Genomic DNA, 40,833 nt, shown 5'->3' with positions numbered 1-40,833 from the left:
CTCGCCCAGTCGACCCAGGTGCACCAGACACGCAGCGGCCGCGAAGTCCGCGCCTGCCTGAGGTACTCGCCATGACCGGCCCGGACGTCCCGCACGGGCCGCGGCCCTCCGCCGGGGCCGACACTGCAGCACAACGACAGGCCACCGGGGGCGGCTGCGGCGCCGGGTCACCCGACGACCCCTCCGAGCGGTCCTCCGCGACCCACAAGCCGCGCCCCATCGACGGCTCCCCGGACCCAGCCCAGATGCCCACGCGGCCCATGGCGCCTCCACCGGCCCTCGATCACGGCGGCCCCGACCACGACACGGTGCCGTGTCAACGCTGCGGCAGAGGTGTGAGCGTGGAGGTCAGCCCGAACAGCGGCGAGGACATGGCCGCCCCGCCCCCGCACGAGGCGTACGCGGACGCCCCCGACCTGCGCCGCGAGATGCACCAAGTGCTCGCCCTCGGGGCCGAGCGCGACGGCCGCCGGGCCAGGTCCGTCACCGGCCCCCCGGTCGATGCACTGGCCGCCGAACGCGCCTGGCTGCTCCGCCGGGCGGCCCTCATGGACCGGATGGCCCTGGACGACCCCCGCCCCGGCCCCCTGTCAGCCGCCGCCGAAACCGCCGAAAAACTCGTCCTGCACGACCGCCGCCATCCGGACCTCGTGGCCGGCCCGCTCCGCCCCGACGCGATCACACTCGCCCCCAGCCGCCGCCTCTACGTCCGCCAGGAGTACGCCGCCTGGACGGCCGCCGGGCGCCCCGGAACCTGAACCGATCCCACTCCCGTCAGGAAAGGGACATATGACTCGCAAGGATATCAACACCCGGAACGCCCCCACAGCAACCGACCGACCCCACTCGCCTCGCCTCTCACGCTCGAAAGCCCTGCGTGAACATTGCGCCGACGTGCGACAGGAACGGTCATGCCAGGGAGGGGCGATGAACGCACCATGGCCGAACGCGCAGACCCACCAGCCGCTCCAGGTGCCCGAACGTGATTGCTCCCAGGGACAGCGGCTGGGCGTCCATCCGGCCCAAACGCCCTAGACCGCAAAGGCTTGTTCGCAAAGGACCCTTTGCGAACAAGTCTTTGCGGTCTACGGTGGGCGGTGTGTCGGGTTGGTGGACAGCCACGCCACCTCGCCGTCCCACCAGAAGGCCAGCGGAGCGAGGCACGGCTCGCCGGATGGGGCCGCAGCCCTCCGAGTGATCCACGGCCGGCGTACCGTGCTGTCGTCCCGTCGAGAGGGTGCTCGGGACTCGCCGGGCCTCCCGATGAGGCCCGACAGTCCCTCGCGAGGCTCTGCGGTCAGCGCACCCTGACGGTCTGGGTCGGCGTGACCAGTACCAGGCGGAGCTTGTTCGAGCCCCAGTCCGTCTCGTAGAGCGCGCCGCGGAACTGCAGCGTGCCACGGTGCTTCGCCTTCACCCAGGTGTCGACCGAACCGCCGTCGAAGACCGCTCCGTGAGCGCACTTCACCGTCCGCCACGATCCACGGTTGCCCTGTCGCTCCTGCACGCAGAACCTCTGGAAGAGGTCGTCGTCCTTCTCGGCGTACCCCTTCAGGTGGATGTGCGCGCCGGCCTTAACGGTGTGCGGGCTCGCCTTGAAGTCGTAATCGGCCTTCGCGGAAGCCGCCACCGCACTCAACCCGAGTGCCGTCATGCCGACTGCCGTAACGATGGCCGCGCGCGCGGCGCGCCGGTTGAGAAAGTGCATCGTCTGTCTCCCCCTTCGGATGGTCTGATGCTCGGCGACAGTGACAAACGGACGGCAGGAACCTGGTCCCCGGTCCGTAATGGCCGTCCAGTTCGCTGATCGCAACCTGACAGAGGGGCGAACGGGCGTCCGCCGTTGCCTCGCAATTCACCATTTTTTCGGCCGCTCTCCCGCCCGGCGCGGGGATCGCGGGGATCACCCCGGGCCCCGACGCGAGGAAGGATTTTGACCTGCGCGGGGCAGAGAGCCATGCAGGTATGACTGGGACCGACACAACTGTGGGGTAGAGGCACACGGTCGCCCTCAGTGGGCGAGCCGGATCCCGCGGGGCTGGCGCGGCTCGACGACGATCGCGCCCTTCTCCTCGCACTGCCGCAGTTGGTAGTGCACGGCGGAGCGGCTGCGAAGCCCTACGTGCTCGCCGATCTCGACCACCGTCGGCGCCTCGCCATGCTCGGCGATCCGCTCGCGGATGAACGCCACGATGCGCTCTTGCCGCTCGGTGAGGTGGTCTACTCGGTGCCCGGCCATGCTCCGGCTAGAGCATGTGTTCGAATTAGGGGCCAAGGTGACCCAGGGGTGTAATCGCCTGAGGCGCTCTAACCTGGGCCTTCGTGGGCTGATGCACCCGTGTGGCACATCTGGGCCACGCGCCGCGTTGACCGGAACCGTGTGGCCGGGCGGCGCCAGCCGGTGTAGCGTCGTGATCAGCAGTCGTGGTTCCGAAGTCCCGTTCGCCCGTGATCGCAATCGCGGGCGTTTTTGCTGTTCAACGCTCTCCGGACCAAGGCGATCACCTCCGGATCCCGCACGGTGCGGGACCAGTCCTTTCGAAGGAGACAGGCACATGGCCAAGGGCACTGTGAAGTGGTTCAACACGGAAAAGGGCTTCGGCTTCATCGAGCAGGAGGGCGGCGGCCCGGACGTCTTCGCCCACTACTCGAACATCCAGTCCCAGGGCTTCCGTGAGCTCCAGGAGGGCCAGAAGGTCGAGTTCGACGTCACCCAGGGCCAGAAGGGCCCGCAGGCGGAAAACATCCGCCCCCTGTAACGCCGCACGCAAGAGGCCCCGGCCGATATGCATCCACCGGCCGGGGCTCATCGATGCTGGCGGGACGTCAGGCCGTCGGCCAGGTGATGCTCTGGTCCTCGGGTGTCGCGAGGACCTCGAAGCGTTCCAGCGGCGGAGCGCCATCCGTCCGCCGGCGCAGCAGGTGATCCTCGACCGCATCCCACAGACGCACGGGTCCACCGTGGCCCACCGTCCACTCCTCGCCGTGCTGGGCGAGCGCAGTTGAGGCCCCGGCCGGGGTGCGGGCCTCGCGTGTGGGCGGGCCGCGGGGGTACGACCGGGCGCGTGCGCATCGCGTGTCTCCCGGGCGAACATGGTGTCCAGGTACGCGTCTGAGTGGCCATGGCAAGACTTCCGTGATGCTGGGGTGTGCCACCGTGCGCCGGTGACGCTCCGTCACGGGTAGCGGCACTGTCAGCGAGTGTGATGACCTCGTACGGATCATGTTTTCGCACCTTGATGCGGTGCGGGTGGAACGGGTGTGGGTGGCGGGCGGCGTGGTCCGCATCACGGCGTGCACCCGCGGGTTGACGGTGGCTTGTCCGGACTGTGGTCGTGGTTCGGCGCGGGTGCACAGTCGCTATGGCCGCACGCTGGCCGATGTCGCTGTCGGAGGGTGCCCGGTGTTGATCGGGCTGTCGGTACGGCGGTTGTTCTGTGGTAGCCCGGGCTGTGGCCGGCGGACGTTTGTCGAGCAGGTCGAGGGGTTGACTGTGCGCTATCAGCGCCGCAGTCCGCTTCTGCGGCACCTGGTGGAGATGGCCGGGGTGCTTCTCGCCGGCCGTGGTGGCGCCCGACTGCTGCAGATCCTCAAGGTGCCGCTGTCGCGGACCAGCGTGCTCTTCCACTTGATGCGCTTGCCGCTTCCGTCACCGCTGGTCCCGCGGGTGCTGGGCGTGACGACTACGCGCTGTACGCGGACGTCTACGGAACCCTGCTGGTGGGTGCCACCACCCGGTTACCCATCGAGCTGTGGGCCGGGCGCGACGCCGAGCAGCTGGCCGCCTGGCTGCGGACGCACCCCGGTGTCGAGGTGGTCTGCCGGGACGGCTCGCTGGTCTACCGCCAGGGCATCACCGACGGCGCCCCGGACGCGGTGCAGGTCAGCGACCGCTTCCACCTGTGGCAGGGGCTGTCGAAGCGGATCGCGGATATCGCGGCCACCCACCGCGGCTGCCTGCACGCCGCAATACCCCCACCCGAACCGGCACCGTCGCCAACGACCGCGACGGCACGGTCTGGCCAGGCCGACACCCCAGCCCGTCGCCACGCGAAGCGGCTGTTCGAGGCAGTGCACGCGGTGACCGACACCGGTTGCTCGCTCAGCGCCGCAGCCCGCGAGCTGGGCCTGAACCGGCGCACCGTGGCCAAGTACGCCCGGGCCACCACCTGGCAGGACTGCGTAAGGCGCACCCGGCCCCGCCAACCCACCAGCCTCGATCCATACCTCGACTACCTTCGGCAACGGTGGAGGAAGGCGAGCACACCGCGACCGTGCTGCACCAGGAGATCGCCGCCAAGGGCTACGGCGGCCACTGCCAACGCGTCAAGATGGCCCTCGCACCGCTACGCCGCGGCCTGCCAATCGACACCCCGCGCGAGCGGCCGCCCTCACCCCGCCAAGTCGCCCGCTGGATCACCACCACGCCGTCCCGCCGCAGCTTGCACGCAGCCGAGGCACTCCGGCGGCTGCTCGAGCACTGCCCAGAGCTGAACCGAACCCACAACCTGGTCCGTCAGTTCGCCGCCATGCTCGACACCCGCGACGCCGCCACGCTGCCGGCCTGGCTCGACCAACTCGCAACCTCCCGACTTCCCGCACTGGCCGGCCTGGTCAAGGCCATCCGCGAGGACCAGCCCGCAGTCGTGCAGGGCATTACCACCCCGTTCAACTCCGGCGTCAACGAAGGCCGCATCACCGATCTGAAGCTCCAGAAGCGGATCAATGGCCGGACGCGCGGGGGTCCCGCTGCTCCGCCACCGCGTCATCCTCAGCCTTGCTCCGACGCCGCTACTCGTGACGAAGCGTCACCGGCGGTGGCACACCCCAGCATCACGGAAATCGTGCCAGGGCCACGTTCGCTTGTACGCCGACACCTGCCCGGACTCGAGTTCAGCCACCCCGCGCGAGACCGTGCCTCCCCGGACCCAGGCCGCAGCGGCGACGAGCCTGATCCCGCCATGCCCCAACGACCGCGCTTCCGCCCCTATGGCCAGCCGGCGCCGGCGCTCGTCCAGATGCGGTAACAGGGCCTGGAACTTCGCAGCCAGGACCGCCTCGATCCCCTCCACTCTCCCCATACCAGAACAACGATCCCAGCAGCCGGAAGCCACGGCTTGTTTCCCGGCAAGCCCTAAAAGTCGGCCTTCCCGATATGGCTGTGGTCCTGGACGCGACTCTTGCGTAAGTGCTTGTCCCGGTCAGCCCTGCGGCGGTCCGGGGCGGGAGTGGCGTGCTGTTCCCGGCCGCGGACACGCCCGCGCGATGCGTGCGGTTGCAGTCCGCGTCGGTCGGCGCGTGGCGTCTCCGTGCCGTCGTGCGTCGCAGGTATGGTCGTGCCGGCTGGAGTCGTCGCGGCAAGCGGAGTCGGGTTGTGCCGCGTGCCGGCAGGAGCCGTCGCGGTCGGTGAGGTCGGGCTGTGCTGCAGACCGGGGGAATTCCGAGGAGTCGGTGTCGGGTGGTGGGGAAGCAGGGGCAGGCGGAGTCCGGCATGGTCGGCGGCGACCGCGACACCGCCGAGGGCAAGGGCGGCGAGTACGGCAGCGGCGGCTGCCCGGATGGCCCGGCGCCACACGGCGGGCGTGGGGCGCCCCGCCGCGCGGAATTCCGCGACGGCCGCGTCCTCGCCGGTCAGCGTGTCGACAGGGGCCGGCGTTGCCGCTGCTGTGAGGAGGAGGGCCAAGGGATCCCCGGCCGGACCGTTGCCTCGCGCTGCTGTGTCCAGGAGGCGTTCGGATTCGTCGATGGCCGGGGCTCGTCGATTCAGGCCCCGGCGGCTTGGGTTTGGGGGGCTGTCGCTCATGTCGCCTCCCCTAGTGTTGTGGCTGGAGATGGTAGCGAAACCGTGCGCCGTGACGTTCTGCGGGAGTGGTCACCGTTGGCCTTGGCGGCCGGTTGCAGTCTGCGGGCGAGGTTACGCAGTCCCCGGTGAGCTGCGGTACGTATCGCGTCCGGCCGTTTGCCGAGGATCTTCCCGGCGGACGGAGCGGACAGCCCGACAACGACGCGGAGCAGGATCGCTTGTGCCTGGTCCGGGGGCAGCTCGGCGATGAGGGCGAGGGCGGAGGCGGTGGAGATGCTCTCGGCCGCTTCGCGTTCGGTGTCGTTGCTCGCGGCCCGATGCGGCATGTCCTCGATGGGCAGCGGGGTACCGGGCCGACGTCGTCGCAGGTGGTCCACCGCGCGGTGATGGGCGATGGTGGCTGCCCAGGCGCGGAACTCGTCCCCGGCGCCGCGGAAGGAGCGCATGTCGCGGGCGATCCTGGTCCAGGTTTCGGAGGCGACGTCTTCGGCGTCGGCCTGGCCGACCAGGGCGCGCAGGTAGTTCAGCAGCCGTGGTTGGACGGCTCGGTAGAGGTGACGGAAGGCGTCTTCGTCGCCTTTGCGGGCGTGTTCCACGGCGGTGTCGAGCGTGTGGTCGGTCCGGTGTGGTCTGCCGGGGCCGGAGTCGTCGTCTCTGCTGCCGCGTCCGTCAGGCATTGGCGCCGTTGTCCGTGCCGATGGGGGTATGGCAGGTGGCTCGGCCGAACTTGCCCTGTGCCAGGGAACTGTTGACGCGTCGTCCGTCGATGGCGATGGAGCAGGTGGCCTGTCCGCCGTGCCGGCCGAGGACGAGGCTGAGGGTGACTTCGTGGCGTCCGGTGGGTGCTTGGACCGTGGTGTGCCAGGGCAGGGCGGTGTGGGCGGTTTTGCCGCCTGTGGCCGTGGACCAGTTGACGTCCGCGGTGCCGCCGCCGTCGACCGTGAGCGTGACGCTGTGCGGTGCGTCCAAACCGGTGGCTCTGGTGGGCCGTGGGCTCTCACTGCAGCTGGTCAGGCACAGTGCGGGAACGAGGAGCAGGAGTGCGCCGGTCCGGGTGGGACGTCTGCGGATCGATGCGGCCATGGCCGTTCTCCGTTCGGTGAAAAGGCGGATGAAAGGGCGAAGAGTGACGCATCGGTGATCGTCGGGAGGGGTGACCGGAGGAGTTATACAACGCCCGTTTGACTCTGCTGTAGGGGCCCGGCGGCGGCTTTCCCTCCAACTGTGTGGGCAATTGGGGGCGATGACGGTCATCTTACGAGCCTGTATGTGACATGGATCACCTTCTGTGGTGGGGGGTGTCACGATTTCAGGCCGTCTTGCGGTGCTCGGAGTTGGTGGGCGCGAATGGCGCGGTCACCAGCCACCAGAGGGGTGTTGGTCGATGCACCGGTTGAAACGGCTTGCTGCCTGCGTGGCGGTGTCGGCTGTGTTCGCGACGTGGATGCCGCAAGCAGCGTCCGCGACCGAGCACGCCGCTGCCGTGCAAGCCTCATCTTCGGGGTCGGGGTCGCATCACGGCTCGGACTACGGGTGGTGGGATCCGCGCGGCTGGTTCAAGGACGACGACAAGAGCGTCAAGGCCAAGTCGACCACGTTCAAGTGGTCACCACCGAAGGGTCGTTCGACACCACGCGTGCATGTCGATCCGCATGCCCGGCGTGTTACCGAGTTGACCAAGCGGCGGACGGCGAACGAGTCGTTCTACCGGCTCTCCGACGGCCGGGTGCAGGGGGTCGTCTCGGCCGTCCCGGTGCACTACCGCGACGCGCGCGGGGCATGGCAGACGATCAGGACGGCGGTCAAGCCGGTGTCCCACGGCGGGTTCGCCGTGGGCAGTGAGGCCAACACGTTCCACAGCTACTTCTCCGGCCGTGCCTCGTCACTGGTGCGCGTCGAGCAGGGCTCGAGCTTCGTGCAGCTGGGCGCGGACGGCGCCCACACCAGGACGCCGAAGGTGTCCGGGGACACGGTGGCGTATCCGGGCGCGTTGCCCGGTGCGGACCTTCGCTACCAGGTCGAGCCGGGCGGGCTGAAGGAGAGCATCGTCCTGGCCAAGGCACCCACGGCTGGGACGGCTTACTCGTTCACGTTGAAGGTGGGCGGGTTCACCCCGCGGCAGCGACGTGACGGGTCGATCGCCTTGACCGGCGGCGAGGCGAACCGAACCACGTTCGTGATCCCGGCGCCTTACATGTCCGACTCGAAGGCCGACGCCTCGTCGCCGTACGGGACGGCGTACTCCACGAAGGTGTCGCAGTCGATGCGCTGGGACGCGAAGTCGGGCACGCTGCGGATCACGATCCGGCCCAACGCGTCATGGCTGGCCGATGCGCATCGGCAGTACCCGGTGGTGATCGACCCGACGATCCTGGTGGCACCGACGCCGTCGCAGGCGTCGAACGTGATGATCTCCTCGGACGGGCCGACCACCAACTACGACACCAGCTGGCGGCTGTCGGTCGGCACCACGGCGACCGGTGCTTCCCGTGCACTGATCAAATTCCCGTTGCCGTCGGTGCCTGCGGGCACGACGATCACGTCTGCGTCGCTGAACCTGTACTACGACCAGACGCACACCACCGCGGCCAACGCGGTGTCGCTGGAGGCGCATGCGGCGGCCGCCGCCTGGGACCCGACGACCGCGACCTGGAACAGCGCGAACGGCATCACGGGCGCGCTGGCCGGCACGGCGACGAAGGCCGCCTACACGCAGGACGTGTGGAACTCCTACGCGGTGACCTCCACCGTACAGGGCTGGCTGAACGGAACGTCGCCGAACTACGGGTTCGTGGTGAAGGCGGCGAACGAGTCGACCTTGTCCCAGGGCGGGCCGCGGTACGAGGGCAGCATCTACTCCTACGGCGGTGAGACCGCCAACTACCCCCAGCTGGTGGTCACCTATGGCGTGCCCGGGGTGACGCTGAACCCGCCGTCGGTGATCCACTCCACTGGCGCCGAGCTGTCCTGGAACACCTACACCAACAACACCGGTAGCTCGGCGAACGACATCGTGGAGTACCAGGTGCACCGCAGCGTGTACCAGACCTTCACCCCTTCCGCCTCCACGGAGGTCGCCCCGGTCGCCACCGGGACCACGAGCTTCGTGGACACCACCGCGCAACCCACCCCGACCTCCAGCAGCGACCCGTACGGCAACGCCTACTACTACATGGTGGTCGTCAAGACCGCCTCCGGCGCACTGATCCCGGCACCGACTCAACTGGTCCGGCTGCCCAAGGCCGGATTGACCACCGTGATCCTGCGCGGCGGGTCGGCAACGACACTGTCCTCGGCCAAGCCGACCACGGTGCTCAACACACTTTCGGACGGCACGTCGAGCGTGCCGCAGCAGTGGCTGGAGGTCGGCGACAACTCCTCCACCTACGGCAACGCCCGCTCGGTCTTCGACTTCGGGGCACTGCCGTCCACCATCCCGTCCACCGCGACCATCATGGACGCGCACCTGAAGCTGTGGCAGGAGCAGACGACCACGGGAACGTCGGGGGCCGTCTACGAACTGCACGCGCTGAACCGCAGCTTCACCCAGTCCCAGGCCACCTGGAACAACGCCAACTCCACCACCGCGTGGACGACCGCCGGTGGTGACTACAACGCCACCGCGGACGGCACCATCTCCGGACTGACGAACGATCCGAATCGGCAGAAGTTCGACGCCACCGCGATCGTGCAGGGCTGGGTGAACACCCCCAGCTCCAATCACGGCCTGGAAGTGAAACTCTCCAGCGAGGCGTCGACTGCACCGCAGGAGCGGACCCTGTTCGCCGGCCCCAACACCGCCGAGCCGGCTCTCGCGCCCCAGCTGGTGGTGACCTACCTGGACACCACCACCGACTCCACGTACTACGCCCCCACCACGCCGACCAAGATGGTCCCGGGCACCACCTACACCGTCCCGGTCACCATCAACAACACCACCGGGTCGACCTGGTCCGCCTCCAACGAGCAGTTGACCTACCACTGGACGCTGCCCGACGGCACCGACGTCACCAACACCGGCAACCAGCTGGCGACCTCACTGCCGTCGGACATGACGCCGGGCGCACAGCAGACATTGAACGCGCAGGTCACCCCGCCGACCCCGACGGACACCAACACCAAGGGCGCCTACACGCTCTCGTGGGACATGAAGAACACGAGCACCGGCTCCTACCTGTCCTCAGGAACCGGCGGGATCGGCTCGCTCGCCCAGGCCACCGGGGTCGAGGAGCCGGGGTCCAATCAGCTGGGCCTGGAGAAGTTCTACCAGTACACGACCCGGGCCACAGGTGCCGGCTCCGCGCTGTACACCAACGACTCCTCCGGTAACACGGTCTGGAACTACAACGCGTTCTCCAACCCGTCCCGCGGCTTCGCGACCTTCGCCCGGATGTCGTACAACTCGCTGGACACGACCGACTCCACCCTCGGCTACGGCTGGTCGCTGCAGACGTCCACGCCCACCAGGCTCGGCACCCCGCTCGACTTCCACCCCAACCCGAACCCGACCGAGGTCACCATGACCGACGGCGACGGGACCTCCCACGTATGGACGTGGAACTCGACCACGAGTACGTGGACGTCGCCGGCGGGCGTGCACCTGTATCTGCAGCAGCTGGCATCGTGCGGGCCGCAGATCACCAACGCGCGAGCCTGGGAGATGACCCGGCCTGACCGCACTCAGTTCTTCTACGACTGTGAGGGCTTCCCCACCGCAGTGGTGGACAAGAACGGCAACGAGGCCGACTTCACCTACAGCTCACGGAAGTCGGAGAACAAGCCGGAGGAGTTCCTCTCTTACATCACCGACCCGACGGGCCGCAAGACGCTCACGGTCAACTACTACAACAAGGGCGACAACTACAGCTACATCGACTCGACGGGGAACCTGGTCAACGACACCAACCTGACCAACCCGAAGATCATCGACCACATCAAGTCGCTGATCGACATCTCCGGCCGAGAGATCGACTTCTACTACACGACCCAGGGTTTGATGGCCCGCATGGTCGACGGCGCCGGGAACTCCGCCGCCAAGACCTTCAACTTCACCTACGACGCCACGCAGGGGAACAAGAACGTCAAGCTCACCCAGGTCACCGACCCGCGTGGTCACGCGACGACGATCTCGTACTACGACCCGGTGACCGATCCGAAGTTCCACTGGTGGACGCAGAACGTCACCGACCGCCTGAACCACACCACGGGCTTTGCCTACACCGAGCCGGGTGCCATCACGGGCGCGGCGATACAGACCACGGTGACCGACGCCAACAACCACGCGACCACCTATCAGGTGGACTCCACCGGCCGCCTGACGCAGGCAGTCAACGCCCTCAATCAGAAGACCACGCTGGCCTGGGACACGGACAACAACGTCACCTCACTGACCGAGGACAACGGCGCCCAGTCCACCTGGACCTACGACCAGAACACCGGCTACCCGCTGACCAAGAAGGACGCGCTGGCCAACAAGAACAACACGGCCGCGGTCACCTACAACTACCAGACGTCGCTGTCCGGCCACATCGCCGACATCACCGACAAGACCAGCGCGGCGGGTCGGCACTGGCACTTCTCCTACGACACCAACGGCAACCCGACGTCGGTCCAGGACCCGAACGGCACCCAGGCCGGCTCCGGCTACACCACCACCTACACGTACGACGCCACCGGTGAGCTGCTGACGGCCACTGACGCCAACAACCACACCACCACCTACTCCAACTACGACCCCTCGGGTTACCCGGACACCACCAAGGACCCGCTCGGCAACACCGCGACTGCTGTCTACGGCCCACGCGGCGAGGTCACTTCGACCACCGACGCCCTGGGCCACACCACCACCCAGAACTACGACGTCTTCCTGCGCCCGATGGACGGCAAGACCGCCAAGGACCAGGCCAACGGCGTCTACATCACCACCCCGGCGCCGGCCTACGACGCCAACGACAACATCACCCAGAAGACAGCCCCCAACGGCGCCGTCTCCACGGCCGTCTACGACGCCAATGACCAGGCGACGTCCTCGACCCTGCCGCAGGACACCTCCACGGCGCCGACCCGTACCACGACCTACACCTATGACGCGGTCGGCAACCAGCTGACCATGACCACTCCGGACGGCAACGTCTCAGGTGCGCAGGCGGGCTCGTACACCATCACCACCACCTACGACGCGGCCGACGAGCCGGTCACGGTGACCGACGCGGCCGGGAAGAAGACCACCACGTCCTATGACGATGTGGGCAACAAGATCCAGGTCACCGATCCGCTCAACCACACCACCAAGACCGCCTACGACCTGGACCACCGACCCACCACGGTGACGGACGCCGCGAACTACACGACGTCGACGGCGTACGACCTGGACGGTGCGAAGACCTCGACCACCGACCAGAACGGCAACACCACCCTGTTCACCAACGACCAGGACGGTCACGTCACCCAGGTCCAGGTCCCGCACACCAGCTCGGGCGGGACGATCACGTACGACACCACGCAGTACCAGTACGACCAGGTAGGCAACAAGACCGCCACCATCACCCCGCGCGGTGTTGCCTCCGGGATCGCCAACGCCTACACCACCAAGACCACCTACGACGCGGACAACCGCAAGAGCGCCGAGTTCGGGGCGTACAACCCCAATGACTCCACGTACAACACCGCGCCGGAGACCGACTACAGCTACGACGCCGCAGGCCGCCTGACCAAGGTGACCGCTCCGCCGTCCGGCAACAGCACGGTCAACAGCACCACCACGACCTCCTACTGGGACAACGGCTGGACCAAGTCCTCCACCGACCCGTGGGGGATCACCACCAGTTACGACTACAACGCGATCGGGAAGCAGACCTCCCGCACCATCACCTCCGCGGGCGGCTCCTCCTCGCGTACGCAGAGCTGGGGCTACTACCCGGACGGCAAGCTGCAGTCGCACACGGACAACGGAGTGCCCGTCGGTCTGCAGGTGGAGATGGTCGACAACTCCGACACCCAGAACGTCAGCAGCACCGGCAGTTGGTCGACCTCGACGACGGGCACCGGCTACCAGGGCTACAACTACCGGACGCACGCCGCCGGTTCGGGTACGGATGCCTTCACCTGGAACCTCAACATCCCCCAGGACGGCACGTATCAGGTCTATGCCCAGTTCCCCGGCGTGACCGGTGCGGCGACCACCGCTCAGTACACCATCAACTACAACGGGGGCTCCGCCACCTCGACGGTGGACCAGACCAAGAACACCGGCACCTGGGTCTCCCTGGGCTCCTACTCCTTCACCCAGGCAGGCACCGGCCAGAAGATCAGCCTCGCCCAGAACTCCGGCGGCACGGTTGTCGCGGACGCGATCAAGGTGGTCCGGAACAACTCCGGTGACACCCAGCCCAACCCGAAGTCCTTCACCTACACCTACGACCCCAACGGCAACCTCACCGACCTGGCCGACAACTCACCGGGCGCACAGTTCGACGACTACGCCTACACCTACGACGGCCTGAACCGGCTCAGCCAACTGCAGGAGAAGCTGTCCGGCACGGTCAAGCACACCACCGGCTTCACCTACGACGCCGCGGGCAATCCGCTCAGCGAGACCCACGACGCGTCCAGCGCCGGCTACACGTTCGATGTCCGCAACCTGCTCACCCAGGTGGTCAACAAGGAAACCTCCACGGACACCGGGAAGACGACCAGCTACACCTACACACCAGCGCTCAAGATCGCCACGGAGACCAAGGCCAACGGCAACGTGGTGACCAACACCTACAACCTGGACAACTCACTGGCCGGCACGGTGGAGAAGACCTCCGGCGGCACGGTGGTCGCCCAGCACACCCTGACCTACGACCCCAACGGCAACCAGACGCAGGACGTCTCGGTCACCCAGAGCGCCGACAACAGCAGCACCAGCCTCAACCGCACGGCCACCGACACCTACACTCCGCGCGACCAGGTCGCCTCGGTCACCAACTCCGATGGCAACAACAACCAGAGCTACGCCTACGACCTGGCAGGCAACATCACCTCGCAGACGGTCGGCAGCACCACCACGACCAACGTCTACGACCGCAACCGGCTGCTGACCGCAACCGCGGGCGGAACCACCGCCAACTACAACTACGACCCCTTCGGCCGCACCGACACCGTCACCGCTGCGGGCACCGTCATCGATCGCTACACCTACGACGGATTCGACCACATCGCCACCGAGGCCAAGAACACCGGTTCCGGCACGGTCACCACCAACTACACCTACGACCCGTTCGACCGCACGGTCTCCCAGACCGACAACGCGGGTTCGTCCAACGCCAAGACCACCAACTTCGACTACCTGGCCACCTCCAAGGCCTTGGCCGACGAGTCTGCGGGCGGCACGGTCACCAAGAGCTACCAGTACGCGCCGACCGGCGAGCGGCTCGACCAGATCGTCCACAACACGGACGGCACCGAGACGCCGACCTACTACACCTACAACCCGCACACGGACGTCCAGGCCATCACCGACGCGGGCGGCAACACCAAGGCCACCTACGGCTACACCGCCTACGGCAAGGACGACACCAGCCAGGACACCGGCGTCGACAAGAACACCGGATCCGGCGCCACCGGCACCACCACCGCCACCCCGTACAACGTCTACCGTTTCAACTCCAAGCGCATCGACGGCGACACCGGCAACTACAACATGGGGTTCCGCAACTACGACCCCTCAATGAACCGGTTCCTCACCCGCGACATGTACGAAGGCGCCCTCGCGGACAGCGACATGACCACGGACCCCTACACCGGCAATCGTTACGCGTTCGGCGGGGGCAACCCCATCAGTAACGTCGAACTCGACGGCCACAGGTTGATCGACGACAACGGATGCCAGGGCACCGTGGCCGCCATCGACGCCTGCGAGGCGCGGTACGAGCAACAGCAGGGTGGGGGCAGCGGTCAGTCCTACGATCCGGTCGACTACGTGGGCCAGTGGGGAAGCAACGGACCGGGTTGTCCGCATTCGGAGAGTTGTGACGCTGCCGGCCCCTCGTTCGGCTCTCTCCAACCCACAGCGGATGATCAGCACACGTGGAACAAGCTGAACAACATGGCGGGCCTGGCACAGTTCCTCGGCTACGGAGTCTCCTCCTTCCTGCTCCAGCATTTCCTGGGCGGCAGCGGCGAACCGGTGAATCTGGGACAGGACGTTCTGTCGGACCTGTACAAAACACCGAACGTCAGGACCTACTTGAACGCCATCGCGCTCAAAGAGATGAAGCTGGCACTGCAACACGGAAAAACGTCCTTCGTGCAGCAGAACTGGCTGACGACCCGTGTGGTCGACGGTCCCATCTCGAGCGACAGCGTGCCGCCGTACTCGACGGACCCGGGATCGGAGCAGGACTTCCACCTGGCGCTGAAGGACTTCGACTTCAGAATTGCCGGGCAGATGACCGGGTCGGGACAGATGCAGTTCCAGTTCGAAATGTCGAAGTACTACGACTTCGACAGTCAGCCATTCAAGTCGATGGGAGTTTCCATATCGGCAACCGAGCTCTCCAGAATGCAAGGTACGGGGCTGGCTCAGAATTTCTGGGTGGGCGGGGTTTCTGCGCCCATTGATCTGCCCGTGTCGTGACTCATCCGTGGCCCGGGAGGCGATGCACGCCTCCCGGGCCACGGATGGTGCGGTATGGTATTCGGGAAATGCGCAAAGTGAAAGACGGCCGTCGTGTGGACCTCCTGCGAAGGGAATGGGATGGGAAAAAGTGCCAACAAAGCAGGCGGGCGGCGGCTTGTCACGGCGGCGGTTGTGGTGGTCTCGCTGGTGATCGTCGTCGGTTGCGTCGTGTGGTTCTTGCGGCAGGACACGGCGAGTGTCGGCGTGATCAGCGACCAGCAGTATCAGGCGGTGAAGATAGGTGATCAGCGGTCAAGTGTACTGAAAAGACTGGGCGCTCCGGCGCAGGGACTTGACGTTTCGAAGTTCCCGCCCGCGAGGTCGGGTCAGCAGTGCGATTACTATTCGGAGTCGGGCGCCGTGATGGATCCGTCAGTCTTTCGGTTCTGCTTCGCCGGTGGAAGGCTCGTGTCCAAGGAGTCCTCTGACGAACTGCAGCAGCAGCCGAGCCCCAGCATTTCTCTTTCCTTCCCGGGCTGACGGACATCCGGACGATTCGGAGTGTGCGTCCGTGCAAGGCCGGGCTGTGGCGGTGCCCTGGAGCGTGACCGGTAAGGTTCGCCCGTGCTCAAGTGGGACTGGTTCGAAGAGGACGAGGAAGACGACCTCAGAACCTCTGCCTGATCACGGTGTGCTTCGACGGAACGCGCATCCGGGGCGGTGAGCTCCACAACCAGACGTTTGACCCGTATCCGGTCGAGCGGTCGCGCGTGGATGTCATCGACGCCGTGGGCAGCCCGGGGGCTTGGCCCAGGTCACGGCCGACTGGTTCGAGCGTGTCCTGGCCCGTCCGGTCGAGCGACGCGAATGGCTGGGCAACGGCAACATCGCGTCCGAGTACGTCTTCTCGGACACCGGTGCAGGGATCTGCCGCGGAGGACAATGGGTCCCTGGTGCCTACCGCCGCCCGCCCGACCCGCATCATTCGGCCCGCGGCGTACATTCCGATCAGGCGGGCTGAGTCGTGGAGTTGGCGCCGCAAGAGCACTGAACCGGGCGTCCGCCCCGGGTGCCGTTGTCGACAGCAGCCCGCAGGAACTCTTCGGCCGTCTCCGTTTTCTGGTCATGGCAGGCGATGGGTCTTCGCTTTGGTGCGTGGTCGATCGGGAGGTCGGGTCGCCAGGCGGTGAGGATTTGGGCGCTGCACTCGAACAGGGCCGGGGGTAGGGCGTCCAGCGGCCACCACCGCCAGTCGCCGACGCTCTCGTCGGGCTGGTCCGCCGGCTCCCAGCGCCACCATCGCCGCCGTCGCAGGTGTCGCAGCGGGGGCCAAGGCGACGTACGGCAACCGGATCGCCCTCGACGCCTGGTCCATTCGGCACACCATCGCGCACGCCGGCGCCAACGCCGGTCTCCGGGAGCGCATCGGCGGCCAGGCAGCCGCTCTGTGCGCACTCGCCGGAGGCGCGGCGCTCAACGACGCCGAGCTCGCCACCCTGGTGCCCGCCCGGCTCCTGTCCAACGACGCCCTCCTGGTTGATCAGCCCATGTCGCTGCGCGACATCGTCACCGGACTGGCGGAGGCAGAACTGCCCGGCCACACGAAACAGCTCCTCGCCCTCCTCCACGACCGGCCGGTGGCCGAGGCCACGCGGTGACCACGGCACATACAGACTCAGCTCATCCCCGAAGCTGAAGGGGTGCGCCGACTCGCCCGAGCGTCGGTAGCTGCTCACTTCGCAACGCTCGGGCGAGCGGGCGTCTTCGCTGGCACCGACGCGGATGATCCGAGCGGGCTGAGCCTGGCTCGACCGTTGCGCATACGGGCGGAGGTCACCTACAGCACGCTCTCGCCCACGGTGAAGATCATGCTGCGGACCGGGGCGAGTTCCTGCAGGCGCGCGGCGTCGGCCGCGGTGGCGCGTCCCTGGGGTGAGGCGAACGCGGCGTGCAGCTCGTCCATCGTGTCCCATTCCAGCTCGGCGACCAGGTAGTACGGCGCGCCGCCGCGGACGGCGACCAGGTCGCGGCCGATCGCGTAGCGGCGCAGCCTCGGCAGGCGGCGTGCGAGTGGGATGTGGACGTCGTGGTAGTGCCGGTCGAATGCCGCAGGGGCGGCGGGTGTCTCGTACAGGGCGATGAAGCGGGCGGTCATCGGGCGGCCTTCCGGTAGCGGGTGAGGACGGCGGCGCCGACCTGCTCGGCAGCCAGACACTCCAGCTCGGCGTGGGGGCCGTCGGTCGGGAAGAGGCGCCGGCCGGTGCCGAGGACGGTGGGGAAGGTCAGCAGCCTGTACTCGTCGACCAGGTCGGCGGTCATCAGCCGGTCCACGACGCTCAGACTCCCGGTGACGACCACGTCCCGCCGCTCGTGCTTGACAGCGTCGACCAGGTCGCCGTCCAGGAGCTGGGAGTTCGCCCATACCGATGTGTCGGCGTGGGTCAGGGTGCGGGAGGCGACCAGCTTCGGCACCGTGTTCATCCGCGTGGCGAACGGGTCGTCGCGGCCCGGCCACAGCTGAGAGAACAGCCGCCAGGTGGCGCGGCCCAGCAGCAGCACGCCGTCGTCCAGCGTGCGGCCGAGCTGGAACTTGTCCCCGGCGACCGCTTGCGGGCCGTGCCGGAAGGCCCAGCCGCCCCCCGGCGTGCCGGCGGATCCGTCCGGGTCGGACACGATTCCGTCCAGGGTGATGAACTCGATGACGATGACACTCACGACGAAATTCCCCTCGGTTCGGTGCTCACCGGTACCTACCGGCCGCACCGCCCGGACTCATCGCTCCCGGCGGAACTCGCCTGCGGGAATCTCACGCGGCAGCTTGAAGCCATCGAAGACGCGCGGATCGGCGAACACGACGTTGTGCGCGATGTGGCCATCGGCGACGGTGAAGACCTGCAAGGTGTGCAGACCGTGCCCGCCACCGGGCTGCGGCGCGTAGGCGGCGACCGCGGGCTGCCCGTTGGCGGTCAGCTCCCGCATGCACCAGCCCCCGCCACGCATCGTGAACACCCACTCCATGAACCGGCCGTAGTCCCGGCTGCCCCGGTACCACAGCGGCACCGGAGGCATCTCCAGCACCGCGTCGTCGGCCAGCCGCCGCACCAAAGCGGGTACATCCGCCGCCTCGAACGCTTGCATGTACCGCTGGATGACCGCCCGCACCTCGGGGTCGTCCGGCTCGGTGACCGCACCGGCATCGCCCACGTCGGCAAGGGCCGCACGGGCGCGCTGCAGCGCGCTGTTGACCGCCGCGACCGAGAAGGGCCGGTCCTCGGCGGGAGTGCAGAGGCAGTACACCGGCACCGCGGGACGCATCGAAAACGCCCAGGTCGGCGTGTTCCTCGCCCTGGCCACCAGCCGGGGACGGGCCCTGATCGACCGACGTCTCTATCTCCCCGAACACTCCTGGTCCAATGATCCAGAACGCCGCACCGCGGCCGGGATACCCGAGACGGTGCAGTTCGCCACCAAGCCCCGCCTGGCCGAGCAGATGATCGAGGCCGCGCTACGACGCCGGGATCACCGCCTCCTGGGTGACCGACGACGAAGCCTACGGCCAGGACCCTCAGCTCCACGCCGCCCTCAAGGCGCGCGGCATCGGCTATGTCCTGGCCGTCGCCTGCTCGACACGGGTGAGAATCAACTACGGCCGCACTCCCGCCCGCGCCGACACCCTCGCCGGCCGCCTGCCCGCCACGGCCTGGCACCGTCAGAGCGCCGGAAACGGCGCGAAAGGACCGCGCTACTGCGACTGGGCCTGGATCCACATCGGCACCGGTAGCCACCGCCACCTGCTCATCCGCCGCAACCGCTCCACCGGCGAGCTCGCCTTCTACCTGTGCTGGTCACCCACCGAAGTGCCCCTGTCCGAACTGGTCCGCGTCGCCGGCGCCCGCTGGAGCGTCGAGGAGTGCTTCCAGGCCGCCAAGAGCCAGGTCGGACTCGACCACTACCAGGTCAGGCACTGGACCTCATGGCATCGGCACATCACGCTCGCCATGCTCGCCCTGCCCTTCCTGACCGCCCTCGTAGCCGACGCGACCCCCAAACCGCCCGCAGATACGTACCACTTCGTCCGCAGCCGCGATCCGATCACGCTGACCGTCCCGGAGATCCGACACCTACTTGCCGCCGTCTTCAACTCACCAGCCGTCACCGCGGCCAGGCTGCTGCACTGGTCCAACTGGCGCAGACGCCACCAGGCAACAGCCCGACGCAGCCACTACCGACGACGCACCGCCAGTGAACCCGCTGGGTAGATCACGACAGCGCACTGGAGTATTAAACGTCAAGCTCGTACCGGCCTCTGACGCGCCCCCTGTGCGGGATTTCCCGCCGGTCACCGTACAGACCGATCTTGCCGCGGATCTGGTCGGCGTAGGGGTGATCGAGTTCGGTGAGGATGTCCAGGGCCTGTTGCCAGGCGGCGTGGGCTGCGTGGGGGTGGTGCGCGGCGTGGTGGGCGTCGCCGAAGCGGTTGAGGATGTCTGCTTCTAGCGGGCGGTCGCCGAGGTCGCGGCACAGGTCAAGGGCGCGTCTGTAGCAGGCGGCGGCTTGGGAGTGCTGACCCAGGGAGCTGTGGGCGTAGGCGATGCTGTCCCAGGCGTGGGCTTGCCGTTCACGGTCGTCGAATTCTTCGAGGACGGGCAGAGCCTGCCGGCAGTAGGTCAGGGCCTGTGCAGAGTCGCCAAGGCGCGCGTGCGACCAGCCGATGGCGGTCAGGGTCTGGGCCTGCCCCAGCTGGTGGCCACGGGACTGGTACAAGGCGTGGGCTTGACGGGCGAGCGCAAGTGCTTCGGCAATGGCAGGAGGGGTCTGCCACGCCTCCACTCTGGCGAGTTCGATGTACGTATCGGCCTGACCATCCAGGTCACCGGTCCGGCGGAACAGGTCGAGGGCGTGGCGTAGGTGATGCTGGGCGTCCTCGTAGTTGCCGTGGCGGCGGTGGGCGCGGGCGGCGATATTGTGGGCGATGGCCTTCCCGAGTGGGTCGGCCAGCTGGTCAGCGGCGTCTATTGCAGTGTTGCCGACGGCGGCAAGGTCGTGCCAGTTCCCGCGCCGATCGAGGTAGGTGGCGAGGGCGTGGGCCAGCTGCCAGGTGTGGGCGTGGAAACCGGTGGCGGCGGCGTGGCCTACGGCGCTCAGAAGCACGTCATGTTCGGTGGTGAACCAGGTCAGCGCCCGCTCGTGGTCGGCGAAGTGTTCCAGGCAGACCCCTGGTTGCGGCGGGGGCAGGTTCAGCGGGTCCCGGCCCCGTTCCAGCAGATGGGCGGCGTCGTGCGCGGTATGCACATAGTGATCCAGCATCCGGTGCACTGCGGCGCGGCGCTCATGGTCAGGGTCAATGGTGTTGGCCTGCTCATTGGCGTAGGCGCGCAGCAGGTCGTGGAGTTCGAAGCGCCCGCTGCGCTTTTGCTGGAGCAGGTGTTCGTCCAGGAGCAGTTCCAGTACCTCGGCGGCCTCGCCGGCGGTGATGCCCGCCAATGCGGCGGCCGCCGCTGCGCTGAAGTCCGGGCCGGGGTGAAGGCCGATGAAGCGGAACACCTGCTGTGGCCTGTCAGGGAGTGCCTGGTAGGACGCGTCGAACACAGGGCGTATTGCGCGGCCGCCGGCGCTGATCGCCTCCAGACGCCCGGCCTGCATCCGGTCGGCGAGTTCGGCCAGGCTCCAGGCGGGCCGGGAGCGCAGCCGGGCGGCGGTCAGCGCCAAGGCGAGTGGGAGGCGGTCACAGTACTCGATGACGCGTGCGGCAGCTTCGGGTTCGGCGGCCACACGGTCGTCTCCGGCGATCCGGGCGAGCAGGTCGAGTGCTTCGGTTTCGGTGAAAGTGTCGATCAGGTGCGGGGTGGCACCGTCGAGTCCGGCCAGACTGCGGCGGCTGGTGATCAGAGCCAGGCATGTAGGTCCGGCTGGGATGAGGTCGCGGACCTGGTCCTCGGTGGCGGCGTTGTCCAGCAGCACCAAGGCACGACGATCCCGCATTCGGTCGCGGTACATCGCCGCCCGCTCGTCCCGACTCTCGGGGATCTGCTGCGCGGCTACTCCCAGCTGCCGCAGGAACGCTTCCAACACCGCGGAGGGGTCGGCGGGCGGGAGTTCGGGGTCGAAGCCGCGCAGGTTCACATGCAGCTGCACGTCGGTGAAGTGCCCGGCGCGTACGAGTTTGTGGGCGGCATGGATCGCGAGCTGGGTCTTGCCGACCCCGGCCATGCCCTCGACCGCGGAGATCACGACCGTGTTCGCACCGCTGCGGTCGTGATGCTGCGTCGCGGCCGCGATCAGGCGCGCGAGTTCCTCACGGCGCCCGGTGAACGTCGCCAGATCCGTGGGTAGCTGACTGAAGACCCCGGCTGGGCCGCCGGTCCTGGCCAGCACGTGGACCTTGATGCACGCCGCGCGCCATAGATCCACCGTCGGATCGTCTGCCCCCAGCGCCCGGACGATTCCCACGACCAGGTCCAGGTCCAGGCGACTGCGTCCGGTCTTGAACGCGTCCACGACCGTGGAAGTTGAGACAACCCGTGCCGGCCGCATCAGCGGCCCGACCCTTTTGGCCAGCGACCGGTACGACGGCATCCCCGCCCAGGCCCGCAACTCACCCAGCAAGCAGACGAACTCCGCCAGATCCGCCGCCTGGCCCGGATCCGGCATAGTGCCCCGTTGCCCACCCACGACGCTCACTCCCCCGTGAAGCCGTGCTCCTGACAAGGAGAGTCTACAAGCGGGCTGTACGGATTCGTACGGGAAACGTGACCCCACATGGCCCGGGCAGCATGGTGGTGCTGCTTCGCGCAAAACCGGCCCAAGCAGCAGCACGAAGCGTCTGCCCAGCGACCTGAGCGTTGAGCGGTTGTTTATCGCATACAGGCAGGCTGCTGTATGAAAGCAAAACCAGGACACATCGAGCGACCCCACAAAGGGCCGCCCATCCACAACTCCCCGGCATCTGGGCTACGACTCCGGGGCTGACACGAGGAGGAAATATGCCCGCCTGGGGCGGAGGCATCACCAAGACTATCGTCGCGGCCAGCATCGCCGTCGCAGGCATGGTCACCGGCACCGGCAGCGCCCACGCCGACAGCGCGTCCCAGTGCCGATCGGCCGTAGCCGGCTACGTCAACGTCTTCGGCGGCGTCCTCATCGATCCTGCTACAACGTCGAGGACGACCGCAGGACCATCTACGCGACGTCCCGTTCTACAACGACGACGGCGGCAGCATCATGATCTGCGCCCACGCCATCAAGCTCGGCACCCCCGGATGGGCCCATGACTTCGGCTGCGATTACCAGACCGACAGTTGGACCGGGACGGCCTGGCCTGGGGCGTGCTGCTACGGACAAGGGCAAACTTTTACTGCGGGCCCGGGCACCTACGTGGTCTCTGCAGGGTTCTGGCTGAACGGTAAGTACTACGGCGATGTCCAGAGCCCGAAGACGACCATCGGATAAGGGGATCAGCGTGGAGGGGCGGGTCATCTGCGGGGTGGGGTCATGGGCGTCACCGCGCTGATTCTGTTCGGCGGACCGGTTGCCGTCGGAACGGTTGCGGGGTATCTCGGCGGTGGCCGGCTGAGCAGGCTGCCGGGCGTGCGGCTGCGATGGCTGTGGCTGCTGTGGATCGCGGCCGCCGTGCAGGTCGCGCAGCTGGCTACCGCCGGCCTTCCCGGCGCTGCCGGACGCCATCTCAGGGCACCGCTGCTTGGGTTGGCCATCGCCCTTGCCCTCCTCTGGCTGGGCGTCAACGCCCGGGGCCGGACGTGGCTGTTGAAGGCGGGGGTGGGACTGGCACTCACGGGAGCCGTTCTCAACGCTGTGCCGATCGCCGTCAACGGCCGGATGCCCTACAGCCCCTCCGCGGCGGCCGTCGCCGGGCTGCGCGCCGGGTCCCAGACTGCCAAAAACGTGCCAGCCGGGCGCAGCACCCGCCTGCTCGCGCTGGGCGACACCATCCCTATTCCGCCTCTGCACGCCGTCGTCAGCATCGGCGACGTGCTCCTGGCGATCGCCGCGGCCCTGCTCGTCGCAACCGCCATGCACCACCCGGCCAACGCCGCTCGAGAAAGGAACCAGCCATGTCCCACACCCTCACCTGGCAGCGCCTGGCGCTCATCGCGTTCACCCTGGCCTCGGTCGCCGTCCTCCTCTACACCCTCGGCGCCCCCGAATTCGGCGGCGGCTGACTGATCCGCCGGCGGGCACTCACTCCGACACCACCGACCTCAAGGAGTCTTCAATGCTTCGGGTCATCCCTGGGCAGCGCCTGGCGCTGATCGCGTTCACCCTGGCCTCGGTCGCCGTCCTCCTCTACACCCTCGGCGCCCCCGCCTGGGGCGGCGGCTGACCAGTCGGCTTGCTGCACGCCCAGGCCCCGCCCTCCGCCGAACATCGCACCCCCGACACTGCCGCCTTCGAGCGTGTCGGGAACAGATCGAGTCCCACCCCGCAATGAAAGAGGGGTGGGGCCAGCGGTGCGGGGCTGCTCGATACGCCTTTCCCCTGATTTAGGGGACGACCTCACTCGGCTACAAGCGCCACCGGCGATCCTCGCTCCTTATGGTCAGCTGGCAGTCCTCACTGATGGGATCAGTATGTCAACAGCGCTCGCTGCACGGATGAGGAACCGCAAGTGGTATGCCCTTGTGGTGGGCCTCCTGGCTTCTATCGCGCTCTGCGCAAGTACGGTCACCGCTTCCGCGTCTTTCAGAACAATAACTCTGGCTACTGCATGTCCGTGCCTGGTGACAACATTTACGCAGGAGCGCTGATCAATCAATTCCCGTGCGAAAACTACCCGGACCAATATTGGTACATGAACCAATCGGACAGCCATCCTGGTTGGATATATCTTCAGCCTGCGCAGGACGACACGCTGTGCGCGACATACGTGCCCGTGAGTACGGATGAGATTACGCTTGAGCCCTGCGGCTTGAACGCGGGGAACGGGAATGCGAACACGCAGCTCTGGCTTTACGAATATGGTGATACGGGTGGAGAGCTGGCTACTACGCAGGGCTGGGCCATGTCTGTTCCCGGAGCTTCCACGCGGGGGTCGCGCCGATCAACACGTATCCATGGGGCTACGGCAACTACCCCGACCAGGTTTGGTTTATGCCCTCCGTGTAGCCTGAAGTCGTAAGGCTATAGCGGGTCGCGGACAAACCAGCGACTTCCATCACGGCAGCTGTAGTTCTAATGGCCCCCTGCTGGGCAGGGGGGCAGGGCGGTTCAAAAGTCTTGTCGATGTCCCAGCTGTGATTGGGCGGTGGGGTGGTAGCGGGTGGGCGTCGGGCCTTAACCCGGAATCTTGGACACGAGCTATGCGGCTTGGGGCAGGGTAGTTGATGTCGTGTCGAGTGCTGTCTCGTAGGCGATGGGACTCCGTTGTCCGGGCAGGGTTGCCAATAGCATCCGGTTGATGCTCGGCTTCTGGTTTTCAGTGGTCGGTGTTTTGTTTTCAGTGTCGGGTTGTGCCTGGTGGTGGTGGGTGAGTTGGCCGCGTGCTGAAGGCATCGCGCCGATCTGGGGCTGAAGGGTGCTGCTGAAGTGTGGGTGGTCCTGGTGCCGGGTCTATAGCGGTAGAGGGCTTCGGGATGTGTTTGCATTGCGTGGATGTCACTTCTTGGAGTGACGTCGTGCGGTGTGTCTGCTCGTGTGTCTCGTGGCGGGGCCAGTCTGCGTCTGACCTGTACGGCGTGTCAGAGGGGTGGGCTGGTGGACGCAGAGGAGGGTTCTGGCTCCTGTGATTCGGTGGTTCCTGCTGGAGCGAGCCGTGAGGTCGCTGTGGGTCGGCTGCTTGTTCTGGAGGGCCGGGGTGAGCTGAGTACGGCGCATGTGCGGTTGGTGGCGTCGGCGGTGGGTGTCTCTGAGCGCACAGTTTGGAACTGGCTGTCGGTGGCGCGTCGTGAGGGCAGGACAGGGCCGCGTCCGCGTCCGCGGTTCACTGTGACGCGGGAGATCCGGGAACTTCTTGCGCTGTGGGGTGGGAACGTCTCTGCGGTGCACCGGGAGCTCGTCGCCCGTGCGGCGAAGGCCCCTTCACCGGATCCGGTCCCGTCTCTTTCGGTTCTCCACCGTGCGGTCGTGCGGGATCTGTCGGCGGGGGAGCGGGCGGGGTTGCGCTCGGGTGAGGCAGGCCGTCGGCGTCATGACGTGTTCGGTAAACGTCCGCCGGTGTACCGGAACGCGTGCTGGGAGGGTGATCACAAGCGGGTCCCGGTGCGGGTGGACGTCGAGGGGCAGGCGGTGTGCCCGTGGGTGACGTGGTTCATTGATGTGGGGACGAAGGTGGTTGTGGGGGTGGCGGTCACTCCGCATGAGCCGGCGCGTGACGCGGTGCTGGCGGCGCTGCGGACGGGTATCAGCCGCGCTGGGCCTTACGGGCCGTTTGGTGGTCTGCCCGGCAGGGTGCGGGTGGACCGCGGCAAGGAGTTCCTTTGCCGTACGGTCGCGCATGCGTTGGGCGGTTTCGCGGTGCCGGTGGAGAACCTGCCAGCGTATACGCCGTACCGCAAGGGCACCATCGAGGCGCTGAACAGCGCGGTGGAGAAGATGTTCCTGGTCTCGCTCCCCGGTTACACCCGCCGCGCCCGGCCTGTGGGTGTTCATCGCCCCGACGAGGTGGGCGATCTGCTGTCCTTCGCGGACTTCGTCGAAGCGCTGCTGGGCTGGGTGCGCTGGTGGAACACCGGGCACCGGCCCTCTGGCCTTGCGTCGGGGCTGACCCCGATGGCGGCGTGGGAAGCGGATCCGACCCCGGTGGAGGACGTATCCGAAGAGCAACTGGCGTTCTTTGCCCTGGAGGATGACGGCAGGGTGCGGAAAATCTCGACGAGCGGGGTCAGGTGGCGGCGCCGGTTCTATATCGCGCCGTGGATGGTCGGGCACGTTGGTACACGCGTGCGGCTTCGTTATCTGCCGCACTACGACGGGCAGATCGAGGTCTTCTCGGCCGAGCATCTGGACCGTCATCTGGGGACCGCCCATCTGGCAGAGGAAGCGACGCTCGAGCAGCGCAGAGAGCTCAGCGCGGTCAGGGAGAAGAAGGCCCGCGCATTGAAGGCCGACTTGAAGGCGGCGGAGAAGCTGCGCCGCACCCGCTACACGGCCACGACCACACCGGATGTGCCTCGTCCGCGGCAGACGGTCACCGGACAGCAGGCCCAGGCGGAGATCGCCCGCGCGAAGGCCACCGCTCTGGCGGCCCGCGCGCTGCCGGACCTGATCCCGCCCCGGGACCCGCCCGCAGGCTGGACCCGCCCCCGCCCCGCCTCCGCCGCCCGGCTACACCCGGATACCGTGCCGCACTCCCCGGCGCCGGATGACACAAACGGCACCGCCCCCGCTTCACAGACCGAGGAGTGACACCGGATGGCTACCGCTGAACGCAAAGGGCGTCTGCCCGGAGAGCGGGACGACCACTTCATGCGCCTGCCCGGCGCCCAGGTCGTCTCCACGCGGGCACTGCTCACGGCGCGGGAGAACATCCGGGCCGCGATCGAGGCGAAGGCGATGATCTGCATCTACGGGCAGGCAGGCAACGGCAAGTCCTTCGCGGTCAACGCCTCCCTGCGCGAGCTCGCACCGACACTGGCGCGCCGGATCCAGTTCCGCGCCCGCCCCTCCACCCGGGACCTGCGCCACGAACTGTTCCACGCCCTCGGCCTGCCGGGCCGGCCACCGTCGCATGCGATCGAATTCGACCGCATGCTGCGCGGCGCTTTGGAGGAGCCGCGCGTGCTGGTCTGCGACGAGGCGCAGTGGCTGTCCAAGCTGTGCTTCGAGTACCTGCGCTACCTCTGGGACGACACCGCATCCGACCTCACCATCATCTTCACCGGCGGCAACGGCTGCTTCGAGATGCTGCAGAGCGAGCCCATGCTCGAATCCCGGGTCTACGTCTGGCAGGAGATCGGCCGCATGCCCCTGGACGAGATCCTCACCGTCATCCCCGCCTTCCACCCCGTATGGGAAGAGGCGGAGCCCGACCTGATGGCGGTCTGCGACCAGGAAGCCGCGCACGGAAACTTCCGGGCCTGGGCGAAGATCACCCACCACCTGGTGACCGGTCTGAAAGAGACCGGCCGTAAAAAGGGTGGATGAGGAACTGCTGCGCTGGTCCTACAGCAAACTCTCCACCCGACAGCCGGCCTGACCATGCTCGGCTGCGACAACCCACCCCCGGTCACCGTCATCCTCGACCCCGGCGACGACCTGGTCCACACCCGCGCCGCCCTGGCCGTACACGCCCCCGAAGCCGGAAGACTCACCGTCCACCCCACCCCCGGCACCGACTCCGTACTCACCCTGGCCTACGACGTCCTGGCCGCCCTGGACAAGCCCGTACCCGCGCCCGGCTACCGCCAGCTCGACACGGCTCCCGCCTGGACACTGGCGGCGGCCTGGATCCTCGCCACCAGCACCAGCCACCTGATGCTCCTGCGCGCTCACTTCCTCACCCCTCACCGCCCTGCTGCAGCTACGTCACCGCACCGGTTGCCGGCTGGCCCTGGTCTGCCACACACGCCACGTTCCCGCGCCCGTCGAGCGAGCCCTGGCCGGCGCTGATCACCATGTCGCGGAGGCGGCTGCCCTCCTACCCGCGGCAGAGCCGCCCACCGCAACGCCACCGGAGCCCGCCACGTGCAGGCCGTTGGCCAACCGGTGGCTCAACCTCCCCGCCCTAACCACGCTCAGGGCTTTCGACTCCGCCACCCGCCCCTGCCAGTGCACGGCGCCCATGGCCGAAGACCAGGACTTCTTCGCACCCGTCCTGCCGGCCCTCACCGAGTCCGAGGTCGCCCACCGACTGCACCGCGCCACCGCCCACCCCCACCTGGCAGCCCAACTGGCCACCGCCGTCTTCACCGCAGCCTCCACCACGCAACTGGCCACCGCCCACGTCCGAGACCTCGCCCCGGACGCCTCCACCCTCACCCTCCACGACGACGGACTACGCCAAGGCTGCATGACCCACCACGTCCCCACCTGGGCACGCCCCTTGCTGCTGGCCGCCGCCTTCACATGGCGACTGACCTCCGGAACCGGCGGCGCACTGTTCACCGACCCGCTGGGCAGCACCGGCCTGCCCGGCCTGACGGACTTCGCCGAGAGATGCAAGCTGCGCCCGCCCCAGCCGCCCCGCCCCAAGCGGCGCAAGGGCTCACGGGCGCCGGCGAAGCCGCCGAAAACGATCTGGCCCTTCAGCCCCGCCCACTACGCACTGTCCTGGGCCATGCGAGAGCCCGACCTCATGCAGGGATGCCCTCACCCTCCGCCCCATACCCAGCGCACGATCGATGCGTACAAGAAGGGATGGCCGCCGCCCTACTTCGGTCAGCGCGCGCTGCGCCCACCGCGCTGACTCTTCTGTCCAGGCAGGGTGGCCGAGTCCGTCTTCCCGGCACCTGGACCTTGCTGTCTCGTCCCACATCCCCATGGCTGTCTCGTCCCACATCCCCATGTGGTCACTCCGTGAGGTATCCGAGGGGCGGCGCGCCCTTCGGCGTGCTGAGGGGAACCTGCGTCCCCGTGCAGGGAGTGTCTCGCCCCGAGCTGACGCAACCGGCGCTGGTCAGTGTCTGACCAAAAAATTCTGACCGATCTTTGACCTAGAGTCGAATTTCGACTGCTGGTCACGCATAATGCGGCTATGCGAACGACTCAACGTAAGGCCCAGGAAGTTGCAGAGCGTGACCAGAAGCTGGTGCGGGTCGCGCTCGACATGGCCAGCCGGGACGGTTTCCACAATCTGACCCTCGGGAAGCTGGCCGAGGAGGCGGGCTACTCCAAGGGCACCGTCTACAACCACTTCACCTGCCTCGAAGACCTGCTCGTCGAGATCTCGGCGGAGAGCGCGCGGCGCCAGCTGCGCTACTTCCAGACGATCGCGGACCTGCCGTGGGACGGGGTGCGGTCCGTGTACGGCATGGCGCTCGCCTACATGCGGCACGCGGAGGTGGCCCCGATGCTGTTCGAGTCCAGTCTCACCGGGCGCGCGACCGACGCCGTCTGCCAGGCCGCCTCGGAGCAGCGGCTCAAGCGGCGTGACCTGATCGAGGCGCAGATGGCGCAGGTCGTCGGGTATGCCGTGGAGCGCAGCGTCGCCGAGGGCGGCTTCGACAACGCCGAAGTGGAGGCGGCCGTGGCAGCGGACGCCCTGCGCGCCTACATCCTCGGCTACGCGGCCATGCACCTGCTCTCGCCCCGCTTCCTGTGGTCTGGCGAGAAGGCCCTCGACGCCCGTCTGAAGGTGATGACCTCCATGATCAGCGGCCTGGGCTGGACCCGTCTGGCCGCCGATGACGTGGCGAAGCTGTACCAGGAGGTGGCCGGCATCGTCGACTCGATCACGGCGCAGCACACGTCGGGTCATCACTCCCTGTAGCAGAGGAGGGGCGGGCCTCCCGAACCTTTCTCCGTTCACGCTCTGTTCACGCCTGTGATGACCATGAACTAGTTGTCAAAAATCGACTGATGGTCATAAAGTGTGGGCGCCCGGTCGGACCGGCCGGGCATGTGATGCGGAACGGAGGGGCAATGCGCATCAACATCGCTCGCCGCGGGAGTGCTCTGTGGCAGGGGTGTGTCGATCTCGCACGGGAGCGCTACGCACGTGACTATCAGGCGCGGATCGCACCGTCACCGGACAGCTTCATCGCTCTGTGCGCGGACGGGGCAGGCGGATCGGACGTCGTCCCGCTGGCCTGTGCGGGGCTGACGTACGGAGGGGAGCGCAGCCTCCTCATCGAGCACTACCTCGGCGACGCGCCGGCCGACGTCATATCCCGCTACACGCGCACGGAGTGCGAGCCGGCCGGCCTGGTCGAGGTCGGGCCGCTGGCGTCCAACGAGCCGGGCGCCGGCCTGAAGCTGATCGGCATGGTGCCCGCGCTGTGCTGGTGCAACGGGGCCTCGTACCTGCTGTGCACCGTCACCCAGCCGCTCGCGCGCACCCTGGCGCGAATCGGCCTTGGGTTCACGTCCCTCGCCGAGGCGCGCGAGGACTTGCTGCCCGAGGAGCAGCGGGGCAGGTGGGGGTCGTACTACGACACCGCGCCCGTCGCCGGCTTCATCGACCTGCGGGCGTTCGACGCCGGTATCAACCGCGAGGCCGCCTCCGGCTACCACCTGGCCGTCACCTGGGGGCGGGAAGCCTCCCTCGCCACGCAGGGGGCGGGGGCTCGATGAGGAAGATCTACGACGGCCTGTACGCGCCCGAGCGCCGCGACGACGCCCTCGTCGAGCGGCTCGCCGCCGACGGCTCTCTCGCCGAGACCTTCACCTACGGGGACCTCGCCGGCTGGAGCGGGCAGATCCGTCGGCTGCTCGCCGACCTCGGCGCCCACGCCGGGACCACGGTCGGTGTCGTCGCGGGCAACGGCCCCGAGTGGGTGGCAGCGGACCTCGCGCTGCTGCTCGGCGGCTTCGTCGAGGTGCCCGTGCCGCTGGCGTTCTCCGGCGAGCAGGCGGCCTCGCTGCTCAAGGAGGTCCGGCTCTGCCTGGCCGACGAGGCCGGGGTGCGTAAGCTCGCGGAGTGGGGCCTTGACGGCGCGGTCACCGTCCTTCCGATCGCGGCGGACAGCGGCGCCGGGAACCGCGTGGCGGAGCCCGACGGGCTGCAGTTGCCTCCCGACGAGCGGATCATCAAGGTCATCCACACCTCGGGGACCACCGGCGCGCCCAAAGGCGTGAAGATCCGCTCGAAGGCACTCGAAGCGCTGCTGGTGTCGCTCAACTCGGTCTCACCCGCCGGGGTTTACGCCCGCTATCTCTCCCTGGTGCCGTTCAGCCTGCTCATCGAGCAGGTCACCGCCGTGTACCTGCCGATCATCAACGGCGGCCGGACGATCCTGCTGCCCAAGGACACCGCGCTGCTGGGCACCGCCGGATCCCGCGCCGACGACGTGGTGGCCTGGATGCGGGCCGGCCGACCGACCGCCGCGGTGCTGCCGCCTGCCGCGGTCAGCGCCCTCGACAAGGCGGTCCGCAGCGCGCCGGCCGACGCCGGACCGGTCCTCGGCGACGGCGTACGGCCGTTTTTGATGGCGGGCGGCGCGCCCGTCGACGTAGAGGCCCAGCTGCGTCTGGACGCCGCCGGGCTGCGGGTGCACGAGGGGTACGGGCTGTCCGAGAACAGCTCGGTCGTCTCGTGGAACACCCCCGAGCACTGGCGGCCCGGCACGGTGGGCAGGCCGCTGCCGCACTGCCAGGTCAGGCTCTCCGACGGCGGGGAGCTGCTGGTGAAGTCGACGTCACTGTTCGCCGGTTACACCGTCGAGGACCCGACCAGCCGCCCCGTCGACGAGGACGGATGGCTGCACACCGGGGACCGTGCCGAGATCGACGAGGACGGCTACATCCGCATCCTCGGCCGCCTCAAAAACGTGATCATCACCAGTCACGGCCGCAACGTCTCGCCGGAGTGGGTCGAGGGCAGCCTGCGCAGCTGCCCGTCGGTAGTGGACGCCGTGGTGTTCGGCGAGGGCCTGGAACACCTGTCGGCCCTGCTGATCACCGCCCAGGGCGCCGATGCCGAGGAGACACGGCGTCAGGCGCACGCGTACGCCGAACGGCACCTGGCCGAGACCGACCGGCCCGAGCGCTTCTTCGTCGTGGCGGACAGCGCTGAGTTCCGCCGCCGGTACTTCACCGTCACCGGCCGGCCACGGCGACAGAAGCTCTTCGACGACCTGATGACCGTGACCACTGCGTACGGCCGCTCGAACCACCTCATCCTCTGAATCACACAAGAACGGGGACCCAGCCATGACAGTTGCCCAGAACACCCTGCGACTGACCGCCATCGGCGACGGTGACGGCATGATGATCACACCCACTGGTACCGAAGCCGACTTCACCGAGCTCTACCAGGCCGGCCTCGACGGCCTGCTCGCCGACACCGGGCACCTCCTCATCCGCGGATTCACCCCGAGCGTCGAGGAGTTCAACGAGCTGGTGCGCCGCTACAGCTCCCGCACCACCCTCGACCCGGCCCGCACCTTCCACGGCAACGCCGCCCAGAAGGTCGACTCCGGGCACGACCCGATCGGCCTCCACCTGGAGAACGGGGCCACGCCCTTCGCCCCCGACCTGCTCTGGTTCCACTGCGTCAAGGCGGCCAAGTCCGGCTCCCAGACGACCGTCTGCGACGGCTTTAGGGTCTGGGACGCGCTGTCCGAGCGGGCGAAGCAGATCTTCACCGACAAGCCGGTGAAGTACACGCGCAGCAACGTCCCGCAGGCCATGTGGCAGCGGCTCGCCGCCCACCTCACCGGCAGCGGCGCCGATGCGGCCGAGATGACGGTCGACCACCTCTACGCCGTGTCGAACAAGGGCGCCGACGTGCTCTTCACCCAGGCCGCCGACGGATCCCTGACCTACGAGTACTCGGTGTACGCGGCCCACCCCACCCGCACGTCCTCGCGCATAGCGTGGGCCAACAGCATCCTGGGGCCCTCGTTCAACTACGAGGCACCCGAGATCCGCTTCGCCGACGGCTCCGCGATACCCGACGACGTGATCGCCGAGTACACCGAGGTCTCCGAGAAGGTCACCGAGGAGATCCAGTGGGAGGACGGCGACATCGTCCTCATCGACAACACCCGTGTCATGCACGGCCGCCGGGCGATCACCGACCCCGAACGCACCATCCTCAACGCCCAGAGCTACGCCAGGAGCTGACCCATGAAGTACGGCATCGTCATCCGCTACGAATTCGACCCCTCCTGGCTGCAACTGAGCCGCGAGCAGCGCGGTGCGAAGGAGGAGGTCTTCCAGAAAGAGATCGTCGGGCCGTTCGCCGACAAGATGTCGGTCCGTCACTTCGACGCCGAGGCGTTCGCTACGGACTACTCCGACTTCCTGTTCGTCGAGACCGACGACATCAAGGCCTACTACTACTTCATCGAGAAGCTACGGGACAGCGAGTTCATCGCCCAGGGCTGGGTGCGCCTGCACGACATCTCCATCGGGCTGCAGGACGGCTACAAGGAGTACGAGAATGACCAGGTCTGACCAGTTCGACTCCATCGCCGAGGTCGTCCGCACCGAGCTGGACTCGGTGACCCGGCTCGCGCACATCAACACCTTCCACCCCGGCGCCTTCGACTGGGCGGAGGCCGGCACACAGGCGGAGCGCGAGTTCGTCTCGGTTGTCGCCTACGGGGACAGGGGCCATGAGGCCGAGGCCGTCGCCTACCTCACCAAGGAGCTGGCGCAGCTCGCCGAGATCGAGCGCCACGTCAGCACGGTCATGGCCATGGTGATGGGGGAGCTGCACGACCTGCGTGACGCCATCAACCTCGGGCACGAGCTGCACAACGCGCTGTCCTGCTTCGCCGCCGAGGAGATCCAGCACGCCAACACCTTCTACCGGTACGTGCGGGCCCTCTCCGGCACCGAACCCCGCGTCGACAGGGCCCTGTTCGACGAGCGGCTCGACGTCTTCCGCACCGACGACCACCCCTACGTCAAACTCGTCGCGCTGTGCTGCTCGGCGTACGTCGGGGAGTCAGTGATCACCGTGTTCGAGCACCGTACCGACGCGCTCGACCCGGACCGGGCCCGCTTCTTCACCCGCCTCCTGCACACGCACGGCCTCGACGAGGCCCGGCACGTGAAGATCGACCACGTGGCGATGAAGCTGATCTACCCGGCGCTCACCGCCGAGCAGCAGCAGCGGGTCCGCGAGCTCCTCGACCAGATCGAGGAGCTCAACCGGAAGCTGGCCGCGACCTTCGAGGAGCGAACCCGGCAGCTGCTCGGGGTCGACTTCGTCACCGGCAACCCGGCGGCCGCCGTGCAGCTTCAGATGACGAAGGCGTTCGGCGGCAAGGTCTTCGCCGAGGACGGCACGCTCTACACCGTCGACGAGATCCTCGACGAGGAACTCACGCGGCTCATCACCGAGTTCTCCGGCGTCGACCGGGTGCACGCTGCCGCCTTCATGCCGCCGCCGGTGAAGGTGCCGAGCACGGTGGGGGGCACGTCGTGACGTCCTCGGCTATAGGGGCCGGCGCTGGCCCGAACGCCGCCGCGCCCGCCCGCTCGACGGTGGCCGGGGGCAAGGTCGCGGTCGCTGCGGCGGTGCTTGCCCTGCTCCTGGCCGCGATGGACGCCACCGTCATGGGCACCGTGCTGCCCAGCGTCCTGTCCGACGTCGGCGGCGGCTCGGGCGGCGGATACGCCTGGCTGGTCTCCGGGTTCATGCTGGCCCAGGTGGCCGGCACCCCGCTGGCCGGCTGGGTCGCCGACCGGCTCGACGACCGCATCCTGGCCGTCGGCTCGACACTGGTCTTCCTCGGCGCCTCGGTCCTGGCCGGGGTCGCGGGCTCGTTCGGTGTCCTGGTCGCGGCCCGCGTGCTGCACGGCATGGCCGCGGGCGCGATCGTCGTCTCCAGCTACGTGATCGTCGGCCGGGTCTTCGGCCCCGAGCGACGCGCCAAGGCCCAGTCGATGCTGAGCATGGTCTGGGGCGTGGCCGCGGTCCTCGGCCCGGTCCTCGGCGCGGCCGTCACCGAGGCGTGGGGCTGGCGCTGGGTGTTCTTCCTGAACGTTCCGCTGTGCACGTTCGTCGTCCTGGCGATCGTCCTCGCGCTGCCGAAGCGGGAAGCGGCCTCGGGGCAGCAGCGCTCCGGCTTCCCCGCCGGGGAGTACCTGCTCGTCACGGGCGGCTCCGCGCTGGTCCTCGTGGGGCTGCAGGGCGGCGAACTCGGTCTCGGCACGATCGGCGGCGTCCTCGCCGCCCTCGCCGGCCTGGTGGCGCTCGCCCTGGTACGCCGCTTCGGCGGCGGCCTCGTACCGCGCCAGATCCTCTCCCGGACCCCCTCGGCGGGCGCGGCGCTGGCCACCGTGGGCGCCTGCGTCGTGATGTACGCGACGGTCACCGTGCTGCCCGTACGCCTCGCCGCCTCCGGCACCTCGACCACCCAGATCGCCGTGGTCGTCGGCCTGGCCGCGCTCGGCTGGGTCGCGGGCAGCGCCGTCACCGGCGGGCTCGTGGCCAAGCACGGCTACCGGCCCTCGATGCTGGCGGGCGCGCTCGCCCTGCTGATCAGCGCCACCCTCTGCGCCACGGGCGAACTCGCCTGGCTGGCAGGCACGACGGCGGGCATCGGCACCGGCGCCGTCACGGCGACGACGCTCGCCCTCATCCAGGACCAGTCGCCGCCCGAGCAACTGGGCGTGGCCACCTCGGCCGCGACGATGCTGCGCAACCTCGGCTCGGCGGCCGGCGTGAACGGCATCGCGGCCCTCACCGCGGCCCTGGCCACCACCTCCCACCAGGGCCAGCAGAACCGGGCCTTCTGGGTTCTCGCGGCGGTGGTCGTCGTGACGGTCCTCGCCCCGGCGGTGGCCGCACCCCGCCGTCGTACGACCACCGGGTGACACCCGGATCCGGGGGCCGCGCCCGTGCGCGGCCCCCGGATCCGGCCACGACACAAGGAAGACGATGACCCAGACCACGACACCCGCCCCGGCGCCGGTCGAGGTCGCCACACCACATCCCTGGCGGCGCAGGGGGCTTCGGCTTCTGCGCGGTCTCTCGGTGCTCGCCCTGTTCGACACCCTGCTGCAGGCGGCGCTCGCCGGCCTGTTCATCACCGGCGACGTCGGCCTGCTGGACTGGCACGCGGCCAACGCCTCCGTGCTCGCCCTCCTCGTCGCCCTCGAAGCGATCGCCGCGTTCCTGATGTGGCGCCCGGGCCGCGGCCCGATCGGCCCGTTCCTCCTGGCAGCCGGCCTGCTCCTGCTCGTCGGCGTCCAGCAGGCGCTGGGGCACTCCCGCATGCTGGGCGGCCATGTGCCGCTGGGCATGGCCATCTTCGGGATCGGTGCCGCCCTGACGTACTGGTCCTTCTCGTCCACGTACGAGGAGGGAACCAAGTGACATCACGCCGACGGGTATTGGGCCTGATCGCAGGTGGCACGGCGGGCCTCGCGGTGCCCGCAGGCGCGGCCGCCTACGCCCACTTCACCGGCGAGCGCACCGGCAAGGTCCTCGCCAGCCGAATCCGGCTGCCGAAGCCGTTCACTGTGCCTCTGCCGACCCCGCCCCGCGCCCGCCCCGCGCGCAGCACCCGCACCGCCGACCACTACGAACTGACCCAGCGCGCAGCCCCGGTGGAGATCCTGCCCGGCACCCGCACGACCGTCTGGGGCTATGACGGGATCTTCCCCGGCCCCACGATCACCGCACGCTCAGGACGCAGCACCTCCATCCAGCTCCTCAACTCCCTGACCGTGCCGACCTCGATGCACCTGCACGGCGGCGTCACACCCCCGCACTCCGACGGCTACCCCACGGACGTGGTCGTGCCCGCCCTGTGCGGCGACGCCTTCAACGGCGGCCGCATGCAGCGCATGGGCCACGGCATGCACACCGCCGCCTCCGACTGGACTGTTTCGCAAGGCAGCAAGACGTACGAGTACCCGCTGACGCAGCGGGCCGCGACCCTCTGGTACCACGACCACCGGATGGACTTCAGCGCCCCGCAGGTCTGGCGCGGCCTCGCCGGGTTCTTCCTGGTCCACGACGCCGAGGAGGACGCGCTCCCGCTGCCCGGCGGCGACCGCGACCTGCCCCTGATGCTGTGCGACCGGTCCTTCGAAGCGGACGGCTCCTTCCGCTACCCCGGCCACGACCTCTCCTGCACCGGCACGCCCGGCGTCCAGAACGCCTACATGGACGGTGTCCTGGGCGACGTACAACTGGTCAACGGTGCCCCCTGGCCCGAGGCCGAGATCCCGGCCGCCCGCCACCGCCTGCGGCTCCTCAACGCCTCCAACGCCCGCCGCTACCACCTCCGCCTGGAGCTGGAAGGCGGCGGCACGCTGCCCGTCACCCAGATCGGCGGCGACGCCGGACTCCTGGACGAACCCCAGCGGCTCGACGCCATCCCCATCGCACCGGCCGAACGCTTCGACGTCGTCGTCGACTTCTCCCGATGCCCGGTCGGCAGCCACGTCACCCTGGTCAACACCCTGGCCGACGGCCGGATGCGGCAGGTCATGCGCTTCCGTATCGCCCGCAAGGCGAAGGACGACAGCCACGTCCCGGCCCGCCTCTCCTCCTACGCGCCGCTCGCCCCGGCCACCGCCGTCACCACCCGACACTTCGACTTCCGCCGCACCGACGACCGGTGGACCATCAACGGCCACCCGTTCAACGCCGCCGAGACCCTGGCCCGCCCACGCCTCGGCACCGTCGAACGCTGGCGCCTGAGCAGCGACTTCCACCACCCGGTCCATCTCCACCTGGCCCACTTCCAGGTCCTCTCCCGCGGCGGCCGACCCCCGCAGGCCAGCGACGCGGGCTGGAAGGACACCGTCGACGTCCGCCCGTACGAAGTGGTGGAGATCCTCGCCCGCTTCGACGGCTACCGCGGCCGTTACATGCTGCACTGCCACAACCTGGAGCACGAGGACATGGCGATGATGGCGAACTTCGAGGTGGTCTGACCAGTCTCGCCACCGTCAGCGCGACCGACCTCAACAGAATCTCAATCAAAGGGAGAAAGTGGTGACCACTCAAGGACAACCGGCTCCAGAATTCATGCACGTCGCTCAGAGCGAGGGTGACGCGAGGTGGGTATTCCGCGACCACTACACCTTCAAGGCGGAGAAGAAGGACACGGGCGGGGGGTTCAGCCTGCTGGAAGTAGTGCTCCACCCCGGTTCGGGCGCCCCACCGCACACCCACCACGGGGAGGACGAGGCCGCCTACATTCTCGAAGGCAGCCTGGAAGTCCACTGCGATGGCCGCGTTGAGGTGGTCGGGACGGGATCCTTTGTATTCCTGCCTCGCGGAAAGGCCCACAGCTACCAAGTCCTCGGCGACGTGCCGGTGAAGCTGCTGGCCTGGTACACGCCGGGCGGCGCCGAAGGCTACTTCAAAAAGCTGGGCAGCTCAGCCGCCAACGGGGAGCCCCGGCCACCAGCCGAGCGGTTGGCGATCGACTCCTTGACGGCCAGCAAGGTCGCCCAGGAATTCAATGTGGACCGCTAGCCTCCCCGCAGCCCACCCAGACCCGCGCCGCGCGGGCCGATCTCCTCGGCCTGCCCGACGTCCGTCTGCCTGACGTGGGGGAGCTACTGGCCCCTGGCGTACTGGGCGCCGACCGCGGCGCCGGTCCCCGCACCATGGAGGACGCCGGCGATGACGGCCGCGCCGACCCACCAGGGCGGAGACCGCTCGTGGATCTACCCATGGGCCAAAGCCGGATGCAGCGGGGGCTCGGTCAGCCTTCCTGCCCGGCTACGCCGCGCCCAGGGCCTGCGCCGCCCAGTCCAGTCCGAGGTCGGCCAGCCGCTGACGCTGTTCCTCGCCCAGCTTCGCCCGCCGCGTCTTAACGTTCGACAACCACACCCCGAGCTTGACCTCGGCCCCGTCCGGCAGGATCTCGATGTGAGAGCGGCTGACGGGCCCCACAGTGCCCGTGCGCGCCTTGTACTGGGCTAGTGCCGCGCATCCCCGCTCGAACGCGGCAGAGCCGCTCCTGGAGGCCTTGGCGGGTGTCTGCTGCTCCGGGGGCAGGGGCGTCACTCCGAGGGCGGTCAGGCGCTCGAGCTGTCCCGGTGCGAGTCCTTCCCAGACGACGTGCTGGCGCTGCCGGTGAAGCCACCGCCCGACGTCCGCCCCGCCTGCGGTGACGCCCGGCACGATGTCGGCCGGCTCGGCGCCGAGCGCGAGCAGCCGTGCCACGCTGGCGTAGTTGCGTTGCCAGTCGATAGGCCACTTAGGCCGCCAGTCGGGGTCGATCTCCGCGAGCTGCGCCGCCCGCCGCTTCGCCCGCTCTTCGTCCTTGCCCAACCCGCCGGGCTTACGAAGGTTGGCCAGCCACTGCCCGACCGGTTTGTCCAACGCGGTGGCCGTGACCGGGGCGGCCAGCGTGCCGGTCACGGCGTAGTAGGCGCGGGCCGCTGCGAGGTTCTCTTCCCAGGCCTCTTCGGCCGGGTCCCAGATCATGCCCAGCTCATCGAGGTCCGCTGCCCGTTCCTCGGCGAGTCCGCCGTTCTGCATGCTGCGCCGCTGGTCAGCGAGCCACCTCCCCAGCGGGAAGGAGTGCCCACCCGGCATGAGTTCACGGTGTTCGTAGGGCACGGCCAGGTGCCCGGTGCGCCGGCGGAACGCGACCGCGGCCCGGTGGCCCACCTTCCAATTCGCGTGCTCCGGCTCGATCAGGTTGTAGCGGACCAGCCGGGCGATCAGGGCGGGGTCGCGGTGGGTGCCGAACCTGAGCAGCGCCCGCTGCTCCTCCTCGCCGTCCCCGGGTTCCTCGCCCAAATACGACGGATCGGCCGAGGTGCGATGCAGTCCTTCCTGCGGGATCGCCAGCATTTCCACGGCCCGTTCATCATGCGCACGAAGACCCGACAGCACTTTGATCAAAGGCTGGTACGAGGCCGAATAGGGCATGTCTTCCTCGGTCTCGTCGGGCCTGAGGAATACCGGCACGATCAGCGTCGCCAATTTCCCCTGATGGGGTTTCTGCCGCAGCGCCCTGCCGATGGCCTGGACGATGTCGACCGCCGATCCCTTCGGGTCGATCAGCGCCACGGAGTCCACGCTCGGCACGTCCACGCCTTCACCCAGAACGCGGCAGTTGGACAGCACCGCCCGCCCGGCCCGGGCCCCGAACTGCGCCAGCCTCTCCGCCCGTACGTCCGCATCGTGCTCGCCGGAGAGCCAGTTCGCCCACACCTTCTTGGGGTGCCGCTCGGGGTCCTCGGCGTGCAGCCGCCGCGCCACACGCGGCAGGCCTTCGGCGAAGGCGCGGGCCTCGATGGTGCGGTGGTGGAAGGTGATGCACCGCGTCAGGCCGTGGGCGGCCATGGTCTCCAGCAGCGCGGCCTGGAGCACCGCCAGCCGCTCCCCGCGCACCTCCTCCTCGTGCCGGTCCTCGCCGTAGAGCCGCTCCGGTGTCAGGTGCTCGTCCCGCAGCTCGGCGACCACGATCTGATACCGCGCCAAGAGCCCCCGCGCGATGGCCTCGCTCAGGTCGAGTTCGTACAGGACGGGCCCGTAAATGGCCTCGTCGTCCATCGAACAGGCCATCTCCTCCGGCAACCGGTCCCGCGCGGCCGGCCCCTCCGTGCCGTCCTCCCGCCGGCGCCACCGGCGTGGCGCCGGCCGTTCCATCCAGATCCGCGGGGTGGCCGTCATGTACAGCCGCCGCATCGCCGGCAGCAGCTCCTGGTCGTGCACGGCCGCCCACGCCTTCCCGAGCGATCCGCTCGTGCGGTGGGCTTCGTCCACGAGGATCAGGTCCCACACGTCCATGGGCAGGCCGTACTCGCCCGAGTGCGCCTCGATCAGCACCGGAAGCGATGCGTGTCGGTTCTTCACATGGTTGAGACACGTTCATCGCTGTGACCTGCTACATCTCAACTGCACTCACAGAAGCTAAGGTTGAGCCATCTACCCAGC

32 protein-coding genes and 4 pseudogenes are annotated in these 40,833 nt (G+C 68.4%); 25 read left to right on the top strand and 11 right to left on the bottom strand.

The window, feature by feature from the left end; genetic code table 11:
- Positions 1-341 precede the first annotated feature (341 nt).
- The gene (locus ACFYZJ_RS38745) at positions 342-758 is read left to right on the top strand and encodes a hypothetical protein (protein ID WP_388576913.1); all 417 of its coding nucleotides are present in this window, start codon (positions 342-344) and stop codon (positions 756-758) included.
- A gap of 539 nt (positions 759-1,297) precedes the next feature.
- Here ACFYZJ_RS38745 and ACFYZJ_RS38740 read toward each other — a convergent pair.
- Positions 1,298-1,708, bottom strand: a complete 411-nt coding sequence (locus ACFYZJ_RS38740) for a hypothetical protein (RefSeq protein ID WP_388576911.1) — start codon at positions 1,706-1,708, stop codon at positions 1,298-1,300.
- Positions 1,709-2,011: 303 nt separating this feature from the next.
- The gene (locus ACFYZJ_RS38735) at positions 2,012-2,239 is read right to left on the bottom strand and encodes a LexA family protein (RefSeq protein WP_388576908.1); all 228 of its coding nucleotides are present in this window, start codon (positions 2,237-2,239) and stop codon (positions 2,012-2,014) included.
- Positions 2,240-2,555: 316 nt separating this feature from the next.
- Here ACFYZJ_RS38735 and ACFYZJ_RS38730 point away from each other — a divergent pair, with 316 nt between their 5' ends.
- Entirely contained in the window at positions 2,556-2,759 is a 204-nt protein-coding gene (locus ACFYZJ_RS38730; RefSeq protein WP_388576905.1) for a cold-shock protein, read from the top strand.
- Positions 2,760-2,826: 67 nt separating this feature from the next.
- On the opposite strand, the gene ACFYZJ_RS38725 is transcribed toward ACFYZJ_RS38730, so the two are convergent.
- Complete coding sequence (locus tag ACFYZJ_RS38725) at positions 2,827-2,952, bottom strand: hypothetical protein (RefSeq protein ID WP_388576902.1); 126 nt, start codon at positions 2,950-2,952, stop codon at positions 2,827-2,829.
- Between the two features lie 271 nt (positions 2,953-3,223).
- Between ACFYZJ_RS38725 and ACFYZJ_RS38720 the strand changes: the two are divergent.
- From ACFYZJ_RS38720 to ACFYZJ_RS38710, 3 genes and pseudogenes are all read left to right on the top strand, one after another.
- Positions 3,224-3,379 (top strand): annotated as a pseudogene (locus tag ACFYZJ_RS38720) (ISL3 family transposase); the annotation flags it as partial.
- A 341-nt stretch (positions 3,380-3,720) separates the two neighbouring features.
- Positions 3,721-4,494 carry a transposase gene (locus ACFYZJ_RS38715; RefSeq protein WP_388576899.1) on the top strand — a complete coding sequence of 258 codons (774 nt, stop codon included), beginning with the start codon at positions 3,721-3,723 and terminating at the stop codon, positions 4,492-4,494.
- Positions 4,443-4,661: pseudogene (locus ACFYZJ_RS38710) on the top strand (ISL3 family transposase); the annotation flags it as partial. The gene ACFYZJ_RS38715 and the pseudogene ACFYZJ_RS38710, both read left to right, overlap by 52 nt.
- A gap of 210 nt (positions 4,662-4,871) precedes the next feature.
- On the opposite strand, the pseudogene ACFYZJ_RS38705 reads toward ACFYZJ_RS38710, so the two are convergent.
- From ACFYZJ_RS38705 to ACFYZJ_RS38695, 3 genes and pseudogenes are all read right to left on the bottom strand, one after another.
- A pseudogene (locus tag ACFYZJ_RS38705) lies at positions 4,872-5,081 on the bottom strand (ISAzo13 family transposase); the annotation flags it as partial.
- A gap of 718 nt (positions 5,082-5,799) precedes the next feature.
- Positions 5,800-6,480, bottom strand: a complete 681-nt coding sequence (locus tag ACFYZJ_RS38700) for an RNA polymerase sigma factor (protein ID WP_388576896.1) — start codon at positions 6,478-6,480, stop codon at positions 5,800-5,802.
- A complete protein-coding gene (locus ACFYZJ_RS38695) occupies positions 6,473-6,886 on the bottom strand; it encodes a hypothetical protein (RefSeq protein WP_388576893.1) in 414 nt (137 codons plus the stop codon). The genes ACFYZJ_RS38700 and ACFYZJ_RS38695 overlap by 8 nt, the downstream gene beginning before the upstream one ends.
- A gap of 400 nt (positions 6,887-7,286) precedes the next feature.
- Here ACFYZJ_RS38695 and ACFYZJ_RS38690 point away from each other — a divergent pair, with 400 nt between their 5' ends.
- From ACFYZJ_RS38690 to ACFYZJ_RS38680, 3 genes are all read left to right on the top strand, one after another.
- Positions 7,287-15,425, top strand: a complete 8,139-nt coding sequence (locus ACFYZJ_RS38690) for a DNRLRE domain-containing protein (RefSeq protein WP_388576890.1) — start codon at positions 7,287-7,289, stop codon at positions 15,423-15,425.
- A 120-nt stretch (positions 15,426-15,545) separates the two neighbouring features.
- Positions 15,546-15,947: a hypothetical protein gene (locus ACFYZJ_RS38685; protein WP_388576887.1), complete on the top strand. Its 402-nt coding sequence runs from the start codon at positions 15,546-15,548 to the stop codon at positions 15,945-15,947.
- Positions 15,948-16,906: 959 nt separating this feature from the next.
- Complete coding sequence (locus tag ACFYZJ_RS38680; protein WP_388576884.1) at positions 16,907-17,065, top strand: hypothetical protein; 159 nt, start codon at positions 16,907-16,909, stop codon at positions 17,063-17,065.
- A 179-nt stretch (positions 17,066-17,244) separates the two neighbouring features.
- On the opposite strand, the gene ACFYZJ_RS38675 is transcribed toward ACFYZJ_RS38680, so the two are convergent.
- From ACFYZJ_RS38675 to ACFYZJ_RS38665, 3 genes are read right to left on the bottom strand one after another with little or no spacing between them, the layout of a single operon-like run.
- The gene (locus tag ACFYZJ_RS38675) at positions 17,245-17,562 is read right to left on the bottom strand and encodes an EthD family reductase (RefSeq protein WP_388576880.1); all 318 of its coding nucleotides are present in this window, start codon (positions 17,560-17,562) and stop codon (positions 17,245-17,247) included.
- The gene (locus ACFYZJ_RS38670) at positions 17,559-18,122 is read right to left on the bottom strand and encodes a dihydrofolate reductase family protein (RefSeq protein ID WP_388576877.1); all 564 of its coding nucleotides are present in this window, start codon (positions 18,120-18,122) and stop codon (positions 17,559-17,561) included. Before ACFYZJ_RS38670 ends, ACFYZJ_RS38675 begins: the two co-directional genes overlap by 4 nt.
- A gap of 57 nt (positions 18,123-18,179) precedes the next feature.
- Positions 18,180-18,722: a nuclear transport factor 2 family protein gene (locus ACFYZJ_RS38665; protein ID WP_388576875.1), complete on the bottom strand. Its 543-nt coding sequence runs from the start codon at positions 18,720-18,722 to the stop codon at positions 18,180-18,182.
- Here ACFYZJ_RS38665 and ACFYZJ_RS38660 point away from each other — a divergent pair.
- Positions 18,688-18,870 (top strand): annotated as a pseudogene (locus ACFYZJ_RS38660) (transposase); the annotation flags it as partial. The gene ACFYZJ_RS38665 and the pseudogene ACFYZJ_RS38660 sit on opposite strands and share 35 nt — an antisense overlap.
- Before the next feature lie 70 nt (positions 18,871-18,940).
- On the top strand, positions 18,941-19,666 hold the full coding sequence (locus ACFYZJ_RS38655; RefSeq protein ID WP_388576873.1) for a transposase: 726 nt from the start codon (positions 18,941-18,943) through the stop codon (positions 19,664-19,666).
- Between the two features lie 22 nt (positions 19,667-19,688).
- Here ACFYZJ_RS38655 and ACFYZJ_RS38650 read toward each other — a convergent pair whose 3' ends face one another.
- Positions 19,689-22,223 carry a tetratricopeptide repeat protein gene (locus ACFYZJ_RS38650; RefSeq protein ID WP_388576871.1) on the bottom strand — a complete coding sequence of 845 codons (2,535 nt, stop codon included), beginning with the start codon at positions 22,221-22,223 and terminating at the stop codon, positions 19,689-19,691.
- A 675-nt stretch (positions 22,224-22,898) separates the two neighbouring features.
- On the opposite strand from ACFYZJ_RS38650, the gene ACFYZJ_RS38645 reads away from it, so the two are divergent.
- From ACFYZJ_RS38645 to ACFYZJ_RS38575, 15 genes are all read left to right on the top strand, one after another.
- Complete coding sequence (locus ACFYZJ_RS38645; protein WP_388576869.1) at positions 22,899-23,591, top strand: DUF5317 family protein; 693 nt, start codon at positions 22,899-22,901, stop codon at positions 23,589-23,591.
- 1,596 nt (positions 23,592-25,187) lie between these two features.
- A complete protein-coding gene (locus ACFYZJ_RS38640) occupies positions 25,188-26,768 on the top strand; it encodes a Mu transposase C-terminal domain-containing protein (RefSeq protein WP_388576916.1) in 1,581 nt (526 codons plus the stop codon).
- Positions 26,769-26,774: 6 nt separating this feature from the next.
- A complete protein-coding gene (locus ACFYZJ_RS38635; protein ID WP_388576867.1) occupies positions 26,775-27,506 on the top strand; it encodes an AAA family ATPase in 732 nt (243 codons plus the stop codon).
- 54 nt (positions 27,507-27,560) lie between these two features.
- Positions 27,561-27,971 carry a hypothetical protein gene (locus ACFYZJ_RS38630; protein ID WP_388576865.1) on the top strand — a complete coding sequence of 137 codons (411 nt, stop codon included), beginning with the start codon at positions 27,561-27,563 and terminating at the stop codon, positions 27,969-27,971.
- Between the two features lie 172 nt (positions 27,972-28,143).
- On the top strand, positions 28,144-28,767 hold the full coding sequence (locus ACFYZJ_RS38625; protein WP_388576862.1) for a hypothetical protein: 624 nt from the start codon (positions 28,144-28,146) through the stop codon (positions 28,765-28,767).
- Positions 28,768-29,055: 288 nt separating this feature from the next.
- Entirely contained in the window at positions 29,056-29,790 is a 735-nt protein-coding gene (locus ACFYZJ_RS38620; protein ID WP_388576859.1) for a TetR/AcrR family transcriptional regulator, read from the top strand.
- 152 nt (positions 29,791-29,942) lie between these two features.
- Complete coding sequence (locus ACFYZJ_RS38615; protein ID WP_388576857.1) at positions 29,943-30,593, top strand: thermostable hemolysin; 651 nt, start codon at positions 29,943-29,945, stop codon at positions 30,591-30,593.
- Entirely contained in the window at positions 30,590-32,146 is a 1,557-nt protein-coding gene (locus ACFYZJ_RS38610) for an AMP-binding protein (RefSeq protein WP_388576854.1), read from the top strand. Before ACFYZJ_RS38615 ends, ACFYZJ_RS38610 begins: the two co-directional genes overlap by 4 nt.
- A gap of 25 nt (positions 32,147-32,171) precedes the next feature.
- Positions 32,172-33,086 carry a TauD/TfdA family dioxygenase gene (locus tag ACFYZJ_RS38605; RefSeq protein ID WP_388576852.1) on the top strand — a complete coding sequence of 305 codons (915 nt, stop codon included), beginning with the start codon at positions 32,172-32,174 and terminating at the stop codon, positions 33,084-33,086.
- Between the two features lie 3 nt (positions 33,087-33,089).
- Positions 33,090-33,419 carry a darcynin family protein gene (locus ACFYZJ_RS38600; protein ID WP_388576850.1) on the top strand — a complete coding sequence of 110 codons (330 nt, stop codon included), beginning with the start codon at positions 33,090-33,092 and terminating at the stop codon, positions 33,417-33,419.
- Positions 33,406-34,398: a hypothetical protein gene (locus tag ACFYZJ_RS38595; RefSeq protein ID WP_388576848.1), complete on the top strand. Its 993-nt coding sequence runs from the start codon at positions 33,406-33,408 to the stop codon at positions 34,396-34,398. Before ACFYZJ_RS38600 ends, ACFYZJ_RS38595 begins: the two co-directional genes overlap by 14 nt.
- Positions 34,395-35,792, top strand: a complete 1,398-nt coding sequence (locus ACFYZJ_RS38590) for an MFS transporter (protein ID WP_388576846.1) — start codon at positions 34,395-34,397, stop codon at positions 35,790-35,792. Before ACFYZJ_RS38595 ends, ACFYZJ_RS38590 begins: the two co-directional genes overlap by 4 nt.
- Positions 35,793-35,856: 64 nt before the next feature.
- Positions 35,857-36,294 (top strand): hypothetical protein, encoded by a 438-nt coding sequence (locus ACFYZJ_RS38585; protein WP_388576843.1) that lies wholly within the window; start codon positions 35,857-35,859, stop codon positions 36,292-36,294.
- Entirely contained in the window at positions 36,291-37,865 is a 1,575-nt protein-coding gene (locus tag ACFYZJ_RS38580; protein WP_388576841.1) for a multicopper oxidase family protein, read from the top strand. Before ACFYZJ_RS38585 ends, ACFYZJ_RS38580 begins: the two co-directional genes overlap by 4 nt.
- Before the next feature lie 61 nt (positions 37,866-37,926).
- Complete coding sequence (locus ACFYZJ_RS38575) at positions 37,927-38,412, top strand: cupin domain-containing protein (protein WP_388576839.1); 486 nt, start codon at positions 37,927-37,929, stop codon at positions 38,410-38,412.
- Between the two features lie 249 nt (positions 38,413-38,661).
- Here the strand turns inward: ACFYZJ_RS38575 and ACFYZJ_RS38570 are convergent, their stop codons facing one another.
- Positions 38,662-40,752, bottom strand: coding sequence for a Helicase associated domain protein (locus ACFYZJ_RS38570; protein WP_388576836.1), 2,091 nt, complete (start codon positions 40,750-40,752; stop codon positions 38,662-38,664).
- Positions 40,753-40,833: the final 81 nt, after the last annotated feature.

Source organism: Streptomyces sp. NPDC001848, from assembly GCF_042891915.1.
In the GTDB taxonomy this organism is placed as follows: Bacteria; Actinomycetota; Actinomycetes; order Streptomycetales; family Streptomycetaceae; genus Streptomyces.
This window is presented reverse-complemented; position numbering and strand designations above follow the sequence as displayed.

Excerpts from the sequence above, each read along its gene's own strand:
- ACFYZJ_RS38740 (WP_388576911.1), bottom strand. The coding sequence starts at position 1,708 with ATGCACTTTCTCAACCGGCGCGCCGCGCGCGCGGCCATCGTTACGGCA.
- ACFYZJ_RS38735 (WP_388576908.1), bottom strand. The coding sequence starts at position 2,239 with ATGGCCGGGCACCGAGTAGACCACCTCACCGAGCGGCAAGAGCGCATC.
- ACFYZJ_RS38730 (WP_388576905.1), top strand. The coding sequence starts at position 2,556 with ATGGCCAAGGGCACTGTGAAGTGGTTCAACACGGAAAAGGGCTTCGGC.
- ACFYZJ_RS38700 (WP_388576896.1), bottom strand. The coding sequence starts at position 6,480 with ATGCCTGACGGACGCGGCAGCAGAGACGACGACTCCGGCCCCGGCAGA.
- ACFYZJ_RS38695 (WP_388576893.1), bottom strand. The coding sequence starts at position 6,886 with ATGGCCGCATCGATCCGCAGACGTCCCACCCGGACCGGCGCACTCCTG.
- ACFYZJ_RS38685 (WP_388576887.1), top strand. The coding sequence starts at position 15,546 with ATGGGAAAAAGTGCCAACAAAGCAGGCGGGCGGCGGCTTGTCACGGCG.
- ACFYZJ_RS38675 (WP_388576880.1), bottom strand. The coding sequence starts at position 17,562 with ATGACCGCCCGCTTCATCGCCCTGTACGAGACACCCGCCGCCCCTGCG.
- ACFYZJ_RS38665 (WP_388576875.1), bottom strand. The coding sequence starts at position 18,722 with ATGCGTCCCGCGGTGCCGGTGTACTGCCTCTGCACTCCCGCCGAGGAC.
- ACFYZJ_RS38645 (WP_388576869.1), top strand. The coding sequence starts at position 22,899 with ATGGGCGTCACCGCGCTGATTCTGTTCGGCGGACCGGTTGCCGTCGGA.
- ACFYZJ_RS38635 (WP_388576867.1), top strand. The coding sequence starts at position 26,775 with ATGGCTACCGCTGAACGCAAAGGGCGTCTGCCCGGAGAGCGGGACGAC.
- ACFYZJ_RS38630 (WP_388576865.1), top strand. The coding sequence starts at position 27,561 with ATGCTCGGCTGCGACAACCCACCCCCGGTCACCGTCATCCTCGACCCC.
- ACFYZJ_RS38625 (WP_388576862.1), top strand. The coding sequence starts at position 28,144 with ATGGCCGAAGACCAGGACTTCTTCGCACCCGTCCTGCCGGCCCTCACC.
- ACFYZJ_RS38620 (WP_388576859.1), top strand. The coding sequence starts at position 29,056 with ATGCGAACGACTCAACGTAAGGCCCAGGAAGTTGCAGAGCGTGACCAG.
- ACFYZJ_RS38615 (WP_388576857.1), top strand. The coding sequence starts at position 29,943 with ATGCGCATCAACATCGCTCGCCGCGGGAGTGCTCTGTGGCAGGGGTGT.
- ACFYZJ_RS38610 (WP_388576854.1), top strand. The coding sequence starts at position 30,590 with ATGAGGAAGATCTACGACGGCCTGTACGCGCCCGAGCGCCGCGACGAC.
- ACFYZJ_RS38605 (WP_388576852.1), top strand. The coding sequence starts at position 32,172 with ATGACAGTTGCCCAGAACACCCTGCGACTGACCGCCATCGGCGACGGT.
- ACFYZJ_RS38600 (WP_388576850.1), top strand. The coding sequence starts at position 33,090 with ATGAAGTACGGCATCGTCATCCGCTACGAATTCGACCCCTCCTGGCTG.
- ACFYZJ_RS38595 (WP_388576848.1), top strand. The coding sequence starts at position 33,406 with ATGACCAGGTCTGACCAGTTCGACTCCATCGCCGAGGTCGTCCGCACC.
- ACFYZJ_RS38585 (WP_388576843.1), top strand. The coding sequence starts at position 35,857 with ATGACCCAGACCACGACACCCGCCCCGGCGCCGGTCGAGGTCGCCACA.